42 protein-coding genes (1 of these 42 running past the window's edge) are annotated in these 57,671 nt (G+C 40.9%); 18 read left to right on the plus strand and 24 right to left on the minus strand.

Features of this window, described 5'->3' with window-relative positions:
* Positions 1-111 precede the first annotated feature (111 nt).
* The 5 genes from GNF10_RS05680 to GNF10_RS05700 form a co-directional block, all read right to left on the minus strand.
* Complete coding sequence (locus GNF10_RS05680; RefSeq protein ID WP_185582043.1) at positions 112-597, minus strand: GNAT family N-acetyltransferase; 486 nt, start codon at positions 595-597, stop codon at positions 112-114.
* 15 nt (positions 598-612) lie between these two features.
* The gene (locus GNF10_RS05685; protein ID WP_185582042.1) at positions 613-1,395 is read right to left on the minus strand and encodes a class I SAM-dependent methyltransferase; all 783 of its coding nucleotides are present in this window, start codon (positions 1,393-1,395) and stop codon (positions 613-615) included.
* A 496-nt stretch (positions 1,396-1,891) separates the two neighbouring features.
* Complete coding sequence (locus GNF10_RS05690; protein ID WP_185592042.1) at positions 1,892-2,395, minus strand: GNAT family N-acetyltransferase; 504 nt, start codon at positions 2,393-2,395, stop codon at positions 1,892-1,894.
* A gap of 168 nt (positions 2,396-2,563) precedes the next feature.
* A complete protein-coding gene (locus tag GNF10_RS05695; RefSeq protein WP_185581436.1) occupies positions 2,564-4,273 on the minus strand; it encodes a fumarate reductase/succinate dehydrogenase flavoprotein subunit in 1,710 nt (569 codons plus the stop codon).
* A 131-nt stretch (positions 4,274-4,404) separates the two neighbouring features.
* A complete protein-coding gene (locus GNF10_RS05700) occupies positions 4,405-5,475 on the minus strand; it encodes an Mrp/NBP35 family ATP-binding protein (protein WP_185581437.1) in 1,071 nt (356 codons plus the stop codon).
* Positions 5,476-6,016: 541 nt separating this feature from the next.
* On the opposite strand from GNF10_RS05700, the gene GNF10_RS05705 reads away from it, so the two are divergent.
* From GNF10_RS05705 to GNF10_RS05715, 3 genes are all read left to right on the plus strand, one after another.
* Complete coding sequence (locus GNF10_RS05705) at positions 6,017-7,015, plus strand: formylglycine-generating enzyme family protein (RefSeq protein ID WP_185581438.1); 999 nt, start codon at positions 6,017-6,019, stop codon at positions 7,013-7,015.
* Between the two features lie 88 nt (positions 7,016-7,103).
* Entirely contained in the window at positions 7,104-9,440 is a 2,337-nt protein-coding gene (locus GNF10_RS05710; RefSeq protein WP_185581439.1) for an arylsulfatase, read from the plus strand.
* Between the two features lie 207 nt (positions 9,441-9,647).
* Positions 9,648-10,514 (plus strand): bile acid:sodium symporter family protein, encoded by an 867-nt coding sequence (locus GNF10_RS05715; protein WP_185581440.1) that lies wholly within the window; start codon positions 9,648-9,650, stop codon positions 10,512-10,514.
* Positions 10,515-10,646: 132 nt separating this feature from the next.
* On the opposite strand, the gene GNF10_RS05720 is transcribed toward GNF10_RS05715, so the two are convergent.
* The 3 genes from GNF10_RS05720 to GNF10_RS05730 form a co-directional block, all read right to left on the minus strand.
* The gene (locus tag GNF10_RS05720) at positions 10,647-11,186 is read right to left on the minus strand and encodes a DOMON-like domain-containing protein (protein ID WP_185581441.1); all 540 of its coding nucleotides are present in this window, start codon (positions 11,184-11,186) and stop codon (positions 10,647-10,649) included.
* Complete coding sequence (locus GNF10_RS05725; protein WP_185581442.1) at positions 11,183-12,301, minus strand: phosphotransferase enzyme family protein; 1,119 nt, start codon at positions 12,299-12,301, stop codon at positions 11,183-11,185. The genes GNF10_RS05720 and GNF10_RS05725 overlap by 4 nt, the downstream gene beginning before the upstream one ends.
* Before the next feature lie 596 nt (positions 12,302-12,897).
* Positions 12,898-14,208 carry a Tudor-knot domain-containing protein gene (locus GNF10_RS05730; protein ID WP_185584849.1) on the minus strand — a complete coding sequence of 437 codons (1,311 nt, stop codon included), beginning with the start codon at positions 14,206-14,208 and terminating at the stop codon, positions 12,898-12,900.
* A gap of 652 nt (positions 14,209-14,860) precedes the next feature.
* Between GNF10_RS05730 and GNF10_RS05735 the strand changes: the two genes are divergently transcribed.
* Together GNF10_RS05735 and GNF10_RS05740 are read left to right on the plus strand one after the other, a co-directional pair.
* Positions 14,861-15,070 carry a hypothetical protein gene (locus tag GNF10_RS05735; protein ID WP_185584850.1) on the plus strand — a complete coding sequence of 70 codons (210 nt, stop codon included), beginning with the start codon at positions 14,861-14,863 and terminating at the stop codon, positions 15,068-15,070.
* Between the two features lie 44 nt (positions 15,071-15,114).
* Entirely contained in the window at positions 15,115-21,213 is a 6,099-nt protein-coding gene (locus GNF10_RS05740; RefSeq protein ID WP_185584851.1) for an SdiA-regulated domain-containing protein, read from the plus strand.
* Positions 21,214-21,644: 431 nt separating this feature from the next.
* Here the strand turns inward: GNF10_RS05740 and GNF10_RS05745 are convergent, their stop codons facing one another.
* Together GNF10_RS05745 and GNF10_RS05750 are read right to left on the minus strand one after the other, a co-directional pair.
* Positions 21,645-23,084 (minus strand): MlaD family protein, encoded by a 1,440-nt coding sequence (locus GNF10_RS05745; protein ID WP_185584852.1) that lies wholly within the window; start codon positions 23,082-23,084, stop codon positions 21,645-21,647.
* Between the two features lie 107 nt (positions 23,085-23,191).
* Positions 23,192-23,974: an ABC transporter ATP-binding protein gene (locus tag GNF10_RS05750; RefSeq protein WP_185584853.1), complete on the minus strand. Its 783-nt coding sequence runs from the start codon at positions 23,972-23,974 to the stop codon at positions 23,192-23,194.
* Positions 23,975-24,597: 623 nt separating this feature from the next.
* Between GNF10_RS05750 and GNF10_RS05755 the strand changes: the two genes are divergently transcribed.
* The gene (locus GNF10_RS05755) at positions 24,598-25,641 is read left to right on the plus strand and encodes a low specificity L-threonine aldolase (protein WP_185582005.1); all 1,044 of its coding nucleotides are present in this window, start codon (positions 24,598-24,600) and stop codon (positions 25,639-25,641) included.
* A gap of 101 nt (positions 25,642-25,742) precedes the next feature.
* Here the strand turns inward: GNF10_RS05755 and GNF10_RS05760 are convergent, their stop codons facing one another.
* Both GNF10_RS05760 and GNF10_RS05765 read right to left on the minus strand, forming a co-directional pair.
* Complete coding sequence (locus GNF10_RS05760) at positions 25,743-26,162, minus strand: thermonuclease family protein (protein ID WP_260446233.1); 420 nt, start codon at positions 26,160-26,162, stop codon at positions 25,743-25,745.
* Between the two features lie 82 nt (positions 26,163-26,244).
* Positions 26,245-26,808 (minus strand): HD domain-containing protein, encoded by a 564-nt coding sequence (locus GNF10_RS05765; protein ID WP_185582006.1) that lies wholly within the window; start codon positions 26,806-26,808, stop codon positions 26,245-26,247.
* 206 nt (positions 26,809-27,014) lie between these two features.
* Between GNF10_RS05765 and GNF10_RS05770 the strand changes: the two genes are divergently transcribed.
* Positions 27,015-27,512, plus strand: coding sequence for a quercetin 2,3-dioxygenase (locus GNF10_RS05770; RefSeq protein WP_185581168.1), 498 nt, complete (start codon positions 27,015-27,017; stop codon positions 27,510-27,512).
* A gap of 92 nt (positions 27,513-27,604) precedes the next feature.
* Here GNF10_RS05770 and GNF10_RS05775 read toward each other — a convergent pair whose 3' ends face one another.
* Positions 27,605-27,988: a hypothetical protein gene (locus tag GNF10_RS05775; RefSeq protein ID WP_185592556.1), complete on the minus strand. Its 384-nt coding sequence runs from the start codon at positions 27,986-27,988 to the stop codon at positions 27,605-27,607.
* Between the two features lie 304 nt (positions 27,989-28,292).
* Between GNF10_RS05775 and GNF10_RS05780 the strand changes: the two genes are divergently transcribed.
* The 3 genes from GNF10_RS05780 (at position 28,293) to GNF10_RS05790 (ending at position 33,016) form a co-directional block, all read left to right on the plus strand.
* Positions 28,293-30,275: an amylo-alpha-1,6-glucosidase gene (locus tag GNF10_RS05780; RefSeq protein WP_185581166.1), complete on the plus strand. Its 1,983-nt coding sequence runs from the start codon at positions 28,293-28,295 to the stop codon at positions 30,273-30,275.
* 245 nt (positions 30,276-30,520) lie between these two features.
* A complete protein-coding gene (locus GNF10_RS05785; protein WP_185581165.1) occupies positions 30,521-31,087 on the plus strand; it encodes a hypothetical protein in 567 nt (188 codons plus the stop codon).
* Positions 31,088-31,582: 495 nt separating this feature from the next.
* Positions 31,583-33,016, plus strand: coding sequence for a cell wall metabolism sensor histidine kinase WalK (locus tag GNF10_RS05790; protein WP_185581531.1), 1,434 nt, complete (start codon positions 31,583-31,585; stop codon positions 33,014-33,016).
* Positions 33,017-33,033: 17 nt separating this feature from the next.
* Here the strand turns inward: GNF10_RS05790 and GNF10_RS05795 are convergent, their stop codons facing one another.
* From GNF10_RS05795 to GNF10_RS05805, 3 genes are all read right to left on the minus strand, one after another.
* Positions 33,034-33,261: a hypothetical protein gene (locus tag GNF10_RS05795; protein WP_185581532.1), complete on the minus strand. Its 228-nt coding sequence runs from the start codon at positions 33,259-33,261 to the stop codon at positions 33,034-33,036.
* A 19-nt stretch (positions 33,262-33,280) separates the two neighbouring features.
* Positions 33,281-35,563: a heavy metal translocating P-type ATPase gene (locus GNF10_RS05800; RefSeq protein WP_185581533.1), complete on the minus strand. Its 2,283-nt coding sequence runs from the start codon at positions 35,561-35,563 to the stop codon at positions 33,281-33,283.
* Positions 35,564-35,692: 129 nt separating this feature from the next.
* Complete coding sequence (locus GNF10_RS05805; protein WP_185581534.1) at positions 35,693-35,890, minus strand: heavy-metal-associated domain-containing protein; 198 nt, start codon at positions 35,888-35,890, stop codon at positions 35,693-35,695.
* 257 nt (positions 35,891-36,147) lie between these two features.
* On the opposite strand from GNF10_RS05805, the gene GNF10_RS05810 reads away from it, so the two are divergent.
* Complete coding sequence (locus GNF10_RS05810) at positions 36,148-36,282, plus strand: RtcB family protein (RefSeq protein ID WP_260446076.1); 135 nt, start codon at positions 36,148-36,150, stop codon at positions 36,280-36,282.
* A gap of 2,833 nt (positions 36,283-39,115) precedes the next feature.
* A complete protein-coding gene (locus GNF10_RS05815; protein WP_185586807.1) occupies positions 39,116-39,571 on the plus strand; it encodes a response regulator in 456 nt (151 codons plus the stop codon).
* 32 nt (positions 39,572-39,603) lie between these two features.
* On the opposite strand, the gene GNF10_RS05820 is transcribed toward GNF10_RS05815, so the two are convergent.
* Positions 39,604-40,728: a hybrid sensor histidine kinase/response regulator gene (locus GNF10_RS05820; RefSeq protein WP_185586809.1), complete on the minus strand. Its 1,125-nt coding sequence runs from the start codon at positions 40,726-40,728 to the stop codon at positions 39,604-39,606.
* 34 nt (positions 40,729-40,762) lie between these two features.
* The gene (locus GNF10_RS05825; RefSeq protein WP_185586811.1) at positions 40,763-42,097 is read right to left on the minus strand and encodes a hybrid sensor histidine kinase/response regulator; all 1,335 of its coding nucleotides are present in this window, start codon (positions 42,095-42,097) and stop codon (positions 40,763-40,765) included.
* Between the two features lie 1,374 nt (positions 42,098-43,471).
* On the opposite strand from GNF10_RS05825, the gene GNF10_RS05830 reads away from it, so the two are divergent.
* Entirely contained in the window at positions 43,472-44,194 is a 723-nt protein-coding gene (locus GNF10_RS05830) for a response regulator transcription factor (RefSeq protein WP_185586813.1), read from the plus strand.
* Between the two features lie 71 nt (positions 44,195-44,265).
* Here GNF10_RS05830 and GNF10_RS05835 read toward each other — a convergent pair whose 3' ends face one another.
* A complete protein-coding gene (locus tag GNF10_RS05835; protein WP_185586815.1) occupies positions 44,266-45,630 on the minus strand; it encodes a lipid-A-disaccharide synthase-related protein in 1,365 nt (454 codons plus the stop codon).
* Positions 45,631-45,864: 234 nt separating this feature from the next.
* Between GNF10_RS05835 and GNF10_RS05840 the strand changes: the two genes are divergently transcribed.
* The 3 genes from GNF10_RS05840 to GNF10_RS05850 all read left to right on the plus strand — a co-directional run bounded on the left by GNF10_RS05840 (position 45,865) and on the right by GNF10_RS05850 (position 50,980).
* Positions 45,865-47,925, plus strand: a complete 2,061-nt coding sequence (locus GNF10_RS05840) for an outer membrane protein assembly factor (RefSeq protein WP_185586817.1) — start codon at positions 45,865-45,867, stop codon at positions 47,923-47,925.
* Positions 47,926-48,460: 535 nt separating this feature from the next.
* Positions 48,461-49,483, plus strand: coding sequence for an NADP-dependent oxidoreductase (locus GNF10_RS05845; protein WP_185586819.1), 1,023 nt, complete (start codon positions 48,461-48,463; stop codon positions 49,481-49,483).
* 87 nt (positions 49,484-49,570) lie between these two features.
* Entirely contained in the window at positions 49,571-50,980 is a 1,410-nt protein-coding gene (locus tag GNF10_RS05850; protein ID WP_185586821.1) for a collagen-like protein, read from the plus strand.
* An 88-nt stretch (positions 50,981-51,068) separates the two neighbouring features.
* Here the strand turns inward: GNF10_RS05850 and GNF10_RS05855 are convergent, their stop codons facing one another.
* The 5 genes from GNF10_RS05855 to GNF10_RS05875 form a co-directional block, all read right to left on the minus strand.
* Complete coding sequence (locus GNF10_RS05855) at positions 51,069-51,629, minus strand: nitrate transporter (protein ID WP_185586823.1); 561 nt, start codon at positions 51,627-51,629, stop codon at positions 51,069-51,071.
* 806 nt (positions 51,630-52,435) lie between these two features.
* On the minus strand, positions 52,436-53,011 hold the full coding sequence (locus GNF10_RS05860) for a TIGR04376 family protein (protein ID WP_185582130.1): 576 nt from the start codon (positions 53,009-53,011) through the stop codon (positions 52,436-52,438).
* A gap of 401 nt (positions 53,012-53,412) precedes the next feature.
* Positions 53,413-53,787: a Lin0512 family protein gene (locus GNF10_RS05865; protein WP_185582139.1), complete on the minus strand. Its 375-nt coding sequence runs from the start codon at positions 53,785-53,787 to the stop codon at positions 53,413-53,415.
* Positions 53,788-53,944: 157 nt separating this feature from the next.
* Positions 53,945-54,313 (minus strand): cyclic nucleotide-binding domain-containing protein, encoded by a 369-nt coding sequence (locus tag GNF10_RS05870; RefSeq protein WP_185582131.1) that lies wholly within the window; start codon positions 54,311-54,313, stop codon positions 53,945-53,947.
* Between the two features lie 578 nt (positions 54,314-54,891).
* Positions 54,892-55,119, minus strand: coding sequence for a hypothetical protein (locus GNF10_RS05875; RefSeq protein ID WP_185582132.1), 228 nt, complete (start codon positions 55,117-55,119; stop codon positions 54,892-54,894).
* A gap of 176 nt (positions 55,120-55,295) precedes the next feature.
* On the opposite strand from GNF10_RS05875, the gene GNF10_RS05880 reads away from it, so the two are divergent.
* On the plus strand, positions 55,296-55,733 hold the full coding sequence (locus GNF10_RS05880) for a hypothetical protein (protein ID WP_185582133.1): 438 nt from the start codon (positions 55,296-55,298) through the stop codon (positions 55,731-55,733).
* 322 nt (positions 55,734-56,055) lie between these two features.
* Positions 56,056-57,671: the 5' portion of an isoleucine--tRNA ligase gene (gene ileS, locus GNF10_RS05885; RefSeq protein WP_185582134.1), read on the plus strand. Its footprint extends 1,261 nt past the window's final position; 1,616 of the gene's 2,877 nt are visible here — the first part of the coding sequence; it begins with the start codon at positions 56,056-56,058; its stop codon lies beyond the right edge, outside the window.

The raw sequence follows: 57,671 nt of genomic DNA on the forward strand, positions 1-57,671 counted from the left end.
ATATAAAATAGGTTTAGAATTAATTTTTACAATCAATTGATAGTTTATCATAGGATGAATATTTCTGTTTTCCCAATATCATGTGTTGGGTTCCACTACGTTCCGCCCAACCTACAAGAGAGAGCGATCGCACTCAAGCAATTTTTTCTGAAAAGTTAATGATTGCTTGATATTCCTATAACCAATTTTCTCATAAAACAAGTGTGCATCTTTGCGTTTAATATTAGAAGTTAACAAAACACTATCACATCCAGCCAGAAAAGCCCACTGCTCAATTTGCTGCATTAAACAACGTCCAATTCTACTATGTCGATAATCTTTATCTACAACTAAACCCCAAATAATTGCTGAAGCTTGCCTAACTATCAAGTCAGAAATATGAGCATGTGCCCAGCCAATTACATATTCATTTGCTAAAGTCGCAACATACACAACGTGAGAACTATTATTTTGAATTTTAGCAAGACGTTGTTCTATTTGTTGATTTGTTACAGTAAATCCAAGTTGTTCGTCGCAAAGAATAGCTATTCTCTCTGCATCTTTAATCTCAGCCTGTTTAATTTTAAGCTGCTCAACCACAGTGAATTGATTTGTCATGATTTTTAGCTGTAATTAGTTAGTAAGTGTTGCACGGATAAAACGATAGCCTATATCAATCTCTGTCAAATTGTGAATATCACCATATTTTTTTCTCCATTCCCCACTACTTAAATCTGCTGTAAGTAACTTTACTCCTTGGTCTACTAAATCTTGATTAGCTAATGCAAAAGATGATATTCCCGCACGTACTTTTGCTTGAAGATATAACTCTGGTCGTCTCCAGCCTGCTGCTGCGAATAAATCCGATAAATCGTATGGTAACAAAAGGGTTATGGCTTCAACACGCCTTTTAGTATTACTCTGAATTAAATTAATCTGTTCGTTAAGTGGTAAGAATCGTAAGGCATCTTCCCACAAAAAGGGGAAATAATCATAAAGCCATATCTTCTGAGCTAATCTAATATCAAAAGTTAACAAAATTATTGCCCCATCTCTAATTATTCTGTGCATTTCTAGAAAAGCTTTTTCGAGATGAGAAAAGTGATGAATTGTCAGGATACTTATAACAGCATCAACAGACTGATCTGGTAGAGGTAAATTTTCTGCATAGCCAGTAAACCACTTAATTTGCTGATGTTCTACTGCTTGTTTTTGCATAACTACAGAAGGTTCAACAGCATTAACAAGAAATCCTTTATTAGCTAGCGCTAGACTGTAACCACCAGTACCAGCGCCAATATCAGCAATAATGCTACCTTTGGGTAAATTGAGTAAATCAATTAATTTATTGACAATACGGATATCAGGAACGCGAGTTTTGGAGTATTGTTGACCAATTGAATTATATATAAGCATATTAGAAAATCCCCAAAATCATGTAATCAATTTGAAATGAATAAATCAAAAATATGTTAGTATTTATTGTAGGTTTCGTGGAGGCGCAAGTTAGTATTTTAGCAACACAATTAATAATTTACCTTGTGCCGTAAGCCAACATCAAGTGATATTAGTCTTAGTGAATAATTAAATATATAAAATAGGTTTAGCATTGATTTTATTCAATAAATTGAGAGGTTGATATACTGTAAATATTTTCTGTTTTCCCGATATCATGTGTTGGGTTCCACTACATTTCACCCAACCTACAGGAGATGGCTAAATATTGAATATAGGCGGAAAAATTTTCTTTAATTAACGTCAGCTTATTCTGATCAGATAGATGTGATTCACCAAACTTTTGATATTTCAACACTATATTAATAAACTCTGAATACAAATCACAAATTGGATTAATTAATTCAAGCATTTTAGAAAGTTTATTGAATTGCTAATGAATTTTCAGATACTATAATTACAATTTTTTTCTCATCCGAATAGATGGCATTTTTCGACCAGAACGTAGGGTATGTTCTTCAAAACCTTCATTCATATAACCATTAACTTGATAAAACGGTTCAGCGTTGAGCGAAGCGTTCAGATGTAATTCCGGCAATCCCTGCTCACGTGCTAATCGCTCTAACTCTTGAAGTATTGCAGTTCCTACTCCAGAACGACCGAAATTTGGAGACACGTACACAGCACGTAGTTCGTAATTACTGACAAAAATTGCACCAAAGCCCACAATTAGACCATTAATTTCTGCTACAATTCGGGTTTCTTCCCCAACAACAGTGTTGTCTGCAAAGGCTTTAATTTTAGAGGGCGTAATTGGAGATGCCCAATCTTGAATAATTTCTTTTGGATAACACGATGAAGCAGTTTCATGAATCGCAGCTCGGTGTACTTTTAAGACGCTCTCTGCATCTGAGGGCAGACAACTTCGTACTTTTATATCTGACTTCACAACTTCCGACATGAGATATTACGAGTTACCATTCCAAATAATGTCTTTAACTTGGATTTGCTTAGGAACTAAGATGTGGGTTGAGGGACGAAACCCAACACCTTAAAGCCTTGTAATTGTTGGATTTCACTACGTTCAAGCCAACCTACGCATCTGTTGCATTTTTTTCTGGAATTGGTATTACTTAACTGCAACACTATACGATTCTTTAATTGTATCTACTTCCACAATGTAAGGATCTACAGGACGCTTAAACAATACCATTTGCCCTAATTCATCTTCCTTTAAATTGACATGACAAAACCATTCTTCATCATTCTTTTCTGGATAATCTAAGCGGTAATGATAAAGGCCCCAACGAGTCTCTTGACGATATAATGATGCTCTGGCTGCCATTTCTGCACAGTCCCGAATAAAATGAACTTCCAGACTACGCATCAATTCATGAGGATCGCGAGCGCCTATTAAATCTAATGTTTCTTGATATTGAACGAAATGTTTCAAACCAATCTCTATTTTATTACCTGTTTTTGGTGGTTGCAGATAATCATTAACTAAGCGTCTTAATTTATATTCAACCTGGGTATGAGGTACACCATTAGGGCGAGTTAACGGGGCATAAATTCTGGCTTTTTCTGTTTCTAAAAAATCTACATCTGGTTCGATAAAATCTAAATCTTGGATGTATTCAATGGCATGAGTTCCGGCTATGCGACCGAAAACAAATGCCCCAATCATATAATTATGGGGAACGCTGGCCATGTCTCCAGCTGCATATAAACCAGGGATGGTTGTTTGAGCATTTTCATTTACCCACACACCAGAGGCACTATGACCACTACATAAGCCAATTTCGGAAATGTGCATCTCTACGCCGTGAGTGCGGTAATCTTCATTTCTGCCTTGATGAAAGCGTTCTCTACTTGGTCGTTCATTTGCCCAAAGTATTGATTCAATTTCAGCAATTGTATCTTCATCAAGGTGGGTCATTTTCAGTTGGACTGGCCCTTTACCAGAGTTTAATTCTTTCCAGATTTCCAACATCATTTGACCACTCCAATAGTCACAACTAATGAAGCGATTTCCTTCGGCGTTGGCAGTATGAGCGCCAAAAGGCCCGGCGACATAAGCACAAGCAGGGCCGTTATAATCTTTAATTAAAGGATTAACTTGAAAGCATTCAATATTGCTGAGTTCTGCTCCTGCATGATAAGCCATTGAATAGCCATCTCCGGCATTGGTAGGATTTTCGTAAGTGCCGTAGAGATAGCCAGAAGCAGGTAATCCTAATCTGCCGCAAGCACCTGTACACAAGATCACTGCTTTGGCTTGAATGACAATATAATCGCCGTTCCTGACATCAAATCCCACTGCACCAACAGCACGACCTTCTTTAACTAATACCCTTGTTGCCATGACACGATTTGTCACTTTGACTTTGTGGCGTTTGACTTGGCGGGTAAGAATGGTTTTTAAGTCTTTACCTTCTGGCATGGGTAAGACATATTTACCGACGCGATGCACTTGTTTTAAATCATAGTTGCCTTGGACATCTTTTTGAAATTTCACTCCCCAACTTTCTAATTCTTGGATGACTTCATAACCTAATTTACCTGTTTGATATACAGCTTTTTGGTTGAGAATGCCGTCGTTAGCTAAGGTGATTTCGCGCACGTATTGTTCTGGAGTAGAATGGCCGGGAATGACTGCGGTGTTTACCCCATCCATACCCATTGCGATCGCACCACTCCGTCGGATGTTAGCCTTTTCTAAGATCAGCACCTCTGCATCGGGATTTGCTTGTTTGGCTTTAATTCCAGCCATTGTTCCGGCTGTACCGCCACCAATGACAAGTACATCAGTTTTTATCCGTTGGGTATTGATGTCCATAAGCTTTTAGAAGTGGGGAGGAACTTTAAGGATTTATTACTGTTCCAAACGATGTCTTTGACCTTCAGAACTATAAGCACATTCAATACTACGCTAAAACGAGCAACTTACCGTATTTTTTGATAAAATATTCACATAGAACCAGAAAAAGTAGCATCTAATGCCCCAGCAACTTGCACAAATACTTGACTAGCTTTGGAGTTAGGGTCAACGAGTGTTAGGGGTTCTCCGACATCGCCGCCGTTACAGATGAGGGGATCAATGGGAATCTGCCCTAAAAGAGGTGCTTTGAGTTCTTCTACTAACTTTTGACCGCCACCACTACCGAAAATCGGAATTTTTTCGCCACCATTCCCCATGAAATAGCTCATATTTTCGATAATACCGATAACAGGAACCCCAACTTGACGAAACATATAAACGCTGCGGCGGACATCCGAAATTGCCACATTTTGAGGAGTTGTTACCAATATTACCCCGCAAATCGGGCTTTCTTGCACGATAGTAATTTGAGCATCACCAGTACCAGGAGGAAGGTCAATTAATAAATAATCCAGTTCTCCCCACTCGACTTCATGGATAAACTGGGTGATGATTTTATGTAAAACTGGGCCGCGCCAAGCTAAAGGATGATCTGCTTCAGCCAACAGTCCCACAGACATAACTTTAATACCGTGGGCTTCTAATGGTACAAACCTTTGACCATTGGGAGTATCAATAACTTTCACTTCAGATTTACCCAGTCCCAGCATTTGGGGAACATTGGGGCCGTAAACATCAGCATCCAACAGACCGACTTTTGCCCCAGCCAATTGTAAAGCTGCTGCTAAATTAACCGCAGTGGTAGACTTCCCCACACCCCCCTTACCACTAGAAACTGCTAGAGTTGTTCTTACTCCTGGAATGGTGCAGAGTTGAATGTAAGTTTTTTTGCTCCAAGTTAGGGATGATAATACAGTTTGAATCTCGGTTTCTAATTGATGTTGATGTGAACCAATATACAAACGCAAATATATATAATCATCAACTATCCGCAGATTTCGCACCATGCCCAGACTAATAATGTCATTTTTTAGGGTGCGATCGCTAATCTGCTTGAGAAGTTGCACAACTTCTTGTTTCCGGGCGATGGTGAGGGAGTCGCCAGAAGAAGCTTGTACTTCTTCATCTGGACGCTGGAAAGGTAATTGATGGCTTGACATGAACAACTCCGCAAAGATAATCTATCAAATCGGGCGTGCAAATTAAATATTCGGCAGCTTAGGTGCTAGTTTTGTGATGCACATAAATTTTGGACAAGTCTGATTGGGAACACTCCCTTCTAAAGCATTGAGCGCCCCGACAATGAACGCGCTACGAAGAGAAGTAAGCTATGGACAAGTATTAAATTATGGGGTATTTTGACTCTAAATTTTGAGAAGAAATATTTGCTGAAATACTTGTTTTTTAGTAAAGACTATGGAATACTCCTGATATAGTACAGTAAATCAATCGATAATTAGTATTATAAGCGCTGGTAAGCTTGCCAGTCAAACAGTTGGCGTTGCTAAATTCAGGTATGAAAATGATTTTGCGTGATTTCAAAACCTTATATAGAGATGTTCTATTGCAACGTTTCTCCACCAAGATTTATATATCTAATCAGCAACGCTAAATAATTTAACTAGTAGGAGTGAGTTCATAACTTTATTTTGCAACAGAGATTTTTCCGTATTCTGGGTTTAACAGTTTCATCGGCGTAAAATGCGAAAAAAACATTGCTTTTTAACGCTACTGCTGATTCAGCTAGTTGCACTCATATCACTATTGAGCAATTTATCCGCATTAGCAGTTACCGTTAATCTCTGTCCTCCAGAGATGGTACTCATTCCTGGAGGTATTTTCAATATGGGAGCGGATGATTCGGGTTTTGTGGAAGAGCGAACAGCGAAAAATGTTACAGTTACCTCCTTCTGCATTGATAAATACGAGGTGACAAACGCCCAATTTGCTGAGTTTGTCAAAGCAACAAAGTATGTAACAGTTGCACAACGCCCTTTGCCAAAAGAGCAGTTTCCCGACTTACCAGATGAGCAGAGATTACCAGGTTCTCTGGTGTTTCATCAGCCAAAACAAGGTATTAAGCAAGTCCAATTTCTCAGTTGGTGGCATTGGACACCTGGTGCTAACTGGCAGCATCCTTTTGGCAGTTATAGCACTGTTGTAAGTAAAGAAAACTACCCAGTTGTGCATATTGCTTACGAGGATGCCCTAGCTTATGCAATATGGGCAGGAAAATCCTTACCAACAGAAGCACAGTGGGAATATGCGGCTCGTGGTGGCTTAGATGGTGCAACTTATACCTGGGGTAATCAATATTCGGAGAAAAAAGCCAACACCTGGCAGGGGATTTTCCCTTTTTTCAATACCAAAGCTGATGGTTATATAGGAACGGCAAAAGTAGGCTCTTTTTCGGCCAATGGTTATGGACTTTACGATATGGCCGGTAATGTTTGGGAATGGACTTCCGACTGGTTCAGTTTAGGACATGACAACAAAGCTCACAGTGTTAACCCCACAGGAGCAAGTAAAAGTTTTGACCCAAAAAAACCTACAGAGATTGCTCTTCATGTAATCAAAGGCGGCTCTTATCTATGTGCGCCGAACTATTGCAGCCGCTACCGTCCAGCCGCACGAGAATCTCAAGCTCCCGATACAGGAACTACCCATATCGGGTTTCGCTTGGTGAAGAACCTAGTTTAAAGCAATTTTCATTAGATTGCATTCTTAAGTCCTCTGGAGTACCTCTGCGTCTCTGCGTGAGAAAAAAATAGCTATAAAAGGTTATTGTATGTTGAGTTTAATTTTCCGGGCAATCGCTCTATCTCTAGTCATCACCTTGTTGATAGTTAGTAACCCTGCCTTAGCAGCTACATCAAAGGTTCTCCCTATTCGTCCACCGTCTTTTGAAGGTGAAATTGGCACAACTTACAAAGAGTCAACACCCGATTTTCCCGCCCCAATTACCGCTCCTAAAAATGCTCCTAATGTCTTATTAGTGCTACTGGATGATGTGGGTTTTGGGCAGGCAAGTACCTTTGGTGGTTCTGTAGAAACCCCCAATCTGACTCGTTTAGCGGAAAAAGGATTACGCTACAACCAATTCCACACTACAGCCCTTTGCTCACCTACCAGGGCAGCTTTGTTAACTGGGCGCAATCATCATTCTGTGGGTACAGGTGTAGTGGCAGAGCTAGCAACCGGTTATCCAGGTTACACGACTATTTTACCCAAGAGTGCGGCCACTGTGGCAGAAGTGCTGCGTCAAAATGGTTATAATACTGCGGCTTTTGGTAAATGGCACAATACACCAGATTATGAAACCAGTGCAGTGGGGCCTTTCGATCGCTGGCCAACAGGTTTAGGATTTGAGTATTTTTACGGTTTTATGGGTGGTGATACTAACCAATGGAGTCCGGCTTTAGTAGAAAATACCAAGCGGGTTGCACCACCAATCAACAATCCTGATTACCATTTAACTCCAGATTTAGTAGACCATGCGATCGCCTGGATTCGTTCTCAACAATCCATTGCTCCTGAGAAACCTTTCTTCACCTATCTGGCTACCGGTGCTACCCATGCCCCCCACCACGCCCCTAAAGCCTGGATTGACAAGTATCAAGGCAAATTTGACCAAGGTTGGGATAAATTGCGGGAAGAAATCTTTGTCCGTCAGAAACAACTGGGTGTAATTCCTGCCAATGCCCAGCTTACTCCCCGTGCCAAAGAATTCCCCGCTTGGGATTCTCTATCTCAAGAGGAACAAAAAATTTATGCCCATGAAATGGAGGTCTTTGCAGGATTTTTAGCACATACAGACTATGAAGTCGGACGGTTGATTGATGCTATAGACAAACTTGGGGAATTAGATAACACCTTAGTAATCTATATCGTTGGTGATAACGGCGCTAGTGCCGAAGGTGGTTTAACTGGTAGCGTCAATGAGCTGAAAATCTTTAACAGAATACCGGAAAGCCAAGAACAACTTTTAGCTTCCTTGAATGACTTAGGTAGTCCCAAAACCTTTAATCATTATCATGCAGGCTGGGCTTGGGCAGGAACTACACCTTTTCAATGGACAAAACAAATTGCCTCTCACTTTGGTGGTACTCGTAATCCTTTAGTAGTTGCTTGGGGCAACCAAATTAAAGATCGTGGTGGACTCCGCAGCCAATTCCATCATGTCATTGACATTACACCTACAATTCTCGAAGCGACGGGAATTACTTTACCTACTGAAGTTAACGGGGTGAAACAACAGAAAATTGAAGGTACTAGCCTAGTCTACACATTTGATGATCCTGATGCTTCTTCTCAACGCAAAACTCAGTATTTCGAGATGTTTGGAAACCGAGCTATTTATAATAACGGATGGATAGCTGCGGCTCGTCACCCGCGCTTGCCTTGGCAGGGGACAATCAATGCTGATTTCGAGCAAGATCCTTGGGAACTATACAATATTGAGGAAGATTTCAGCGAAGCAAATAACCTCGCAGACAAAAATCCAGAGAAACTGGAAAAACTGCAAAAGTTGTTTTTATCAGAAGCCCGTAAACACAAAGTTTTACCATTAGACGATCGCGTTTCTGAACGGTTTGATGTCAAAATTCGCCCCTCTTTAGACGCAGGACGCACCACATTTGTTTACTATCCTGGTGCAGTACCAATCCCCGAAGGTAGCGCCCCAAACCTCAAAAACAGATCATTCACCATCAAGGCTGATGTAGAGATTCCAGAAAATGGTGCTGAGGGTGTCTTGTTAACTCAAGGTGGACGCTTTGCTGGTTGGGGCTTTTTTCTTGAAGATGGTAAACCAACCTATACCTACAATTTTGCAAATGCAGAGCGATACATTATTCAATCTCCTGAAAAATTACCCCCAGGGAAAGCAACAATAGGATTTGATTTTGATTATGACGGTGGTGTTGGTGCAGGAGGAACTGGGAAATTATTCATTAACAATCAACAGGTAGCTCAAGGTCGAATTGAAAAAACCATACCTTATCGTGTGGCATTAGATGAAACCTTTGATGTTGGTCGAGATACAGGTACACCTGTAGTTGACACCTATCAAGTACCGTTTGCTTTTACAGGTAATTTACAGAAAGTTACTCTGAACCTGAAATAAGTTTAGGGGTATAGACGTTACCAGGAACGTCTATACAAAATGTCTTTACACCTCTGCATCCAATACTTCTCGGTTAAGGGGAAAAGGGAAAGAAAAAACCTTTAACCCTTACCCGATTCTGAGTTAAAAATCTAAAAAACGAGAAGTATTGCCTCTATATCTACTCTTACAAGATCCATAAAAACGATCGCACGAAAGCAAAAAATTATGAATGAAATTATCCCCATACTTGACAAACTCGCATTTCTGTCATTTGTCGTTGCCACTATGTTTGGTACAGGGTTGAAGTTAACTTTACAGCAGATTTGGGAACCACTCCGCAATATCCGTTTAGTTATTTTATCATTGGTGGCAAATTTTTTAATTGTACCCCTTTTTATCTATTTGCTGTTGCAAGTAGTACCTGTAACCGAACCAGTGAAGGCTGGTTTTATCATTATGGCGTTAGCATCAGGCCCTCCAGCCTTACCTAAACTGGCTCAAATAGTTAAGGGTAATTTAGCTTTTTCTACAGGGTTAATGATGTTGCTAATGTTTGGCACAGTATTTTATATGCCGATTGCACTACCGTTAGTTTTGCAAGGTGTACAAGTTAATTCTTGGGATATTGCCAAACCTTTAATATTGTTGATGTTAACCCCGTTAGGAATTGGGTTAGTTATTAAGGCAAAATCTGAAGAGATAGCCCTCAATTTTCAAGCAATTACGTTCAAAATATCTAACTTTGGATTGCTTTTAGGTTTAGTAGTAAGACTAGTAGTCCACTTTAACGAGATTATCATTTTATTAAAAACAGGTGTAATCTTTGTTTGTGCGATTTTTATTATCTTCTCTTTTGCTGTGGGTTATTTACTGGGTGGGCCTGGTATTGATACTCAAAGAGTTTTAGGAGTAGGAACGGCTCAACGTAATTTTGCTGCTGCTTTATTAATAGGTACGAGCAATTTTGACGATCCTAATGTGGTGAGTACCATTATGGTGACAAGTTTATTAATGATGGTTTCAGTTCTGATTTTGGGGAAAAAGTTAACAGAAGTAGACCAAGGACAGGGTGCAAAAATAGAGTCGGTATAAATTTCGTGAGTAACCCTCCATTGCTAGCATTTAATTTGCACATTGAGATCGCAGGGGGCAGGGGGGAGGGAGCAAGGGTGAGGGCTTGCAGCTTTTATTACCATAAAAATGATGCAATTTAAATTATAGTATTTACAACTCAATGATAAAACTGTCTCGCAAATGAAAGTCAGCCTCTGTGCCTCGATGAGTTAACGCCCAGTAAGTCACTTCACCATCTCTATCTTTAATAACGCTAGTAATGGCAACTTCAATTGCTTGTTCCATAGAAATGATTTTATCTAAATCAACATTTAAGGCTAGTGCTAAACTATCAGATTGATTTTGAACATTAAAAGGCAGATTTTCAAAAGCTGTTTCCTCTTGCATTCCTTGACGATACCCATCAAGGCGATAAACATTCCAGTGTCCACTTGGGGACAGGTTGAATTCCCAATACTGTTGAGAATTTTTGATGCCAAGGAAAAACTCGAAGCAGGTGTCTTTCCATAATTCATGCTTGCGTGACGATGTATTTGATGGTTGGGCAATCGCAATTTCTTTGAAATCGCCTTCAAGCAGATAGTGGATGGCAAATTGATTACCATTTCGGCTGATATTGCCTGCAATTTTCAAATTAGGCAGCGATTCAGTAGAAGGGAAGGGTTGTAGGGAAAATGTCTGGTTGTTCATTTCAAGTCTTTGATAATGTTACGAATCTGCGTTTCTTGAGATTCAATACTTTCGGTAAGCTTAAACTGCACGATCGCTCTTGCCAAGTTATGTTCTGGGTGCTTAACTTTAAAGTAAACATTCCCGGCTAAATAATCAGCAAAAAATCTCAATCCTAATTCAAAGGCAATGAGACGGATGGCATCATATATATACACATAGTCATTATCGGTAAGAAACGCCTTTGCCACAGAGAGATAGCCTTGTAAGATTCCCTGACAAAGGTCAGTATCGAAATGAACACTTTCCCAATTCTCTGTTTCTTCTCCAGCCTGATTGCAGCCCGATCGCAAACAATCGCCAATATCGTAATGTACCAGACCGGGTTTAACGGTGTCGAGGTCGATGACACTGACGGCTAGCTGAGTAACAGTGTCGAACATAACGTTATTAATTTTGGGATCGCCGTGCATCAGACGCAGAGGTAGTTTGCCCTCAGCTTTGGCATTTTCTAGGATATGTGCAAAGGTTTGGCGATCGCTAACAAACTGTAAACAATAATTAACTTCCGAAGATTGACTAGCACTAGTTTTCGCCAACGCTTCTTCGTAACGCTGGAGGTAAAGCGGTGTAATATGGAATCCTTGAAGAGTGTCAGCGAGTTTTTCTGGTGGCAAATCGCTGATTAGGTTGTGGAACATCCCCAAGGCATAACCGATTTCTTTCGCTTGTGAGCGATCGCGCATAGTATCGAAAGACTGGGAGCCTTCAATAAAGCTAATCGCCCGCCAAAATGAGCCGTCTGCATCCTGACAGTGGTCTTGAGCATCCTTAGTTAATAGTACGCGCGGTACTTCCCAGCGACGATTGAGGGAGATATGCTGTAACTGTTTATGAACATGCTCAGTGAAGGTACGCATATTCTGCATAATCAGTTTTGGCTGACGAAACACCTGTGTATTGATGCGTTGCAGGACAAAATGTTGTTCTTTGGGGGAATCTAAAGTGACTAAGAAGGTGTCATTGATATTACCACTTCCAAAGGCTTTAACGGCTGTAACCTTTCCTACTTGGGTAAATTGATCTGCGATCGCAATCAAATTTTCTGCACGTTGTGTATTAAATTCTTCTGTCATCTGTTTAACCTGCACTACTCCTCACGTATATTGCACGAAGGCAATAGGGGATATGGTAGCGCGTCAAAATAATTCGTAATTCGTAGTTCGTAATTCGTAATTTTTAAAGGTAATAATGCTAGCACAGGGTGCGATACCGATAGCGAGTATTAGCAAGCTACGTGCAGCGTCTCGTAGAGAGGGCAATAACCCATCGTAGATATTCCCGGATTTCTCACCATACTGTAGGCAGAGGAGTGTTGGGAGTGTGCGGGGTCAGATTTCTTCCCCATCCTCCCACACCTCCCACACCTCCCACACTCCTTGATTTCTCACAAGTGAGAAATCAAGGATATTGCTCTTGTCGGCCCTGTGCTAATTCAGTAGTTAACCTGAGTTCGGGTTAAGCCAGAAGCTAAAAAGCTTATTCTGTCAGGATTGAATAAAACTGGAATTGATCAAAGCAGGGATAAAAGTGGAATCATTTTGTCAATAAGGTTCACAAATAAAACTAATCTCAGCAATATGGCTTATTGACAATAGATGAAAACAGAGCTTTAGACCGAACAATGATAATTCAAGGCTTTTGAGGATTTCTTATCCCGAACTCAGGTTAGTTAAGAAATTTCGTCGCTATCAACCCACTCATCATAGGATGAGTCATAACCAATATAGTGAACAAAGTATTGCTGATTTTGGATTTGCTGAATCGTTGCAGAATACCAAGCTTCTTGGTCTTCATCCCAACATTTTACTTTTTGACCAACTGCATATCCATTGTCATCCGCAGCGCGAAGATCGCGAGTCCGAATGTCATCTTCGCCCACCCACTCGTCATAAGATGAACCATAGCCAAGGTAATGAATAAAAAATTGGTCATCTTGAACTTTCTCAATTGTTCCCTGATACCAATCTTCGTCTTCACCATCCCAGACTTCTACTGTTTTGCTGACTTCATACTGAATTTTATCTGACTTGACAGCAGAAGCTGACGAAACATCTTGAATAGGCTTTTGTTGCTCTTGTTTAATTTCTTCTTTTACGAAAGTGTATGCTTCCAAAATCAAGCCGCGAGCGACGCTTTGAGTTCCGGTATGCTCGTAGTAATTGGTAGTTTGATCTAGGAATACTGCGACAAAATCTAAATTATCATCAGCAATCTGAATAAAACTACCCAAATTACTAGAAATTGATTGCGGGGTTATACCTGTCTTAGATACTAAGTTATTCATCCAACCTTGTACGGAGTTAAAACCCTGACTGATAAAACTAACTTTATCAGAGGGATTACTACCTGGTAAAAAGTTATTGATAGCTAAGAAAACCGGATTTTGAGTTATTGCACTAGCATCAGTGCCACTAATAACACCGTGAATTTTGCTGAGAAAATCAGGGCCTAATGGCAGAATTCCGTCTATACAAACTAAAGCTACCATCCGCATTAAGGAGGCATTTTGATAGTTGTTGGTAAGGGAATTAGCAAACTCTTGGGGGTTAGGCTGAGGAATGCCATTTAGTTTGCAAAAGGCGATGATTTCGACAGCGATTTTCAGTGCCAAGTCAATAGATTGAGTTACATCAGCTTTGGGAGTAATGTTGCCTAAAAAAGACAGAAAGCCGATTTTTTCGCTAACTTTATTCGCTAAAGCTGCTGCTGCCATAGCTGTGTCTGCCTTATCAATTGTTTGATAAAGTTTGATTGCAAACTGGTAGCCTTTTTGAGGATCTTCGTATAACACGACAGCGCGATCGCGGATTCTCTGAATTACCTTAGCATCAGTTTCTCCTGTGATGCTGCGAATACTATTTTCAAACCCTGTCAAATTGCTCCACTCACCTGGCGCTACATAATCAAGAGCCTTTAAAACTTTGACAGTGATATTGTCAGTTGGTAATTCGTCAACCAACTGAATAATTGATTTATCCATCAGCCGATCCTCAAAACTCAAAGTTATGCTTACAACACAGTTCAACTAAACCCACAACAACCAATACCAGTTGCTTACCTTACGGGAAGCTTTTCTCTGGTCAACGCTGCGCGAATTACTGAACCGTATTAATAGAGTTCCCTGAGTTGAACAAAAAATAACAAGTGGCGATCGCTACCAATATTTTTTGGTTAAGAGGGAAAGACAAAGGGTTTGAATTTACCTTTCCCCAGACCAAAAGAGAGATTATTGGGTTTATCCGAAAGCGCCAAACCCTTTTAACTTCTTCTTTCTTGTCCTACCCTGCGGGAAGCTACTTCTCTACGAGACGCTGCGCGAAGGTGTCTATGCGTACTTTGCGGTAGCCTGCGGCAAGCTGCTGACGCTCCTTCTCTGCGAGACGCTACGCAAACGTCGCTACCGCTTCGCTAATGCGTCTACGTTTTTCTTTTTTATACTTAAATATGGTTTAGCGCATCTTCATACAGAATCGGTATGAGTTTACCTCTGAGCGCAATTTCATGCCAAAGATTTGTTTTTTTAACCTTTTGCTAGCTGTTTCTTAAACTTCTCGGGATAGGTTGAAGTTGATAAGTACGAATTAATACTAATAAAGTATGTAGCTATTTTTTGCTATTTACTTCGGTCTTTCATGCTGATCTTGTCTTATGTTCGCCCAAACGCTGAAGTAAGTTATTGCATCTATCGTTTTGTGTTTATGGGAGGCGCTCGCCTCACAAATCAGTGTAATCGCTCTGCTGGGTGTAGCGATCGCTTTTGGACTGTTTACGAAGTGCGGACAACTTTGGATAAATCCCAAGAGCGATCGCACTTAATACATCGCTTCGGATCATTTTGTTGATTTTTTGAGAATCTGAAACAAACTAAAGAGGTTAAATAATTCCTATGGCTTTAACACAAGGGGATATTGCTTTTATATCCTTCAATGCCGATGAAGATGGCTGGTCTATTGTTACATTTGTAGATATAGAACCGAATACAACGATTTATTTCACTGATAATGAAGCTACTAGCACGACAGCTTTTAACACTGGTGAGTCTTATTTTCAATGGACATCAGGATCTAGTACGATAAATGCTGGTACAGTAATTCGCTTTACTGGAGTTGATGTTGCCACCCTTGCTGCATCAGTTGGAACTCTCTCTCGTGCCACGGTATCAGGTAGCAGTAACTACGGTCTCTCTGCAAGTGGTGACGTTATCTATGCTTTTCTTGGCTCTAGCGCAGCTGCTCCAACTACGATTTTAACTGCGGTATCATCAGGAGATGTTGTAACGCCTGGTGATCCAATTGCAAATGCAGGATTAACGGTTGGAGTTAACGCAATAGTATTAAGAACTAGTGCTGACTATGGTGAATATAGTGGCTCTAGAACTGGACAATCTAGCTTTGCAAACTATAAATCTTCAGTCTTTAATGTTAACAACTGGACGGTTGATCAAACTGATGGTAATTATACCACAACGGCTCCAAATACCACGAATTTTGCGATCGCCGCATCAACCCCCACTGTCTCGCTCGCTGCCATTGATGCCAATGCAGCCGAAACTGGTAGTGACCTTGGCACTTTCCGGATCTCTCGCACAGGCAGTACCACCGATGCCCTAACGGTAAATTACAATGTTGCCACAGGTGCTGGACAAGCTACAAGCGCAGATTACACACCAACCCTAACAGGCACAGCAACCATCGCTGCCGGACAATCCTTTGTTGATATTACTATTACACCTGTGGATGATACGACAGTTGAAGGAACTGAAACTGTCACTCTGAATCTGAATAGCAGCGCCAACTATACTTTGGGTGCTACTGCTAGTGCAACAGTAGCGATCGCTGACAACGATACGGCGGTAAGTTCCATCGATCTCTCCACCTACGTCCGCATCGGACGTTACGACCTACCCGAACCGACGCGAACCACGCCGCCAACAAACAGCTTGCTGGCTCAAGAAGTCTCGGCAGTTACCTATAACAAGGATACCGACACGCTGTTTGTTGTCGGTGATGGCGGCAGAGCGATCGTGCAAGTATCGAAGACGGGACAATTAATCGACTCAATGACGCTAGCTGCTGGCAGCAGTCCCCAAGGAACGGAATTCTACGATACAGAAGGGCTTACCTATGTCGGTGACGGTAAGTTTGTCTTGATTGAGGAGCGAGACAGACAGGCTAATTTATTTACCTATGTCCCAGGAACCACCCTTACCAGAAGCGATGTCCAGACCGTAAAACTCGGTACGACGGTCGGAAATATTGGCATCGAAGGTATCTCCTATGACCCACAGACTGGTGGCTTCATAGCAGTTAAGGAGATTACACCCGAAGGAATTTTTCAAACTAATATCGATTTTGCGGCGGGAACTGCGAGTAACGGTTCGCCCACCACAGTCAACTCTACCAATCTTTTCGATCCAGCATTGGCTGGGCTTGCAGACTTCGCGGATGTTTTCGCATTGTCGAATCTATCAGCCTTGAACGGGCAACCTGACTCCAGCCACCTGCTAATCTTAAGCCAAGAATCGGGCAAGATCGTCAACATCGATCGCACTGGAAACATCTCTAGCTCATTAACCATCGTCTCCGATGCAGGTAATCCTTTGTCCGTTGTGGATCAGGGGAATGAAGGAATCACGGTAGACAAGGATGGATTGATTTATGTCGTTAACGAGAATGGCGGAGGTGATATCGATCACCCTCAACTTTGGGTCTATGCACCATCCTCATTTACTTATGCGAATCAAGCCCCTGTAGCCGTCAGTCTTGCAAATACCGTCACCAGCTTGTCAGAAAGCACTAGTACTGCAACTCCCTTTAAAGTTGCCAACATTATCGTCAGTGATGACGCTTTGGGAACAAATACCCTCAGCTTGACTGGTGCAGATGCCAACTCCTTTGAGATTACGGACAATGCTTTGTTCCTGAAAGCGGGAACCACCCTAGATTTCGAAACTAAGACCAGCTACAACGTCAGCATCAATGTAAATGACACTACCGTTGGCAATAACCCAGATGCAACTACGGCATTTACCTTATCAGTAACCGATGTAAATGAGAATCCCACCACCAGCAGTATCTTCATCACTGAAGTAGCTCCCTGGAGTAGTGGCAATTCGCCCGTCGCCGCAGACTGGTTTGAGCTTACCAACAAGGGTTTGAGCGCCATAGATATTACGGGCTGGAAAATTGACGACAACTCCAATAGCTTTGCTACATCTGTCGCCTTGAGCGGTATTACAACTATCGGTGCAGGTGAATCGGTAATCTTCATCGAAGGAGCTACCGCCAATCCTACTTTCCTATCCAACTGGTTCGGCGCAAACCCACCACCCGGCTTGAAAATCGGCAACTACTCTGGTTCAGGCATAGGCTTGGGTACGGGTGGCGATGCTGTAAATATCTATAATTCCACTGGTACTTTACAGACTAATGTCGTCTTTGGAGCATCTCCAGCCGCAGCCCCATTTGCCACCTTCGATAATGCCTCCTTGTCAAACAATGCCACGATCGCAACACTGAGCGCTGTGGGAGTCAACGGCGCATTCGTCGCTGTAAATTCAAGCGTGGAAATCGGCTCTCCAGGGACTATTGTTTCGTCTCTACCTACAATTGCGATCGCAGCCCAAGATGCCAATGCAGCCGAAACTGGCAATGACCCTGGCATCTTCCGCATCTCTCGCACAGGCAGTACTACCAATGCCCTGACGTTAAATTATACTATTGCCACGGGTGCTGGACAAGCTACAAGCGCAGATTACACACCAACCCTAACAGGCACAGCAACGATCGCTGCCGGACAATCCTTTGTGGATATCACCATTACACCCGTGGATGATACGACAGTTGAAGGAACTGAAACTGTCAGTTTGACTCTGAATAGCAGCGCTAACTATACTTTGAGTACTGCTACTACTGCAACAGTGGCGATCGCTGATAATGACGCAATTCGGATTCACGACATTCAAGGCGCGGCGCATATCTCACCCTTGAGAGGTCAAACCGTTAGCAATGTAGCGGGAATTGTCACGGCTACAGCTAGTAACGGTTTTTACTTGCAAGACCCTAACCCAGATAGCGATGTTCGCACTTCTGAAGGTATTTTCGTCTTCACCTCAGCAGCACCAACTGTATCCGTTGGCGATTCTATATTAGTCAGTGGAACAGTCACGGAGTTTCGTCCCGGTAATAATGCAAATAACCTGACGGTAACACAAATTACTAGCCCCACAATTGTCACCGTTTCCACTGGCAATGCTTTGCCAACTGCCACAATTCTGGGTAATGGCGGCAGAACTATCCCAACTACAGTCATCGATAACGATACTACTGGTAATATCGAAACTGGAACCACCACCTTTGACCCTGCCCAGGATGGCATCGACTTCTACGAAAGTTTAGAAGGAATGCGAGTACAGGTTAATAACCCAGTTTCCACTTCACCCACTGGAAACTTTGGGACATCACAAGAAATTTGGGTACTAGCAGACAATGGGGCAAATGCCACTGGTAGCACATCTCGCGGTGGTAGCCTAATTAGTGCCTCAGACTTCAATCCTGAACGGATTCAAATCGATGATCTCAGCAATGCCTTAGTGCTACCTGAAGTGAATGTTGGTACGCAACTTAGTACTGTTACTGGTGTCGTTAACTACGACTTTAGCAACTATGAAGTTTTAGTATCCGCTGCTCCCACAGTAGTACAGAACAGTACCCTGCAAAGAGAAATCACCAATTTAACTCCCACCACTGACCAATTGACAGTTGCTACCTTCAACGTCGAAAATCTTGACCCAAGCGATGGGGCAACCAAGTTTAACAACCTTGCCAGCCGCATTGTTAATAATCTGAAATCACCAGATATCATTAGTCTGGAAGAAATTCAGGACAATAACGGAGCAACGAATAATGGTGTAGTTGATGCCAGCACCACCTTCCAAACATTAATTAATACCATTGCTGCTGCTGGTGGCCCCACATATCAATATCGCCAAATTGACCCAGTAAACGGTACAAATGGCGGTGAACCTGGGGGAAATATCCGAGTGGGCTTCTTATTTAATCCTGCTCGTGTCAACTTTGTAGATCGCCCCGGTGGTACTTCCACCTCCAGCACCACAGTTACCAACGTCTCTGGTGTTCCTACTCTTTCTGATAGTCCTGGTTTGATTGACCCCACCAACTCGGCCTTTACTAGCAGTCGCAAGCCATTAGTTGGTGAATTTACTTTCAAGGGTGAAACTGTTTATATAATTGGCAACCACTTCAATTCTAAAGGTGGTGACCAACCATTATTTGGCGTGAATCAACCGCCAACCCTCACTAGCGAAGTGCAGCGTCAGCAACAAGCTACCTTGGTGAAAAACTTTGTCCAAAGTATTTTAGCGATCAACCCTAATGCCAATGTAGTAGTAGCGGGAGACTTGAATGACTTTGAGTTCTCCAACCCTGTCACCACTCTAGAAAGCGCTGGACTAACTTCCTTAATTGAAACTCTGCCTGCAAACGAGCGTTACACCTACAACTTTGAAGGCAATGCCCAAACTCTCGACCACCTTTTAGTTAGTAGCAACTTGCTTGGCAAGCTAGATGCCTATGATGTAGTTCACATCAACTCAGAGTTTGCCGATCAGGATAGCGATCACGACCCTAGTGTGGCTCGATTTAATTTAAATGATGCTCCCACAGCGATTGCATTGAGTGCTACAAATGTCAATGAAAATGTGGCTGCCAATACTGTAATTGGTACATTTAGTACTACAGACCCGGACACCGGCAACACTTTCACTTACAGCTTAGTTTCTGGAACTGGTGATGCTGATAATGCTGCTTTTGCGATCGCAGACAACACCTTAAAAATCAACGCTTCCCCAAACTTTGAAACCAAATCTGCTTACAGCATTCGGGTACGCAGCACCGATAATGGTGGACTTTTCTTTGACAAGGCGTTGACCATCCAAGTTAACGATGTCAATGAAGCTCCGACGGTAGTGCAACCCCTTGAAGACAGAATCATCTCCACAAGCAAGCTTTTCTCTTTCAACGTCGGTGACAAATTTACTGACATCGATCAAGGCGACACCCTGACCTACACTGCTACGGGCTTACCCACTGGCTCTGATATCGCTAACACGGGTCTGATATTCGGCAATATCTCCCAAGCTGGCATTTTTGCCGTCACTGTTACTGCTGCTGATGGCAAAGGTGGCAGTGTTAGCGATACCTTTGACCTGATTGTTGCCAATAACAAGGCGACATCTGGCAACGACATTATCTTTATCGACCAACTTGTTGGTGTGAGCGTATTCAATGCTCTAGGTGGCAACGATCGCGTGATCGGCACTGATGCCAATGAGACACTCAGTGGTGCAGCAGGCAATGATTACATTGATGCCAAGGGCGGTAATGACTCTCTCTTGGGGAACGATGGCATTGACACACTTTTAGGTGGGGCAGGTAATGACATCCTCGATGGTGGAGCAGCCGATGACATACTTCTAGGTGAACTTGACAACGACACACTTCTCGGTGAAGGAGGAAATGATAGCCTCGATGGTGGAGCAGGTAATGACAACCTCAATGGTGGAGCAGGTAATGACACCCTTCTAGGTGGACTTGGCAATGACATCCTGGCCGGAGGTGGTGGCAGTGACCACCTGATTGGTTGGGGAGGTGGTACAAACGAAATTGACCAACTCAACGGCGCTCAAAGTGCAGATACTTACATTTTGGGTGATGCTAGTTCAGTTTTCTATGCCAAATCTGGCAATGGTGACTACGCTGATATTGTTAACTTCAAAGCAAGCGATCGGATTCAGCTGAAAGGATCTGCTGACAATTACTTCTTGGGGTCAGCATCAGTATCTGGATTTAGTAGTTCATCTGTGGGCATTTTCGCCAATAATGGGACGCAATTAGAATTAATTGCGGTTGTGGAAAGCGGATTAAACCGCAATTTGGCAACAGATGCTCGGTTCGTGTTTGTCTAAGTCTACTTTTTCTAAGATAAAAAGGTGCGTTATGCCTTTGCTTAACGTACTGTGACAGGCTAGATCAAAATGATGCGTTACTTGGTTAACGCACCCAATAGCGCAATACTCGAGTTTAAGTCTGTCCCTTTCTGAGTTGGAGAGGGACAGATTTTCCAATACGGTTCGGTTAACGTTTTAATATTTTGAATATCCTCCCAACCCCAATAGAGTTCAGATAAGAGCAAAACACTTGTAGAGACGGCGATTTATCGCGTCTCAAAACCCCAAAATTTTTGCCAGTAGTCCTTAAATGAACCGTATTGGGTTCCACCGTTGAACGATTGCGCTAAATTAGACATCTAGTAAAAAAGAATGTAGAGACGTAGCAGTGCTACGTCTCTACAAAAGTTTCAAGCCACGCATCATTAATTTCTGGAGATGTCTATTGCCTATTTTTCCGTCTCCAGTTGCTCTCGTTGCTTACCATACTCCCGAAGCTGTTTTAACAAGACTTCTTGGGATGAGTTAGGAATAGACGGACTGGGGGTTCCTTGAAGGTTGATGTCATTACTTTCAAAATTAGCAGGTGAAGGATTAACTTCATAGACGGGTAGCGATTTGTCAATAGACATTGCTTGTTGGGTTGGTGCTGGGGTAGGAATTAGATTATTTGGTTTGCTCACAGCAGCTTTGACCGAATCTAGAGTAGTAGCAACTTGTACTTGTTGCTGCATATCTTGTGTAGAAGAGACTAAACCACTTAAACCATTCACCAATTGCCGCAAATTTTTTCGGAAATTAGGATCGCCTGTCAATTCATCCAAATCAGATGTAATTTTTTGGGTATTTTCAAAGGTGACTCGTGCTGAATCTAAAGTTTGTTGCAGCAGCACCGCATTTTTAGGATCGTTTAAAGTTTTAGAAGCATCGCGTAAATTAGCTGAGGCTTGCGCTGCATTTGCTGAAAGAGCTTCTAAATTGTTGAGTAATTCTCCTTGAGTCAATCGATTAACAGATGGTGATAGGCTACTGACTGTAACACGTAGTTGGTTGCTGGTTTCGGTGATATTATTTAAAGCGCCAACCAGCGAAGAACGATTTGTTGTCAACAGATTATCCAGGTTGTTGAGCAAACGATTTGCTTGAGTTGCAGTTGTACCGAATTTATTTACTGTTTGATTTGCAGATGTATTAAGTTGGTTTGTCGCTCGTTGTACTGAATTAGCAGTGGCTGAAAATGTATTTAATTGTTGTCGCAAGCTTTTAGTCAAACCTTGTAAATCCTGACTTAGCTCAGTAAAACTAGATGCTGCACTTGTGGTAGTTTCTAGAACCCTATTGACATTTCTATAAAATTTGGGGTCATTGTATGATGAGGCTAGATCGGTTGAACTGCGAATTAATTCATCAACACTGATGCCAATCTGACCTTTTAAGCGAGAGCCATTACAAACAATGAGACTGGAATCGCAACTTCTATCTAGGGGTCTAGCAATTACAACCCCAGCCGGTAAAGTTGTTTTTGGTGTAATGTCAATAATACTTTCGCTAATTAATCCACTTTGATTGGCTTCCACCACGACATTGCGGGGGATAATTAAGTCAGTTTGGGCAATCTCAATTTCTATATCAATTGCATTCGCTTTTGGTAGAACCTGAGAAATAGTTCCTACTTTAACACCTCGATAGCGAACTATTGCTCCCTTTTGCATCCCGCCAGCGTTAGCAAATTCCACAATAATTTTGTATGAACGGCCAGCAGCAGTAAATCTATTTAACCACAAAAAGAGTAACCCAAATACTCCTAGTCCTACTAGGAGCAACAACCCCACAGAGCCTTCTCTAAATGTTCGCCCAGACGCGAAGCGGCTTGTCATAAGACCTCGCATATTTTTCCTCTACCCAATAATTAGTTATGAGTTGGGAGTTATGAGTTAGGAGTTATGAATTGAATTTAACTCTCATTCCTCATTTTTCACTCCTCACTTTTCACTTTTCAACCGACGACTTGAATCGGCCCTTGCACGCTTCCACTCATAAATTGTTTGATCAAGGGATTTTCTGTGTTGTATATCTCACTAACTGTACCCTGCCACTGCACTCTACCTTCATAGAGAAATATAAGTCTATCAGCTGTACGGCGGATAGTGCTGTCCTGGTGGGTAACAACAGCATAAGTACTACAAACACCATGCAAACATTGCAAATAGCGGATTAAATCTTCGATTACAGTTGAGGCAATAGGATCGAGTCCGGCTGTTGGTTCATCGTATAATAGAACTTCTGGGCCTTCTGAGGGATTATCGGGGTTAGCCATGATTGCACGGGCAAAACTTACCCGTTTTCGCATTCCCCCGGAAAGTTCGGCGGGGTAAAGGTGGCTTATTGATGGCAAACCGACCATCTCCAATTTTTCTTTTACCAAATCTCTAATGCGCGATCGCGACAGCTTTGAATTTTGATAAAGTAAAAATCCCACATTCTCCTCCACCGTCAGCGAATCAAATAGCGCCGCCTGTTGAAACACCATACCAATGCCAACTGGCTGTCCACCATCCTCAATCAAACCGTCCCGCCGCACTCCTTGCACATAAATTTCTCCTTCATCAGGAGCTAGTAACCCCGCCATCACCCTCAGAATTGTTGATTTACCAGTCCCTGATGGCCCAATAATCCCTAGTGCTTCTCCCCGGTAAATGGTCAAGTCTACATTATCTAGAACTTTATGGCTACCAAAGGACTTAGAAACACCTTTTAGTTCAATCAATGGTTCAGTCATTAGTTATTAGTCATTAGTCATTGGTGAGCCGATGCCTTGGGCAGGTTCCCCAATTTGTACCCTTACAAGGAAGCAAGCTACTGGCAGGTCATTGTATAGTACATTATAAGTATATGATTGGCATTCTAATTAGCAAACTTTATTTTTCTAGCATAATATTTACTTATTTGCCATTTTCGATGTCGCCAAATCTTTTCAACCCAAAGCTCAGGAATACACCGTAGTAACTTAATGTCTCAGTAAAGGGAAACTAAGACTCCAGTTATCCGTCGAAATTAGCAAATCCATTTAATAGTATATTCAGGGTATTAGAGGCTATAACTGCTCAAACAAAAACCAAGAGAAAATTAACCATTTAATGCAAGATATAGCAATTCTATTTTTGGAAATCGAATTTTGCGAACTACTAACTTATTTTAAAATCTAGGCTTGTTTTTATTTAAAAATAATTTGCTATTGCTCTACAAATATTTAATTGATTACCCTCTGAAGTTATCGCCATTAGCAAATTTATTCTCTAAGTTGAGAATATTAATAATATTTTCCTAAATCTTGTAGTTGCCAACTACAAGATTTATTTACTAATATTGTAATAATTACTAAAAAAAACCAAAGTAGAGATTATGAGTAGCAACTTAGAACAGTTTGCAAGTGATAATTCTTCTGGTATTTGTCCAGAAGCAATGGAATATATGATTAGAGCAAATCAGGGTAGTGTTCCAGCTTATGGGAATGATGAATGGACTCAAAAAGCAACAGATTATTTTCGGGAACTCTTTGAAATTGATTGTGAAGTATTTTTCACCTTTAATGGTACAGCCGCAAATTCTTTATCTTTAGCTGCCCTTTGCCAGTCATATCACAGCGTGATTTGCCATGAAACATCTCACATAGAAACAGATGAATGTGGCGCACCTGAATTTGCATCTAATGGTTCTAAACTTTTACTTGCTCAAGGGAAAAATGGCAAGTTAACATCAGAATCTATAGAGGCAATTGTCACTAGACGCACTGACATTCATTATCCAAAACCTAAAGTTATTAGTATTACCCAATCAACTGAATTAGGAACTTTATATTCTATTGAAGAACTTCTAAAAATTAAAGAAGTGGCCAAAAAGTATAATTTAAAAATTCACATGGATGGCGCTCGTTTTGCAAATGCAGTTGCCGCTATGAATAAAAGCCCTGCTGAAATTACTTGGAAAACTGGAGTAGATGTATTATGCTTTTGTGGTACTAAGAATGGAATGGCATTAGGTGAAGCGATTCTTTTCTTTAACAAAGAGTTAGCAGAAGATTTTGATTATCGATGCAAGCAAGCAGGTCAGTTAGCTTCAAAAATGCGGTTTATTTCTGCTCCTTGGTTAGGTTTATTAGAAACTGGTGCTTGGCTAAAAAATGCTAGACACGCTAATCAATGTGCTGAATATTTAGAAAATAAACTGTTAAATATAGAAGGCGTTGACTTGATGTTTCCCAGAGAAGCGAACGCCGTATTTGTAAAATTACCTGAACAAGTCATTCACACCTTAAAAGAAAATAACTGGCAGTTTTATACATTTATCGGTGTGGGAGGAGTGCGTTTTATGTGTTCTTGGAACACTACACAATCAAGGATTGATGAATTGATTGATGATATTAACAAAGCAATCATAGCTATCTGATTGGTAAAAATTGGCGTTATCTAGATATCCGATTTATTTAAAAATTCGGGTATCTAATATCAATTACATCTGAGGTTGCTCCCAAACAACCGGATTTGATATTACTTGCTATGAAACTTCAATTGCATCTTTGATTTCTGCCACAATCCCAGATGCTTATTTTTAGCATTAGCTTCTGCAATTAAATATTGGGTTTTGCTTTCGTAGCAATTTTGTAAAGATTCTCTGTCAACAACAGCATTACCTGACTCTACCAAAAGGAGATTGACTGACCGATTATCCACAAAGACTTCACCAACTGTCCGACCATTTTCGAGTTGTTCTATCCTTCTAATCACGACAGGAGTTTTAGGTGGTAGTAGCTGTTTTAACCTTTGTGTCGCTGCCGCCTTTGGTGCATTAATACACGCTAGCTTGACTGGAATTGTTTGTCCGGCATTATTTTTAACCAAAATTTTGTTTCCGTCTGTAATACCAACTACTGTAGCTAGCACCAACATTAGTTCAAGTAATTCCATCATTTTGTATGTAAAAATTTATGCATGAATATCATGTTATTGCAGTACTGAAGTTGCTAGTGTGAGTTAAATCACAAAAGACTATTTAATTGATAAATCCTTTGTAATCTTCAATTAACTTTGCCAAGCGGGAAGCAAGAAATGGACTTGCATCCTGCAAAGCTTCATAAATCTGAATACCCTCTTCTCGATATCGAATAATTTTGTCTTGAGTCCAATAATATGGTGGTGCTTGTAGGTTAGTGATTCTATCTGCTAATTTCACCATCCATATTTCTTTTGGTTGCTTTTTTATCCTTTGTAAACTATCTGTCATTTGGAGATCTTTTGCTAAATCTTCATCTTTAGTCAGTGCAAGTACACCATTAGCTACTGATTCACCAAATTCGGCTCTGATTTCTTCAAAGGTTGTATTAGTATCTTCGATTGTGTCATGCAAAATAGCACATTGAATAGCAAGATTTCCATCATGTTCTGTTTCCACACTGAGGGCTGCAATTACTTCCATGCTCACAAGACTCAAGTGCATAAGGTAAGGTATTTCTGAACCTGCCATTTTCTGACCTTGATGTGCGTATTCTGCTTTTTTTAAAGCTTTAATATAAATGTCTTGTGACCAGTTTTTTGGGCTGAGTTGATATTTTTCCATTTATCGATTTTTCTCATGAAGTAATGCAATACTGTATCTCATAATCCTAAATTATAATCACCGTGGCAGAAGAAGCGCTTGACTTCAGTCTGCTCTATTTACGATGATGTGGTTAAGTTTATTTATATCTAAATACTTGTAAACTAAAAATTACAGTAGTTTTTTTACTGAGTGTATAAGATAAAACATTTTAAAGGGAAATAACTATGACAGTCAATCTACAAGGAATATTACAGCAGCCGGGACAAGGTTCTTCATACTGGGTGCTTGGAGATTTGTATACTTTTAAGGCAGTGGGTGAAGAAACTGGTCAAACTTATGCTCTAGTTGAGATTACTGTTCAACCACAAAACGGTACACCTCCCCACATTCATAGTCACGAAGACGAAGCTTTTTTTATTCAAGAGGGAGAATTAGAATTTCAGCTTGATGAGCAAATTATCTTAGCAACTCCTGGAACTTTTTTCCACTCTCCCAAAGGTCAACTCCACAGGTTTTCAAATATTAGTGCAAAACCAGCAAAATTACTTTGTTGGTTTACACCAGCAGGGTTAGAGAAGTTTTTTATGGAAGTAGGTGTGCCAGTCTTAGACAGAATACAATTACCTAGCGTTAGTCCCGCAGATATGGAAAAAGCGGTGGCAGCTGCTTCAAAATATGGTATTGAAATTATTCCGCCGTCTGCTGCATCTTCGCAGGTATAAGGTAATATAACTACAAGCGATCGCAGTTAGACACAACACAACAGTATTGGAAAGTCTCAGAGGAGCGATCGCTAACTAAGTAATCAACATTTCTATTTGAGAGTTTCAATATGAAAACGCTTAAATGCTCTAGCTGCTTCTGGAATTAGCTCAATATACCAATACCCATTGATTTCATCTGCAAACCAACTAATTATTGCAAGTGCCGGTTGCCCAAATTCATCATCTTTTACTCCAAAGAATTGGCAGAACTTTCCACCTAAATGACCAATTTGGCCAGAAGAGTCACCATCATATCCCGCCGCTTCAGATAACTCCCAAGTGCGTAATCTGCGATTATCTTGCATAAAGTAACAATGCTCATACAACTTATTCAAGATAGCTTTGTGTCCCGGAGTTAATTCTTCATAAATTGAGTGGAATGCCTCTAAATATTTTTCCTCTGAAGGAATATAACGTTCAATATCTTTCAACACTCTATTCTTCCTCTTTTGATTTGAAAATTCGCTGGTAATAAGTAAAATATTATAGTTTGCCCTCCCTAATTCCTTGAGGGTGGGTGCTTCCGCAATAACGTTAAAGAATCTTTTAGGGCATTTTAGCTTCTACTTGCAGAAATGTCTTACCAAAGATACCTGTATTTAATATTACCCAATTTGATGTATTTTATTTAACCACGATCGCCAGTTAAGATTTTAGAACTCTTAATACCATTCTCAGCACACTAGAGGATTCATAATCCATAATCCAAATATTGATCCCAAGAAAAAGTGTTGAGTTATGTGTATAGAATTTGGGCGGGAAATCAGCGGCAATCTTGACACGGCAGAGTCACGGGAATGGTTAGTTACTAATGGTATTGGTGGTTACGCTTCTGGAACTGTGGCTGGTTTATTGACACGCCGCTATCACGCACTACTGGTAGCAGCATTGAAACCACCTTTAGGTCGTACCTTACTACTGGCAAAACTAGATGAAACTATCCTGTATGACAATCGCTCTTATTCTCTAGACACCAATCGTTGGGCTGATGGGACTGTCAGCCCTCACGGTTATCAAAATATTGAACGTTTTTCTCTGGAAGGTACAATTCCCTTATGGCGTTTTGCTGTTGCCGATGCCTTGTTAGAAAAACGGGTGTGGATGCAACAAGGTGCTAACACAACTTATGTCCAATATACTTTGCGTCGTGCCACGCAACCTCTGAAGTTGACCCTCAAAGCAATGGTCAACTACCGCGATTATCACAGCGACACCCAAAGTAATGGTTGGCAGATGTCTATTGAGCAAGTCGAACAAGGGATTTGTGTAACTGCTTATCCAGATGCTGCGCCAGTGTATTTATTGAGTGATAGTGGTAGCGCATCTGTCGCCGACAATTGGTATTATGGCTTTGACTTGGCTGTTGAACGCTATCGGGGATTGAGAGATAGAGAAGACCATCTCCATGCTGCAACTTTTGAAGTTACACTAAATCCTGGGGAAGCGCTGGCATTTGTAGCCAGCACAGAAAAGCAAGCAAATCTCAATGCCGAGGCTGCACTTAAGTTACGTCGCGCTCAAGAGCAGAAGCTAATAGGAATTTGGAAAACTAATCAACCCCTCAAGACCAAGGAATCACCTACCTGGATCAAGCAACTAATACTAGCTGCTGACCAGTTTATTGTTGACCGTCCAATGCCAGAAGACCCCTACAGTAAGACTATCATCGCTGGTTATCACTGGTTTAGCGATTGGGGACGCGACACCATGATTAGTCTACCTGGTTTGACAATTTCCACTGGTCGCCCAGAGGTAGCACGCTCAATTCTTCGCACTTTTGCTAGATATGTAGACCAAGGAATGCTGCCTAATCGCTTTCCTGATGCGGGCGAGCAACCAGAATATAATACAGTCGATGCGACTCTCTGGTATTTTGAAGCAGTCCGCGCCTACTACAGCGCTACGGATGATGATAATTTGCTTGGTGAACTCTTTCCTATACTTGCAGACATCATTGATTGGCACTGTCGCGGTACACGCTACAATATCCATCTCGATGCGGCCGATGGCTTACTTTTCGCTGGCGTTGCAGGTGTACAACTGACTTGGATGGATGCCAAAGTTGATGATTGGGTAGTTACGCCCCGAATTGGCAAACCGATTGAAGTTAATGCCCTCTGGTATAATGCTTTACGGACAATGGCAAAGTTTGCCCGTCACCTTGGTAAACCACACCAAGAATATGAGGCAATGGCAGACCGGGCTAAGTATAGATTTTCTCGCTTCTGGAATGACGAGACAGGTTATTGCTATGACGTTCTAGACAGTCCTGATGGTGATGATGCAGCATTGCGACCTAACCAAATATTTGCTGTTTCACTACTAGAAAGCCCGCTGACTCCTGCCCAGCAAAAAAGTGTGGTGGAAGTTTGCGGACGAAGGCTGCTGACTTCTCATGGATTGCGATCGCTAGCCCTCGATCACCCTCAATATCAGGGTAAATATGGCGGCAATCAGTATCAACGTGATGGAGCTTATCACCAGGGGACAGTTTGGGGTTGGTTATTGGGGCCATTCGTTTTAGCACACCTGCGCGTCTACAAAAACCCTGAGCAGGCTCGTCAATTTTTAGAACCAATGGCTAATCATCTCACTGCACATGGTCTTGGTAGTCTCAGCGAAATTTTTGATGGTGATGCCCCGATGACTCCACGGGGATGTATTGCCCAAGCGTGGACAGTGGCAGAAGTTTTACGTGCTTGGCTGGCGACAGATAATTGATGCGCTTACCTGTTACCCCACCCAAAGTTGAGTAAAACAGCTGCCCATCAGCAATTTCTACGATCCGCTTAGTTCCATCTTTACTCTCTATTACATCTACAGAAAAGAATTGACTTCCAATCCGTTTTGCACATTCTTTAAGGATCTCTGGAACTTCGTCATCTGGTAAAACTTTTGCTGCTTTACCAGATTGAGAAATCAAGAAATTTGCACTTTTTCAAAACTTTTAAGTATGATTATTAACCATGAATATATTAAAATACCCAGTTAACTTTGCTTCCTTTTGTGTTATCGCCTGTATTATCGCTTCTACAGCTGCGGTAATTGCTCAACCGAGACCTTCACAAACCAATTCGGTAATAAAACTAACACCGACTCAGTTAAAAGTTTTGCGATCGCTAGGGTTAAAAATAGCATTACCAAGTTACGTACCCGCAAATTTTCATGCCGACAAAGTATTGGTTGAGGCTGGGCGTGAAAATGTTCAGAGCTTGCGTTACTTAGTTGTTTACCAAAATTCAAGTGCAGATAAATGCTTTGCGATTGAGTCAGCATCTGGTGGTATCGGCGACTTGCCCTCTGGATCACGCAGTTACCCGATAAATTCTCCCATATTTGGCAAAAGCGTCTTGGAGCAAGGATTATACGGTAATGCCAAACAACCAACATTGCTATCGCAGTGGTTGGGTTCACAAAATGGCCCCTTTTACAGATTTGTTGGTACGGGAGTATTACCAGAATTGTCTAATTGTAGTAATGTTACTCCTCAAGAAGCAGTCAAAATTTCGCAGTCGGTTCGCTACTTAAATTAATTGACTACATCTATTAAACCGGAGCTTCTTCATTTATTGGAGTTCAATTAAAACCAATAAGCTATGACAATTATCTATTCAGGAATTTCCTGCGTCTTTTAAAAAAAATACCAAGAATCTCTGTATATTTACTCTATTTAGGAGGACATAGAAATATGTCTAAACAGCAAGAGCTACTTTCAACCATTGTATTCATACAAGAAGACATACGAAAGTACAAAATTTTAAGGTAATTCTCATCGGAAATTAATTTAATTACTAGTAAATTAATTTAATTTATTATTAGAGAAATATTTGCAGGGTTGAGAGGACGATTAAAGAAAAATATTTTGCAATCTTTCTGGAATGGCTGCACTTTTCATTGTAGGTATACAACAAAGATAAGTTTAAATCATCTGTAACTAAAAATTTAGCGGTTAATAGTAACTTTACATTTAGCATTTTGATTTTTTTATTGATATATCTTTATTTCACACCTAAAACGTAACCAGAAAAGTGAAGCAAATCAGAAAAGTTTGGATAAATATAGACCCATTTTCCTTACAGTCACGTCTCACAATTGGTATTGCTGCATTCTCAGGTTTGGTATTAGGTAGCCTCGCTACATGGACTAGTTGGAAAATGCAGCAAATATTAGTTGATAGTCATAAGTATAATATAGAACAAATCGCCAAGCGTTTGCCGCAAGATGTGCAAATTTATAGTGAAATGATGCAACCTGAAACTGGGTTGCAAAAGGCTATTAATAACTTGGCAAATACCAACATCTTATTATGGTTGAAAAGTCCTGATAATAAAATTTTAGTAAAATCTGCCACTTTAGATTTGGTATCCGATACAAAAGTAGCTGAGTTAATGTCTTTAACTAAGATGCCGATTAAACCACAAGTTTACAAAGTCAACGAAAGCTATTTTGTTTTATGTGGTAGTTCTGTACAAGTGCAGGGTAAGTTATTGGGTGAGTTATTTGTAGTCAAGGATATTACCCGCGAACAGAAAATGTTTCTGGGAATGGTGCAGAGTTTAACTATTATTAGTGTTTTGGCAATTATTATTTTAACTGCTGCGATCGCATTTTACATCCAGCGTTCTCTGCAACCTCTACGTCAGCTAAATCAAATGGCTTCTGTGATTTCGGCTGAAGATTTAGGACAATCACAGCTATCGGTTGAAAATGCACCCAGCGAAGTTAAAGAATTAGCTCAAACTTTAACTATGCTGTTATCACGACTATCTCAATCTTGGAAGCAAGAACGAGAATTTGTGAGTAATGTTTCTCATGAATTACGCACACCTCTAACCATTGTACATGGTTACTTACAAAGCGTCTTGCGAAGGCAAAATAATTTAACACAAACCCAACAAGAAGCTTTAGAAACTGCGGCATCGGAAGCTGAACGCACTATCCGTCTACTACAAGATTTACTTGATTTAGCACGAGCAGATAATGGTTACTTATATTTTCAAATGAAATCTTATGTGCTGAATGACTTGGTTGAAGAAGTGGTGATGATGGCAAAAAAATATAGCGATCGCATAATAAAAATCGAGTCAGAGATGGCTCCAATTGAGGTTAAAGCAGACTACAGTCGCCTCAAACAAGTATTATTGAATTTGATTGATAATGCTATTAAGTATTCTGAGACTGATACACTGATAGTTTTTAAATTAAATCAAGTTGAAGATCGGGCAATAATTCAAGTTTGCGATCGAGGCTATGGAATTCCTTTGCAACAGCAAGCAAGGATATTTGAAAGATTTTACCGCGTAGATGAATCCCGCTCTCATACTACTGGGGGTTGTGGTTTGGGTTTATCTATTGTCAAGACACTTGTTGAGGGTATGGGGGGTAGTGTCAGTGTCCAATCAAAGTTAGGGGAAGGGAGTACATTTACAATCAGTTTACCGACATATAGCAGTGCTATCTAAATTTTTAAAATATCCTCTCAAGAATCAGAACTTTTATAGAGGAGGAACCACCACAACTCTAGTCCAATAAAGGCTAAACCACCGATCGCAACACCAACTTTCAAGCCCAAAGGTTGTTCTATGTGGTTAAACTGGGTAGTTTGCTCTGACGAGTGGGCTGGCATTTCTGCTAATGTTACACTTGGTGTCCCGGCGAGAAGCGCTAAAGCTGTAAGGCTTCCGCAAAGCATTTTTTTACTGAACATTTCTTAATTTAACCTGCGATTATGAGATAGCTTTTGGTTGAAATTTACGCAATCTGAGGGCATTGCTAACAACAGAGAGCGAAGAAAGAGCCATCGCAGCCCCGGCGATAATTGGATTGAGTAACCAACCAAATATTGGGAATAAAATTCCAGCCGCAATGGGAATACCAATGACGTTGTAAATAAAGGCAAAGAAGAGATTTTGCTTGATATTGTTGATGGTGGCATGGCTGAGTTGAATTGCTGTGACAATTCCTTGCAAATCTCCAGAAATTAGGGTGATATCGCTAGCTGCGATCGCAACATCTGTTCCCGTACCAATAGCAATTCCCACATCAGCCTGTGCTAGGGCTGGTGCATCATTTATACCATCGCCCACCATTGCCACAATTTTAGATTTTGAATTGGGAAATCTCTCTATCTCCCCTTGTAGAGATTGGATAATTGCTGCTTTCTGATCTGGACGCACTTCAGCAAAGATTCGCTGAATGCCAACTTCTGCTGCGATCGCATCAGCCGTTTTACGATTGTCTCCAGTAAGCATGACTACTTCTAAACCTAACTTCTGTAATGCCTTCACTACTGCTGTTGATGAAGGTTTCAGGGCATCGGCAATACCCATAATTCCTTGTAGTTCGCCATCTACAGCAATCAAAATGACGGTTTTACCAGCAGTTTCCCAGGCATCTTTATACTGCTGAAGAGTCATGGTGTTAATTCCAAGTTCTGTTAACCAGCGTTGCGTACCAATTTGCACAAGCTGATTTGAAACAACTGCTTGGACACCACTACCTGCATTAGCCTGAAAATTCTTTACCTCTGTTAAACTCACCTCTTGAGACTGGGCGTATTTCACCACCGCTTCAGCTAAAGGATGCTCAGAATTCCGTTCCACCGTTGCTGCTAACTGTAAAAGCTTGATTTCATTCCCATTAGCCGTACCGTTAACAGTCACAAAGTCTGTAACGGTTGGTTTCCCCTGAGTCAAAGTGCCGGTTTTATCGAGAACGATGGTTTGAATTTTGTGTGCTAGTTCTAAGCTGTCTGCACCCTTAATCAAGATGCCATTTTCTGCACCTTTTCCTGTCCCCACCATGACAGATGTGGGGGTAGCTAAACCCAAAGCACAAGGACAAGCGATAATTAGTACACCCACCGTTGTCATTGTTGCGAGGGTGAGGTTGCCAGTAAAATTAAACCAAATGACGAAAGTGGCGATCGCGATCGCAATCACGGCTGGTACAAACCATCCTGTAACTTGATCTGCCAAGCGCTGAATTGGTGCTTTAGAACCTTGGGCTTGTTGCACTAATTTGACAATTTGAGCCAAAAACGTATCATTTCCGACTCGTGTCACCCGAAACTGAAATGCACCCGCACCGTTAATCGTCGCCCCAATCACCTCATCTCCTGGCTGCTTTTTGACTGGCAAACTTTCACCCGTCACCATCGCTTCATCTACTGTCGAAGCGCCTGCAATCACCTCGCCATCGACTGGAATCTTTTCACCAGGACGTACCAAAATCACATCGTTGATTCTGACTTCAGCGATGGGAACATCAATTTCCAAACCATTACGGATAACTCTGGCATCTCTGGCTTGCAATCCGATCAGTTTGCGGATGGCTTCAGAAGTTTGTCCCCTAGCGCGATTTTCCAATAACCGCCCCAATAAAATTAAGGTAATAACAATGGCTGCAACTTCATAATAAACATGAGGTATCAAGCCCTGGGCAATAAAAAATTTCGGGAAAACAGTCACAAACAAAGAATATATATACGCTGCACTTGTACCCAAAGCAATCAGCGTGTCCATTGTCGCCGTATGGCGCTTGAGGGTTTTCCAGCCATTGCGGTAAAAAGATCGACCACACCAGAAAATGACAGGTGTTGTCAGCGCTAATTGTACCCAAGGATTTTGCAAAAAGCTGGGAATTAAGGAGAAGTTCAGCCCAGTCATCATGGGCAAAGACCCCAAAAATAGGAAAATGCTGATTACACCTCCCACAATTACCTTGAGGAAAAGTTCGCGTTGTAATGCTTGTCTACTCGCAATTTCTGCATCATCTTCTTCAGAGAGCAATTCTTCCTGGAGTGAATAGGAAGAATATCCCGCAGCTGCGATCGCAGTTTGAATTTTCTCTAAATCTGCTAGAGAGCGATCGTATCTAATGGCGGCTTGTTCTGCTCCAAAGTTAACGTTGCAGTCAATCACCCCAGGAACAGAGCGAATTGCCTTTTCGATGTTGTTGGCGCAACCAGCGCAACTCATACCTCGAAGTTTGAGTGTGAGAGTATCCATAATTAGATAGAACCCCTGTGATTGATGCGGGAGGATCTGAAAGTAATTCGTAATTAAATTATTTGGGGATTTAGACCCCAACAGGTAAATACCGCCAACAATTACGAATTACGAATTACGAATTACGAATTAGTTAGCAACTGGATAGCCAGCAGCAGCCAACGCTTCCTTAATTTCTGTTTCTGATGCTTGAGTTTCTACACTGACAAGCTTGGTTGTTAGATCAGCCTGAACGCTTGCATTGGCATCGACTGCTTGAAGTGTTTTGGTGATGGTGCTTGCACAAACAGAACAAGACATATTGGGAACTGTGAGTTGGAGAGTCATAGATTTACGGGATAAAAATAAACAACCTAGCCAAACCAAGTTGGATGACTGAAGGATAACCGTCAACAATCAGAAATTTCTGGTTGAGAGTCCCCTTGAATTCATACTAGACTCTCTAGTCGGCTGGAGAGTCTAGAGAATTTTAAAAGTTTTTAGCTAAAGTTCAAATTTATTTACAGATGTAGTATATAAAATGCAAAGAATACAAAATACTACAAAACACTTGTTTTCCAATGCAAGTGTAAGACTCCATTACCTTGTGTGAAGAACGCCGCATTGAAGAAGCACCAGCCGCCTATAAACCGATTCAGTCTGTAATTGATGTGCAGGTTGAGGCAGAAATGGTAGACGTTGTGGCGCGATTGAGTCCTGTATTGACGTTTAAAGCCTAGCCTCTAAATAAAAAGCCCCTGGTCAACGCCAGGGGTATCCATCTTTATTCCCTAATATTAGAATCGCATCTGTGAAGCTCTTACAAATCCGTATGAATGCAATTAACGCATAATTCTGATGATTATTTTGCAATCAGTTAGATGGAATTTACCCTGTGTCATTAATGCTACGGTGTACACACAAGTGAGATCCAGTTTTAGTTTTATCCCAATACGCTTGAGATAAGACAGAAAGCCCTCATATAGAGACGTAGCTAGTGCTACCGTCTCTACAAGGATTTTGGATAACGCATATTTAATTTCTGGAGATGTCTAATCAATACTTTATATATTTTCTTTTTTCGTATGAAATTACCCAGCGTAGCCTGCCTCCACAGGGACACGCTATCGGCATCGCTTCTCTTCACTCGATCAGAAAATAGGTTTAGCTCAGTGCTAAACCTATAGATTTAGTGCTTAAGTAGACATTTCAGATTAATTTAGACTGACTCTTACTTTAGTTCATCTTCCTATAGACTGTATCCAAATTTCTTGAAGACTTGTACATAATAAAAGGCTTGGTTAAACCAAGCCTCTATATATACCAAGCATTTACTACACCAAGATTAATTTAGACTGACTCTTACTTTAGTTCATCTTCCTATAGACTGTATCCAAATATTCTGAAATCTGATAGCACACTTCCTGTTTACTCGTAAAAAAAAGGTTTGGCTGTGAACCAAACCTCAATAATTGCTGTGCTTAACAACGTACAAAATTAATTTAGTTCTACTCTGTATTACAGTTCATCATCCTAGAGGATGTGTATAAATATTCAGAAATTTGGTATTTCATAACTTGGTAAAAATATTAACTATTTTTTTGAAAAAATACACAAAAAATCTATCTAAAGTTAATCCTATTTAAAGATTTCTGGATTAAGCTAAAGGCTCTAATCACCAAGGTAGATTCTGATATATCCTCTCTTTATTTTTATGCTCAATCCACTGTATAAAAATATCACCTATCAATTTACTTCTAATCTGACGAAAGTCTACCTTTTACTTATAATTTTTCAAAAAAAAGACCCTGGAAGAATATCCAGGGTGCATACACGTTTTTCAGGCATTAACAGGCTGAATAATAACTTTGTAAAATAGTTATTTCTACTATCTATAGAATGATACGAATATTGATCTATATATGGTATTGATGGTTTTTTGTTGCTTGTCCTATTGATACATAGTATTTAATAATACTAACAGGCATATTTTGATTAGCTTTTCTATTTCTTTAGGATAGTGTTAAACATTGTTTAACATGATATGGATATATTATTAATAGGAAGTTAAGGGAAATTTTGAAAGTAATTTTTGATTAATACTCATACATCAATTACGAAATCGAGGGTCAATATCCTGCGAGTACTCCGTTGAAGTGTAGACCCTCGCCGATGCCTTAGAGAGGATGCAGGATAGCATATATGAGCTATTTTTTGGCTCACTAACTTGAAATATGTTGTATGTTTCAGTTGGTTAGTATCAGTCACAAAAAAGGCATGGCTAAAAGCCACGCCCTATATATACCAAGTGTTTACCATACATTGCTAATTTATAATTACTTTGATTTGAGTTCATCTGTCTAGAGTGTGTTGACAGACTCTAATGATAAGCATGAAAAAAGGTTTAGCACTCAGCTAAACCTTAATTGAAAGCAGTTATTCGACACACCAGAATTAATTTAGAGCTACTCTTAATTCTGGTCATCTCTCTCTAGGGTGTGTACAATAATTATAAAATCTGGTATCCAGTTTTATCGATAATATGGGAATTAGTTCAACCCCCTTTAGATAGATAAATATTTCAATAGATGTGATTAAAAATAAAATTGATCGTAGATAAAATTAATAGGCATTAATGGTCTAATTTAACAAAGCTTAAACAAAATTATTCTCAAGTTTTTGGTTGCATTAAACTCAATACGTTTCAGTTAAGAAGAATAGTAGTGGTCTATCACATTAATTCTGATAGCTGAATCAAATTTCAATTGATTTTCTTTCCTTCTTCCTTTACGCTCTTAGCGTCTTTCTCTAAGGAGACACTGTGCATAGCTTGCTTCGACCTAAGAGTATGCGGTTCGTTCTCTTATCCTCAAATGTAATGAGACAGACTACTAGGTTGGGTTGAGTGTAAGCTTTACTCAGTAAAGTCTTGATAAAAGCTGTATATTCTCTTCACTGTTGTTTTTGTAGTATAGAATACTCACAATAATCTCAATAGAATAATCTACAAACAAATTTATGCATAGGTGTGGCCCGTCGTAGACATCGCGCTATAGTTAAAGTAGTAGATAACCTTGGACAAAAGATGAAAAGCTGCTTCTTTTCAGGAAAATATCAAAAATAATCTCTTGGTTTAACCTAAACAATCACGTCTGTACAACTAATAAAGAGTGTGTCTAAATTAGATTAAGCACGTAAAGTTTAGTACAAAATTTAACAGCTAATAACTTGAATTACTTGTTTATTTAGTATCTTTAAAATCTCAAAGCATACATAGTTCAAGCCGATACTGTTTTAAATCATCATCTGATCTTTTTATATAAATTTATGGTAAATTTATTAAGAAAATCTTCTGTAATTTTGCGTATAATCGAAAAGTATCCGCTAAACCTCTCAGCTTGAGGTTTTCTTATCTCAGCAATTTTGGCGTGGGTAAGAATTATGAAATAGGTAGAAGTAAAACACATTAGCTAATTCTGACCGAGTAGTATTCTATATGTTCGCGCGAAGCTTTGTCTGTATCTTCCTAATAGAGACAGACGAGGAATCCTAATAAAATCTTCTGGAGAAGAGATGTATTTGGCACATTCATTCATGAGTGATGAAAAGCAGCAAAACTCTCACCAGCCTTTGATTTTGGCAGTGGAAGACCATGATGATAGTCTTTTGCTGATTAGTTATGCTCTTGAGTTAATGGGTTGTAGATTTATTTGTCAAACAGATTGTTCTGCAACAGTGCTGGTGGCTAAAGAATATCAACCGGACTTAATTTTGTTGGATATCTTATTACCAGGTCTTAGCGGTATCGATGTTGTGCGTCATCTAAAGCAAGATCCCTTAACTTCCAAAATTCCAGCGATCGCAGTCACGGCTTTAGCTACCACGGAGGATCGAGAGCGTATCCTCAAGGCGGGATTTGATGATTATATCAGCAAACCCTATATGATTGAGGACTTAGAGGCTATAATTCGCCGTGTATTGGGAGGAAAATTCTCTCCTTACTCAGCTTTTGAACTTTGTCAAGATTAGCAATCCAGCAGAAAAATGCCCCCGTGAAGAAGTTAAATGTTCTTGGGTAGTTGGACAGTGAATAAAGTACCTTTACCTACTTCAGAAGCAACCTGGATAGTTCCTGCGTGCCCTTCTACAATCCTGTGGGATAAATGTAGCCCTAAGCCACTACCTGAACGTTTATGTTTGCCTTGGCGAAATCGCTCAAAAATTGTTGCCTGATCTTCGGGTGCAATTCCATATCCTGTATCTTGTACCTCAATTGTTACCGAATCTTGATTTCCTGGAAGAGGTGATGTTTCAAAAATGCGGATTGTGATCCCTCCTGTATCCGTAAATTTGATGGCATTAGCGATCAAATTGTTTAGCACTCGGCGTAGTTCTAAGCGATCGCCCATAATAATCCCAGCATTTTTATCCAGTGGATCTAATTTACTGGTGTCTATTGTCAGGGTCAAACCTTTTTCATTAGTTAGAGGGCTTAGTTCGCTCACCACTTCTTCAGATATCTCACGTAAATCGCATACTTCCCAATTCAACGTTTTTTTACCTGCCTCGAAGCGATAAACTTCTAGGAGGGTGTTTACCATGTCCATCAAATTTTGGTTACTGCGAATCATAACTGCGATCGCCTGTTTCATTTCCGGCGATATTTTGCAGAATGTTTCCATCTCAAACAAACTCAACATCCGATCAGCAGCTACTAAAGGAGTTCGCAAATCATGAGTCAGACGGGAAACAAAGTCTTCCCGTTGGCGGGTCATTTTTTGTTGTTCGTCCAAACTGTGCTTGAGACGTAATAGCGATCGCACTCTTGCAAGTAGTTCATCCGTATCAAATGGTTTACGAATAAAATCGTCAGCACCAGCATCTAAACCTTCGACAACGCTAGATTCATGAAAAGCAGTAATCAGCAGAATTGGAATATAACTAATTGCTGGGTTATTCCGAATCCGACGCGTGACTTCATAACCATCCATCCCCGGCATCATTACATCTAATAAAATCAGATCGGGTGGAGATTTTTCAACTTGCCTCAAAGCCTTTATTCCATCGGAAGCCAAATCAATTTCATATCCCTCACTTTCTAAAATTGCTTGAACCAAAATAAGATTATCTCGAGTGTCATCAACTGCGAGGATACGATAAATTTTATTATTTTCAACTACAGACATAATTTATAAATTTTTATCAGTTTTTGGAAGTAATTTATAGTTTAAATTTAGGATATCCTATCGGTGCTTGCCTAGCTTGAGAAGATGAATGATGGGGATTTTTTGCTCTACCAAAAATTCCGTCGTTGTCTAATTGTAAATTGGGAGGATCATCTGCCACATTTTGTAATGTGATTTGACGCGGCAATTCAATTTTAAACATTGAACCAATGCCCAATTTGCTCTCCAGAAAAATTTTGCCGCCCATCATTCGCACCAATGAATCTACAATTGCCAAACCCAGACCAGTCCCTGGATATTTGCGAGTGATAGTTTGATCGACTTGGCGAAATGCTTCAAAGATACGTTTAAAATCTCTGGGTGCTATACCAATACCTGTATCCCGAACAATAATTACCACTTGATTTGTAGGTAGTTCTTTAACCTCAACCCAAATCTCACCAGACTCTGTGAACTTAATCGCATTCGAGAGTAGGTTAGTTAAAATTTGTCTGATCCGAATAGGATCGTTAAATATGAAAGGATTTTGCAAATCGTTTTGCACTAACAATGACAGCTTTTTAGCATCAGCGAGGGAATGCATTTCACCTACAGCCAGATTTATGACCTTTGATACATCAAATTTTTCTGCCTTTAAGTCTAATCGTCCTATCTCCAGCTTAGAAAAGTCAAGAACTTCATTGAGTAGCATCAGTAAATGCTTCCCATTATTTAAGATGCGCTCGATCATATCTGCTTGCTGGTTACTTAGTTGACCGAACTTAGGACGCAGAAGTATTTGCGAAAAACCAATAATCGCATTCATCGGCGTTCTGAGTTCGTGGGACATAGTGGCCAAAAAATGTGATTTTAACCGTGATGCCTCCAACAGCTTAAAGTTTTGCATTTGAATCTGTTCTTGTTGTCTCTCCAATTCTTGGTTCTTACGAATGAGTTTTTCATGGCTTTCTCTAAGCTGCTCTTTTGCCAAAGCTGCCTGCATTTCAGCCCGATAAATCCGAATTGCACTCCGCAAAACCTGTGCCAAGTTTTCTGGCGATATCCTCGACTTAGAGAGATAGTCTGTAGCACCAGCCTTAATTAATTGAACAGACATTTGTTCATCTCCTTGGCCAGTCAAGACTACTATAGGAACTTTAATTTCCGAAAAACGTAGCCGTTGAATCAAGGTTAGTGCATCCTGGTTTGGTAAATCATAGTCGAGGAAAACACAATCATAAGCAGTACTGCTTAAGGCAGAAAAGGCATCATTGCCATCGTCGGCTTCAGACAGTTCCATCTGAATACCTGCTATCGTCAGACCCTGACGGACTACCACCCTGTCTACTTCATCATCGTCTACAACCAAAATTTTCAGCGTCTCTTCCATCGTTTTTTATTTTTGCCGCTAAACATAGGTTGATGTATAACATTTCTCTTTTGAGATGATCTAATTAAAAAAAAATATAATATTTTCGGACATCTAAAATCTGTAACTTGATTGACTAAGAGGTTTAGCACAATATCCAATATTTGTTTTGCGTTGCCATCATCTTGGCATTAGGCAAGCAAGGTCAAAGGCTTGAGGATATATCCGGCTAGATTTAAGTTGTCAGCTTTCACTCGGTGTTGATCTTGATTTGAGGTTGCCATTACAATTACAGGAGTTGCTTTCTAAGCTAATTATTGGGTTAAATTTAGTCTGTTGTATCCTTAAATCTGGTTAGTTTACCAGACTATTGAAATTAAACTCCTAGCAAACTAACAATGATTTTCGAAAAACTAGCAATTAACAAATTGAAACCTATTGGTCTAGGCACAACACACAGAACTGATATAAAGTAAAATAGAATACTTTACTAAGCTTAAACCAATTGTAAATGAGTGAGCAAGCGACCGTCGTCAGCCATTGGTGAGAGTTGCATACTATTGTCGTGTACCATAAGCTTGAGCAGTTTTAACGATTAGATTTGGTTAGACCAGGTAAATAAGAAAGTACTTCCTATACCTATTTGTGAATCACAAGTAATCTTACCTCCTGGAATTTAAACAATTTTCTTAACGATCACAAACTTTCACAGTTTGGAAAATTACCAAAACCTCCTGGTAAACTTTAGGAAGAATACCAAGCCCTTCTAAGCCTTTTGGCATTAAAACGATTACTCGCCTACTTTGACTGCTTAAGGGTTTAACTTTTGAGCCGTAAGCCCCCCAGCATCTGGATGCACGAGTTATTACCCTATGCAGTTTTGGTTGAATTACTTTTGAAATTGCCCAGCATCGAGCCTGATTTTTCACGTGATAGGGAAAACAAGAGGCAAAACCTAAACCCTTAGCCCCAAAACCTTGTAGGGTTGGGGGAGAATTTAAAACCTCTCTCCTATAAGGAAAAAGGAATGGAAGTGAGGTTTTCCAGATCCCGTTAAAATTCAGAACTTCGTCCATTTTTGTCAGCTTTGTTCAAAGCTTTGTACAAGATAATAGGAAATAACTAATGGAAGATGGCAACTAAAAGCTGAATTCTGAGCAAGGGAGAGCAATTTGGCATTCGTCTCAATATTTCATACTTTTTGTGCAAGTATCTATATATCTCCAGCTAGATATGTCCTCTATCTAAATATCAAAAAATAGTAAATTTATTATTTCTAGCGATGGATGCAGGCTGGTTAAAATATCATCTATGTTTGGTTTGGGGAAATAGCAGAAAGCGCTAACGAAAGGTAATATTTTGAAAGATGCAAACAACATAAGAGCGAGTGTAGCGATGAATGAAATTAGCATTATTTTAATTGAAGATCATGACTTAACACGAATGGGGCTAAGAGCGGCATTACAGTCTCACAGCGCCTTGAAAGTAATAGGCGAAGCAGCAAATGCGACTCAAGGACTAAAACTTTTGGAAACGGCAAAGCCAGATGTAGCTGTTGTAGACATCGGTTTACCTGACATGGATGGCATTGAACTCACCCGTAAATTCAAACGCCATCAAGCTGAAACTGGTCAAACGGCAACGAAAATTCTGATCCTAACAATGGATCACACTGAAGACGCTGTACTTGCAGCTTTTGCAGCAGGTGCTGATTCTTATTACATGAAAGAAACAAGCATTAGTAAATTAACTGAGGCGATTCAAGCAACTCACGGCGGTAACTCTTGGATTGATCCGGCAATTGCCAATGTGGTATTGCGGAAAATGCGCCAAGGCATTCCTGGAGAAAGCCAAAGTTCTGATAAGCCGAAGACTGTAAAAATTGAGGCGCTAGCGTCAGAATACGAGCAAGTTTTAGAAACATATCCCCTGACTCAACGGGAATTGGAAATCTTAGAATTGATTGTAGCTGGGTGTAGCAATGGGCAAATTGCCGAGAAACTCTATATTACAGTTGGTACTGTAAAGACTCATGTTCGTAATATTCTAAATAAATTATGTGCTGATGATCGTACCCAAGCTGCCGTCAGAGCCTTACGTTCTGGGTTGGTAGCATAAGGAACTGGAAACGAGGGAGATCAGGGAAATGAATTAATAAACAATGCCCAATGCCCAATTCCCAATTCCTATCAACTCAATCGTTCCTGTAAACATTCTGCAATGCGTAGTGCGGCCCCTGGTTTACCCATACGCCGCAGTCCATTTTCGGCAATAATTTGCAAAATATCAGGATCTTTGAATAGAGACTGGACGATCTCGGCCACTTCTGCTGGTTGCGCGACTAAAATCAAAGATGAGCCTAAATGACGGCTTTGAGCTTCAGCAAAGGCAGGGTTATATTGGGGGCCATTGCCGGGAATAGCGATCGCAGGTTTCCCTAAACCGATAAACTGTTCTGTGGCTGTACCTGCCATTGCGATCGCAAAATCTCCCAAATGCAAGCAGTCATTATAGGATTGTTGAGTCAGTAAAAGATAAGCATTTCTTTGTTTAAACGTCAATATATTTGGATCGGGAAGTTGGATAGGACATACCGATTCTGCCCGCCAGCCTTGGGATTGCACGCTTTGGGATAAAATATTAGAGTCTAAACCAGGAGCGATCGCACCTAAAAATATCACCGTGCCAGAAGTGTAAAACACCGAATCTCGCTCCTGAAAACTTGCCATCAGCGCAGATACGGCAATCATAATTTTTTCCCAGTTGGTGTATGCTTCTGGCGGACGGGAACCAGGAAGAAGAGTCACCATTAAAGGTCTAGCCGTTTCTTGCTGGTGACTATCCCGACTATAAAATTGTTGGCGTGAAAAGGTCGGTTGTAGACCATCCATCATGGGATTACCCAAATTAAAAGCGGGAATTGGCCATTGTTTTAATGTTTCCGTCGTCAGCACATCTCTAGGAAACACTGCCTTACAACGGCGACGACTCATTAACCAACGTTCCCAAGGATGGTAGACTGAACCAGAAAAATTTTCCCAACGCGCGTCTTTGGATTTCCGTGGTAACAATCCAGCTTCATCGCGCACATAATATTCAGATTTCGCCGTACCCACAAAAGCATAATTAGCACCACTAAAAGTTGCAAACAACAGGGGGACAATATCTCCCACAGCTAAAATCGCTCTTTTATTACCTAATTTTTTTTGAGAACTCACCCATCGGCGGACAGCTTTAATCTGGCTAAGGGTAAGTTGCAATAAACCACCGCGTACATCCCGCGCTAACTGGCGGCCATCCATATAAATAAAGCCGCCAGAAGGCATAGTGCGGACTGAACCGATAAGAGGGATATCCAACTGTTGGTAAGCACGTCCTTCACCCACCAGAGGTAAAGCAAATATCTCTGGTGGGTTTGATTGTCGTTGGAGTTCTTGCAAAATCCGAACTGCAATTACATCTTCCCCATGACCATTACTTAATACAAGTAACCGTAAAGGAGAAGTTGCAGCTTGGGAGTTAGAGGCTACAGATAAGCGGGATGAATTACTCATAAGAAACAAAATATCAAAATTAACTGTCGTTTGGGTAAGAGGTGTAAATAGGGGAAATCGGCGAAGAAGCTGGAAGTTAGTATTATCGCTATTTCTTTGCTTTCCTACAACTAACGCCAAATTCTCAAAGGATGTGTTGTTTAAAATTATTGGAAAAGCTTTTTAATCAAGTCTTTTAATCTAAAATCTAAAATCCAAAATTGATATAACTCCCTGTTAATTAGGTTAAATATTATGCGAGTTTCTGCTACTGCAATTTTTACTTTAGCTACTTTAGCTGCTGCCAATGTGACTCAGCAAGCAACGGCTACATCTGCTAAAACCGTTACTCCAACGGCAAAAGCTGGTAACTTGGTAGTGCCGATAATTGAAGAGACTCCCACACGGATAGAGACAATTGCTTCCCCAGAAACTATAGTTGCACAACAATTTTCTGAAAATCCCGTTGCCGCACAAACAGGTGCAAGCAAAAATTCCCCAGTAGTCTTAAAGTCAACAAAAGAATTAATTTCCCAAGCCATTCTCCCTGCCTCCCCTGCTCCCAAAACCCCTGCTACTGAGAGCAATTTGGTAGTGACAGCTACAGACGTACAGGTAGTGGGAGCCAATCAAGAATTGCAGGAGATTATTCGTAAAGTCATTAAAACCCAGGTAGGTGGAGAAACCAGTCAAAGCCAGCTACAAAAAGATGTAGCTGCAATTTTGGATACAGGTTTATTTAGCAATGTCAGTGTGAATAGCTTTAGCACACAGGCTGGATTGAATGTAGTTTATCAAGTGCAACCAGTAATTGTACGGTCGCTGCAATTATCTGGTGCTAAAGTCCTCACCTACCAAGTGGCCCAACAAAAGTTGCAATCTCAGATTGGAACCACCATCAGTCCTACTGGACTCCAGCAAGCAGTAGTACAAATTAACAAATGGTACGCCGACAATGGTTATAACTTAGCACGAGTGCTATCAATTAAACCCAGTTCTCAAGGTATTCTCACTGTAAATGTTGCTGAAGGCTTAGTGAGTGATATCAAATTTCGCTTTGTCAACGACGAGGGCAAAACCGTTGATAGCAAGGGTAATCCCGTCGGAGGACGCACCAAACCAGATTTCCTACAACAGCAACTCAAGCTGAAACCTGGCCAAATCTTCCAAGAAAATGTCGTCAAGCAAGACATCCAACAGCTATATCGCACTGGTTTATTTGAAACAGTGAATGTTGCCTTAGAAGGAGATGCGACAAAACTTGATTTAGTCTACCAACTTAAAGAAACTGGGGCGCGTGGTGTTAACTTGGGTGGTAGTTACAATGCAGATCAGGGATTAACAGGCACAATCAGCTATCAAGATCAGAATGTCGGTGGTATTAACGATACATTAGGTGTGAATGTTGGCGTAAGTAGCCGAGACTTGCAATTTAATAGCAAATTTGTCAGTCCTTATCGGGCAACAAACCCCGATCGCTTGGGCTACACTATGAATGGTTTTCGTAATCGGGAACTTTCGGAAACCTTTGATGACAAGATTAAGCTAGCTAACGGCGACAAAGTGCGGGAAGGTCAAATTGGTGGGAGTGTCAGCTTACAGCGACCAATTGACAACTGGAATACCTCATTAGGATTAAACTATACCCGAACTAGTATTCGCGATCGCCAAGGTAATATTACCCCAACTGACGCTCAAGGCAATCCCCTATCTGCAAGTGGAACTGGCGTTGATGACCTAACTACCGTATCCTTCACCGCCACCAAAGACCAACGAGATAATCCCCTCAACCCAACTCAAGGTTCCATTTTGAGTTTGAGTACAGAACAATCTCTGCCCATCGGTCAAGGTAATATTTCCCTAAATCGCCTCAAAGCCAATTACAGCCAATATCTACCAGTCCAGTTATTTAACACCAAACAGCCACAAGTCTTTGCTGTAAATGTCCAAGCTGGTACTGTGCTTGGGAATTTACCACCCTACGAAAGCTTTAACTTGGGTGGTTCCAATTCAGTGCGCGGTTACGATTCTGGAGATGTGGGAAGTGGGCGCAGTTATGTCTTAGCTTCCGCAGAATATCGTTTTCCCGTCTTACCAATCGTAGGGGGTGTATTATTTGCTGACTTTGCGTCAGACTTAGGCTCAGGTGATACTGTATTAGGAGATCCGGCGGGTGTGCGAGACAAACCCGGTTATGGTTTTGGTTATGGGGCCGGAGTCCGCTTAAATTCACCACTAGGCTTAATTCGGGCTGATTATGGCATTAATGACCAGGGAGAAAGCAAAGTGCATTTAGGCATAGGTCAGAGGTTTTAAGTATATTCAAACTTTCTTTATGAGGCTGCGCCGGATTTTTTGACCTACTCTTTCCTAACTTCTCACGGCATCTGGAAAACTTCTCTCTAAATCTCTCTCCTTTTAGGCTACGGTGTACACACAAGTGCATTAGACGTAGGTTGGGTGGAGGCTTTGCGTAACCCAACATTCTGATATATGTTGGGTTGCACTCCGCTTCACCCAACCTACAATTTTTTGTAACATTTTAGCCTTGCCACGCCACTAGAGTATGCGCTTCGTTTCTCTTACTTATATTTCATCGTTTGGCGCATTTTAATACAGAATTAGTATAAGAGGTTGTTTTAAAAGTGTTTGGCTGTGATTTTAGGCACTTAATTGATCTCCCCTAACGTCCATTTTGAGGGAGAACCAGAATCCAAGTCCCCCTTTTGAAAGGGGATTTACGGAAATCTAAAACGTTTTGCTACAAGAATACTTTTCAAACATCCTCTTAAAAAGGGAGGAACCGGAATCAAATTCCTCCTGGTCAGATTGATTTAGAGGAAAATAACTGATGTCTGATTTAATGAACAAACAAATCATCCTCAAAAGTCGTCCAGTTGGCGAACCAAAAGAGAGTGATTTTGCTTTAGTAGAAACACCAACTCCCGAACCAGGTGAGGCCGAAATTCTTAGCCGCACCATTTATCTATCTCTCGACCCTTATATGCGTGGTCGTATTAGTGCAAGCGAGTCTTATGCTGCATCAGTAGAATTGAATTCTGCGATCGTGGGTGGTACAGTTAGCCAAGTAATTAAATCAAATCATCCTCAATTTCAAGTAGGGGATTTTGTTCTGAGCAATAACGGTTGGCAAACTTATGCTGTATCTAAGGGTGAGACACTACGTAAACTTGATCCCACTCAAGCACCTTTATCTTATAGCTTAGGTGTACTGGGTATGCCTGGTCTGACAGCTTATGCTGCTTTGCTTGATATCGGCCAACCGAAAGAAGGTGAAACTGTTGTGGTTTCAGCCGCCTCTGGTGCTGTCGGTGCAGTAGCAGGCCAAATTGCCAAAATTAAAGGTGCTAGAGTAGTCGGAATTGTCGGGAGTGATGATAAACGGGACTATATAGTTAAAGAATTAGGTTTTGATGTTGGCATTAACCGCAAAACCCAAAAACTTGATTCAGCACTCAAAGAAGCTGCACCTAATGGAATTGATGTTTACTATGACAATACAGCAGGTGTGATTTTAGAAACTGTATTGCAGCAGATCAACCTTGGGGCAAGAATTCCACTAGTAGGTTTGATTTCGGAGTATAACGCTACATCTACTCCATCAGGGCCTAATTTAATGCCACTACTAATCAAACGAGCTTTAATCAAAGGTTTCTTAGTTTCCGATTATCAACATCGGTTTAATGATTTTTTGCGTGATGTTTCTGGATGGTTACAGTCTGGTCAGCTTAAGTATAAAGAAGATGTAGTTATTGGTTTAGAAAACGCTCCTCGTGCATTCATCGGTTTACTTCGAGGTGAGAATTTTGGCAAGCTGATTGTTAAGGTTAATGACGATCCAACAGTCAACTGAAAGGCATATCACTAAACAGAAAGGAGCAAATCGCAGAAAGTCAGCGTCAGTAGTAGATAATTCAACTAAAGTTTTAGGCGTAACTAAATGCACAACGATTTTAGGAGTAAGCTGCCACTACTGCTGACATTCTGCTTATTTACGAGCTTTTTGCCTGCCTCTGGTTCAGTTTTATGTCCAGCTGTTGCCTCTGACGAATATTATAGAGTAGCCAGAAATAATGGCAGAGATGGACGTGCAGGAACCGATGGGCGATCGGGTAGAAGCGGTGAAAACCAAAACATTTTTGTTAATGGTTCACCCGTTAATTTTGATTTGTCCGGTAAAGATGGGGAAGATGGGGAAGACGGGGAACATAGCGATCGCCCTGACTGTGGTTATCAACGCAATCACGTCAGCCATGATATAAATGCACCAAATGGTGGCAATGGCGGTAACGGCGGTAAGGGAGGAGATGGGGGAAATGGTGGTTCCCTCACAGTGTATTACAGCAATTTAGCAGATTTACGAAACATTTCCGTTCGGGCAACTGGTGGGCAAGGTGGACGTGGCGGTAGAGGTGGCAACGGTACGGAGGGTTGTCGCTGTCACAAGCGGAGTTGGGAAGTTAAAACCTGTAAAGGAACTCCCGGTAGCCCTGATTATAAGTGTACTGAAAAGGTTTATCGATGTAGCAACGGTAGCGATGGGCGAGATGGGAGTGATGGTAGCGATGGTAGCCAAGGGCGCTTAGGAACTTTAAGTATTGTAAATAGCAAGGAAGCTTTGGCAGGCGATAATCCAACGGTGCAGCTAGCAATTTCGGAACTGACAAACAAACCAGTAAACCTTTCGAAGAACAAATGGAATATTCGCAAAGGTGCAGCTTCTCTACTTGCGTCTGGTTCTGCGATCGCAGATGATTACCTTGAGTTTGAACAGCGTCTAGAAGAAACTTTTCAAATAGTTTGGCAAGAAAAACAACCTATTACTAGCTTTGGCAATCAAGCTGTAACACTTAATTTAACTGACAACAAACAAGTAGAAGTTACTTTTGCTGAGGACTTATGGGTTGATGGTAGCATCAAAAATGAAGCTAATTTAACAACATTTACCGTTAACCATGCCATTCCCAAAAAAGATGTCACCCGGTTAGCTGTAGCAGAGTTTGCCGAAGCAGGACAAAACCTCAACTTAAAAATAGTTGATTTGGCAGCGAAATCTGATGCTATTAATACTCAGTTTCGTATTAAATTCCGCGCCCAGGATAACTTGTACGGCTTTTCTGGTTACAAAACTGAATATGAAGGGGATATTCCCAACGAACTTGTGACTCGTGACTACAACCGTTTTACTCTAGCTTTAGGCAAGCTCAAAATTCCTGACTCAGCTTTACGTCCTGGTGTCAACGTTGATATTGAAGTCGTAGCAACTCGTTCCTTGGGAATACGTTCTGCCAAGCAAACTATTAGCTGGCAGGGTGCAATCCGCAAGCCTAGTACCGCAAGGCGGAATTAAAAATTAAAAATTAAAAATGAATCCAGCGTAAGCATTTCATTGATTTGGAATGGGTGGTTTATTTTCGCCGTGTTGTACTAGATAAAATTTAGGAAGATTTTTTACCATCTGAAACCATTTGCGAAAGAATATAAGCTGCGAAATCTAGCAACTGATCCAGCAAAAAGCCAATGATACCAATGTAGAGGATCACCTGAATTATATAATCAGCATTGCCAGCTTTATAAGCTTCCCAGAGAGTAAAGCCAAGTCCTTTTGGGCCTGTTAACATTTCTATAGAAATAACTATAAACCAAGCTACCCAAATACTAACTTTCAAGGCATGAAATATATGGAATATAGCTACTCGAAAGTTATTATTTTGCCTACGAAAATGTTGCATACCAATTGCCGTATTAATAATCATCGTCCAGAGAGTTCCTAGAAAAACTACTGTAGTAGCAGCCGATTCGCTCTCTTGAAATACTATTAATGCAATAGGTAGTAAAGCTATAGGAGGGATGCTATGTGGTATCTGGAATATCAGCCTAAATAACTGATAAACCATGCTATTCATACCTATTAGGTATCCGATAAAACTACCTAAAACGGCGGCAGGAATGTAACCCACAAACAACCGTTGCAGGCTAGCTAAAATGTCTAAAAACATATATTCTCTCTGCCTCAGTTCTCATGGAAAAGATTTAGAAAATACTGTGGCAACAACACAAAATAGCGAAGATAAAAATGTGTTAAATTACACGCTCTCGTTGAAGAATACAAGATTTTTTTATCTTCTCCTTGCTGATAATTAATCAAGAAAAATTAGGTATTATTACGATGTTTTGGTAGTAATGCAAAGAGGTGTAAAGCTTGACTTTAGTAAAGTTTATCAGAAAAATAAATCCTGATTAGTAAATTAAATACAATTTCCAGATTTTAATTGTTTGATGATTGTAGTAAGTGATCTGCGGGTTAATAGTATCCTAACCAGTTGAAACTCGGTTTACTGGTACTTTATTTTCACGCAAGTCCCTAAATATGAATATGTAATATTTTTAATATTAAATAAATAAACCTCAGCTATGTTGAAACCTAGAGTTTTTAAAAGATATATTGATGTAGGTTGGGTGGAGTGAAACGTAACCCAACATTACCACCAAATTTTATGTTGGGTTATGCGATCGCTGCACCCAACCTACAAAACTAAGAGGATGTTTGAAAAGTTTTAGTCAAATAGAATGATGCCTCCGGCACGCCAAGGGCAAACGCTACTACACAAACGAATGCGAGTGCGTCTCTAAGAGTTGCCCTAAGAAAAAATCAAGGCTTTTAACCCACGCAGGTGGGTTTTGTTTGTGTAGCCGCGACTTCCAGTCGCCCGGTGAGTAATAAATTAGACTTTTCAAACAACCTCTAAGAGCCGACATCACCAAATCTTATAAATTTCAGTGTGTCCTTTTTATCAAGATGCGATTATTTCCCTAGATTCCGCTTCATTTGTTCTAACTCATCTTGGGTTTCCCAGCTACGGAACTTTTCTTCTAAGTCATCAAACCCACTAGAATAATTGCTAGTTTTATTTGACCAGCCACTGGTTTCAAAACGCTGCTGAGTTTGCGCTTTATCACGGGCTGTTTGTGCTTCGGCTGCTTTAGCTTGCACCTCCTGTCGGCGTTGTTGAATTTTTCGTAGAAGTTCTTGAGATTGATTAATGCGTTCTTTCAGCCCTTGCATGTGTCCCCACTTCTGATTTCCTTCGCGCAACAGGGCTGCTTCTCGCTCACCCGCCGCAGTCGCTAAATCTTCTCTATTAGCGTTTTTGGCTTTTTGAACACGGATATGCCAACGCTGAATTTCTTGAGCGGTGGAGAGAATTTCTTCTTGCGATCGCTTCTCTTGCAATTGTAAATCTGCGATCAGCTTTAATGTGTCTTCTTCTTGCTCACGCAGCTGTTCTAGCAGCGCCTCTAACTCCAAATGTGGATTGTTACGCAAGAATTCTTCTAAACGGTTTTCTAAAAACCGACTCAAATCATCAAATAAGCCCACTGCTAGAACTCCAGAGATCGGGTGCGTGACTATTTTATTGTAGTAGTCCGGTGGACTTCTGGGTGTTAGTTAGATTTCAAAGTTGGGAAAAATGTATTTGGTGAAACTACGTAAACAACGCTGATTTACAAAATAAGGCTTTAATCAGTATGAGATCGAGGGGTAGTTGGGGCTGACTAGATTATTAGACTGAAACTTTCCAAATATCAATAAATTTTCTATAAACCTCATCTCTGTTGAAACCTAGAGTTTTTTAAAAGATATATTTATGTAGGTTGGGTGGAGTGAAACGCAACCCAACATTACCGCCTTATTTATGTTGGGTTACGCGATCGCTCGCTGCACCCAATCTACAAAACTACGGTTCTCAAGCTAGACGAGGTTTATATCGTCAATATTTTTTAGCTCAACTGCTCATTTTCGATCAGAACTGTAACAGATGCGATCGCAATCAACATTTCATCATTTTTATCATTGAGTTCGGGAATGGCCCGCCCTTGAACTATCATTCCCCCAGATTCTACGGTAAGACTTTTCCGACCAAATGGCAGGACAGCTAGTACCTCTTCTTCTCTAACTTGTTCGGGGTATGGCACTGCTACCTGAACTTCTATAATCATTTCATTGGGGTGACTTAAACCTGCAACTTCCCAAACACCAGGTAAAGCATTGTGAGCGATCGCATTCCGTACCGCCCTAGATGCTGCTACTGTAGGTTCTTGTCCATGCTGATCTATTCCCATCCCCATCTCAATAATCAACCGTTTACGCACCATTACTACCTCCGGTAAATTCTCCACCTTTCAGCACCAAAGGCAGCTATAGCAGGGACAGAAGGCTCAGTTGGAATACTGCATCTCTTCCTTACAAGACCCTTCATGCAGAGTCCTACAATCCAAGCCACATAATCCTGCCTCCTGACCCCTGCTTCCTTTAGACCAAACGCTGTAAGCGACTAAGACGCTCTGAGTAACTTTTCATCACCTGTATGGCAAACATAGGTGTTTCCTGAACGGCAAAGAGAAACCCTTCTTCATCAAGAAAACCTAGTTTAGTATCCACCTTGGCAATAGCTGTGTAATTTCTATTTTTTATTCCTACAAGTATTCCAGCACCAAAAACTTCGCCCTGCTCAATAGTTTCTACAACCTTGCCATTAACTACTATCTCTACCTCTCCTTCCAGAATGCCGTACATACTATCACCAGATTGCCCTTCTTCAAAGATGACTTCACCTGCTGAGAATGCTTCAGGATCGGGTTGTTTTTGAAAGATACTGACTGTTATTACAGGACTTAGCATTAGAGCAACCCCAAAATTCTTGGTTTTTAAACGAAACTTTTTGATAGTTTTAGGCGAACCCAAAAAAGTATACTACTTTATGTTGATTAACTCTCGCTCAATCTCCGCAAAATTCCTGATTAGTCTCCTAATCGCCTAAAAACCTTTCCCTGGTTTTACTCTACGGTGTACACATAAGTTATCGAATCACTACCAGTCCTCGAATTACCCTACCCTAACTCTCCCCTTATACTTATAAAGGTTTTACCCCACCCTAACCTCCCCTTATAAAGGCTACGGTGTACACACATCTCTGTACAAACCCAAAATCGTTGGAGATCCCCCTAAATCCCCCTTAAAAAGGGGGACTTTAAGAAACTTTTGCCCCCCTTTTTAAGGGGGGTTGGGGGGATCAAAAGGCTCTGGGGCAGCTCTAGAAGACTTGTGTGTACACCGTAGCCTTATAAAGGGGAGGGAACTAGATAGATTTCTTTTTCCACCTTTTACAAGGGGGGATTAAGGGGGGTAATTCGACTTGTGTGTACACCGTAGCTTATAAAGGGGAGGGAATTAGATGTTCTAGTTTCCTCTTTATAATGTTATTTTGGCGATCGCATTTGCTGATATAGCGTTCGCATTTGTTGATATAGCGTTCGCATTTGTTGATATAGCGTTCGCATTTGTTGATATAGCGTTCGCATTTGTTGATATAGCGTTCGCATTTGTTGATATAGCGTTCGCATTTGCTGATATAGCGTTCGCATTTGTTGATATAGCGTTCGCATTTGTTGATATAGCGTTCGCATTTGTTGATATAGCGTTCGCATTTGCTGATTGCACTTATTCTCAAACAACAAATCGATATGAAAATGGGTAAAAATACAGAGAAACTCGTAATTATTTCGTTAAAAGTTTAACAAAATAAATCCACAAAACTACCCATCTCAGGCAAAAGGATACTCCACTATGTTGAAAAAGGAATTCTTAAAAAAAAGGATATCTCATGTCTTTAAGAACTCGTGGTTCTGCTGCTGTTGACAAAGCCCAACTTCGTCTTGCCTTGCTTAAATCCATTGATGAAAATCTGGATTTAGGACATGGATTAACCATTGAAGCCTACAACCACCTCGTTAATATTACCCGTGCGACATTAGAAGCTCATAACACGCTTGTGTCCAATCTTGAAGAATCGCGTAAGACAGTAACCCAGATGGATAAAACCCTCTCCGAAATGTCTGAACGAATGCTAAGTGGAGTTGCAACTATCTATGGCAGAAATAGTATAGAGTATTCCAAAGCTGGCGGCTCTAATGGAAAAAGAAATAAAAAATATAGTTCAAAAGTTGCTCCAGTTGTAGCGGTTCTTCCCACTCAATCGGCTCAAGCTACAATTGCGAATGCGTCAACTAACGGTAAAAGCACAACTCCTTTGCTGCAATAATCCGCTTGACATCATAAATTTAGTGCCGTGTCAAGCTTAAATTTGTGCATTAAATGTAAGTTGGGTCGATGTAACGAAACCCAACCAGACGGGTTTCGACTACTTCGACTTCGCTCAGTACAAGTGCGCTCAACCCTCAGCGCTCGAGAGTTGAGCGCAGTCGAAACTCGGTTTACTAGTACTTTATTTTCACCCAAGTCTCTTAACGAAAATTCAAGGTAGGGAGAGGTCTATTAAACTCGCTCTCAAAAAGCGAATTTTGGTTTTCCTGGCATCTCCTATAATTAATAAAACCTGCACACCTAATTCTAGGCATGAGACTGTGACCGAATCAGGAAGTTACAAAGATACTGTCAACCTACCCAAGACTAACTTTGATATGCGGGCAAACGCAATCAAGCGTGAGCCTGAAATCCAAAAATTTTGGGAAGAAAATAAAATTTACGATCGCCTCTCCAAAAATAACCCCGGCGAATTATTTATACTACACGATGGGCCTCCCTACGCTAACGGCTCTTTCCATAGTGGTCATGCCTTAGGTAAAATTCTTAAAGATATTATTAATCGCTATCAACTGCTACGAGGGCGTAAGATTCGCTACGTACCTGGTTGGGACTGTCACGGTTTGCCAATTGAGTTGAAAGTTTTGCAGAATATGAAGCCAGCAGAACGGCAAACCTTAACGCCTTTACAACTGCGGCAAAAAGCTAAACAATTTGCACTAGAAGCGGTGGCTGACCAAAGCAAAAGCTGTAAGCGCTTCGGGATGTGGGGTGATTTTGAACACTCTTATCTAACTTTGCAGCCGGAATATGAAGCAGCGCAAATTGGCGTATTTGGTCAGATGTTCTTAAAGGGATACATCTATCGCGGTTTAAAGCCGGTTCACTGGAGTCCGAGTTCTAAAACTGCTTTGGCTGAAGCTGAGTTGGAATATCCTGAAGGTCACGTTTCGCGCAGTATCTATGCAGCTTTTGCAATCACAAGTTTGGCAGAAGCTGTAAAACCACTATTGGCGGAATATCAGTCAGATTTGGGTGTGGCTATTTGGACAACTACACCTTGGACACTTCCGGGGAATTTGGCGGTGGCGGTGAATGCAGATTTGAATTATGCAGTGGTGGAAGTTTCACCTTCAGAGGCGCAGAGTAATTTTAAATATCTCATCGTTGCAGCTGATTTAGTCGAACGTTTATCTTCAACGTTGGGAGTTGAGTTAACTGTAAAAGCCACCTTCAAGGGGAATGACTTAGAACATACTACTTACCGTCATCCTCTATATGACCGTGAAAGTCCGATTGTTGTCGGCGGTGATTACATTACTACTGAATCGGGTACTGGATTAGTACATACTGCACCCGGTCATGGTCAAGAAGATTATATTGTTGGTCAGCGCTACGGTTTACCCATCCTTGCACCAGTAGATGACAATGGCAATTTTACCGAAGAAGCGGGACAATTTGCTGGATTAAATGTGCTGGGTGATGGGAATCAAGCGGTGATTGATGCACTGGCTGCGGCTGGTTCTTTGTTGAAAGAAGAAGCATATCCCCACAAGTATCCTTATGATTGGCGGACGAAGAAACCAACGATTTTCCGCGCCACTGAACAATGGTTTGCTTCCGTAGAAGGATTTAGAGAAGAAGCATTAAAGGCGATCGCCACGGTAAAATGGATTCCAGCCCAAGGTGAAAATCGCATCACGCCAATGGTAGCGGAACGTTCCGATTGGTGTATCTCTCGTCAGCGTGTTTGGGGTGTACCCATTCCCGTTTTCTACGATGAAGAAACAGGAGAAGTACTGCTGAATGAGGAAACTATCAACCATGTTCAAGGAATTATCAAAACAAAGGGTTCTGATGCTTGGTGGGAATTATCAGTTGAGGAATTATTACCAGAATCTTATCGCCAAAATGGTAAGTCTTACCGCAGAGGTAC

It is taken from the genome of Nostoc sp. UCD121 (genome assembly GCF_014222285.1).
Classification (GTDB): Bacteria; Cyanobacteriota; Cyanobacteriia; order Cyanobacteriales; family Nostocaceae; genus Nostoc.

Bases quoted from the DNA above. Each gene is read 5' to 3' on its own strand.
- GNF10_RS05680 (WP_185582043.1), bottom strand. From the start codon at position 597: ATGACAAATCAATTCACTGTGGTTGAGCAGCTTAAAATTAAACAGGCT.
- GNF10_RS05685 (WP_185582042.1), bottom strand. From the start codon at position 1,395: ATGCTTATATATAATTCAATTGGTCAACAATACTCCAAAACTCGCGTT.
- GNF10_RS05690 (WP_185592042.1), bottom strand. From the start codon at position 2,395: ATGTCGGAAGTTGTGAAGTCAGATATAAAAGTACGAAGTTGTCTGCCC.
- GNF10_RS05695 (WP_185581436.1), bottom strand. From the start codon at position 4,273: ATGGACATCAATACCCAACGGATAAAAACTGATGTACTTGTCATTGGT.
- GNF10_RS05700 (WP_185581437.1), bottom strand. From the start codon at position 5,475: ATGTCAAGCCATCAATTACCTTTCCAGCGTCCAGATGAAGAAGTACAA.
- GNF10_RS05705 (WP_185581438.1), top strand. From the start codon at position 6,017: ATGCGAAAAAAACATTGCTTTTTAACGCTACTGCTGATTCAGCTAGTT.
- GNF10_RS05710 (WP_185581439.1), top strand. From the start codon at position 7,104: ATGTTGAGTTTAATTTTCCGGGCAATCGCTCTATCTCTAGTCATCACC.
- GNF10_RS05715 (WP_185581440.1), top strand. From the start codon at position 9,648: ATGAATGAAATTATCCCCATACTTGACAAACTCGCATTTCTGTCATTT.
- GNF10_RS05720 (WP_185581441.1), bottom strand. From the start codon at position 11,186: ATGAACAACCAGACATTTTCCCTACAACCCTTCCCTTCTACTGAATCG.
- GNF10_RS05725 (WP_185581442.1), bottom strand. From the start codon at position 12,301: ATGACAGAAGAATTTAATACACAACGTGCAGAAAATTTGATTGCGATC.
- GNF10_RS05730 (WP_185584849.1), bottom strand. From the start codon at position 14,208: ATGGATAAATCAATTATTCAGTTGGTTGACGAATTACCAACTGACAAT.
- GNF10_RS05735 (WP_185584850.1), top strand. From the start codon at position 14,861: ATGCTGATCTTGTCTTATGTTCGCCCAAACGCTGAAGTAAGTTATTGC.
- GNF10_RS05740 (WP_185584851.1), top strand. From the start codon at position 15,115: ATGGCTTTAACACAAGGGGATATTGCTTTTATATCCTTCAATGCCGAT.
- GNF10_RS05745 (WP_185584852.1), bottom strand. From the start codon at position 23,084: ATGCGAGGTCTTATGACAAGCCGCTTCGCGTCTGGGCGAACATTTAGA.
- GNF10_RS05750 (WP_185584853.1), bottom strand. From the start codon at position 23,974: ATGACTGAACCATTGATTGAACTAAAAGGTGTTTCTAAGTCCTTTGGT.
- GNF10_RS05755 (WP_185582005.1), top strand. From the start codon at position 24,598: ATGAGTAGCAACTTAGAACAGTTTGCAAGTGATAATTCTTCTGGTATT.
- GNF10_RS05760 (WP_260446233.1), bottom strand. From the start codon at position 26,162: ATGATGGAATTACTTGAACTAATGTTGGTGCTAGCTACAGTAGTTGGT.
- GNF10_RS05765 (WP_185582006.1), bottom strand. From the start codon at position 26,808: ATGGAAAAATATCAACTCAGCCCAAAAAACTGGTCACAAGACATTTAT.
- GNF10_RS05770 (WP_185581168.1), top strand. From the start codon at position 27,015: ATGACAGTCAATCTACAAGGAATATTACAGCAGCCGGGACAAGGTTCT.
- GNF10_RS05780 (WP_185581166.1), top strand. From the start codon at position 28,293: ATGTGTATAGAATTTGGGCGGGAAATCAGCGGCAATCTTGACACGGCA.
- GNF10_RS05785 (WP_185581165.1), top strand. From the start codon at position 30,521: ATGAATATATTAAAATACCCAGTTAACTTTGCTTCCTTTTGTGTTATC.
- GNF10_RS05795 (WP_185581532.1), bottom strand. From the start codon at position 33,261: ATGTTCAGTAAAAAAATGCTTTGCGGAAGCCTTACAGCTTTAGCGCTT.
- GNF10_RS05800 (WP_185581533.1), bottom strand. From the start codon at position 35,563: ATGGATACTCTCACACTCAAACTTCGAGGTATGAGTTGCGCTGGTTGC.
- GNF10_RS05805 (WP_185581534.1), bottom strand. From the start codon at position 35,890: ATGACTCTCCAACTCACAGTTCCCAATATGTCTTGTTCTGTTTGTGCA.
- GNF10_RS05815 (WP_185586807.1), top strand. From the start codon at position 39,116: ATGTATTTGGCACATTCATTCATGAGTGATGAAAAGCAGCAAAACTCT.
- GNF10_RS05820 (WP_185586809.1), bottom strand. From the start codon at position 40,728: ATGTCTGTAGTTGAAAATAATAAAATTTATCGTATCCTCGCAGTTGAT.
- GNF10_RS05825 (WP_185586811.1), bottom strand. From the start codon at position 42,097: ATGGAAGAGACGCTGAAAATTTTGGTTGTAGACGATGATGAAGTAGAC.
- GNF10_RS05830 (WP_185586813.1), top strand. From the start codon at position 43,472: ATGAATGAAATTAGCATTATTTTAATTGAAGATCATGACTTAACACGA.
- GNF10_RS05835 (WP_185586815.1), bottom strand. From the start codon at position 45,630: ATGAGTAATTCATCCCGCTTATCTGTAGCCTCTAACTCCCAAGCTGCA.
- GNF10_RS05840 (WP_185586817.1), top strand. From the start codon at position 45,865: ATGCGAGTTTCTGCTACTGCAATTTTTACTTTAGCTACTTTAGCTGCT.
- GNF10_RS05845 (WP_185586819.1), top strand. From the start codon at position 48,461: ATGTCTGATTTAATGAACAAACAAATCATCCTCAAAAGTCGTCCAGTT.
- GNF10_RS05850 (WP_185586821.1), top strand. From the start codon at position 49,571: ATGCACAACGATTTTAGGAGTAAGCTGCCACTACTGCTGACATTCTGC.
- GNF10_RS05855 (WP_185586823.1), bottom strand. From the start codon at position 51,629: ATGTTTTTAGACATTTTAGCTAGCCTGCAACGGTTGTTTGTGGGTTAC.
- GNF10_RS05865 (WP_185582139.1), bottom strand. From the start codon at position 53,787: ATGGTGCGTAAACGGTTGATTATTGAGATGGGGATGGGAATAGATCAG.
- GNF10_RS05870 (WP_185582131.1), bottom strand. From the start codon at position 54,313: ATGCTAAGTCCTGTAATAACAGTCAGTATCTTTCAAAAACAACCCGAT.
- GNF10_RS05875 (WP_185582132.1), bottom strand. From the start codon at position 55,119: ATGCGAACGCTATATCAACAAATGCGAACGCTATATCAACAAATGCGA.
- GNF10_RS05880 (WP_185582133.1), top strand. From the start codon at position 55,296: ATGTCTTTAAGAACTCGTGGTTCTGCTGCTGTTGACAAAGCCCAACTT.